Origin of the sequence: Niastella caeni (assembly GCF_004834005.1) — a bacterium.
GTDB lineage: Bacteria > Bacteroidota > Bacteroidia > Chitinophagales > Chitinophagaceae > Niastella > Niastella caeni.
Genome location: NZ_STFF01000001.1, coordinates 824,061 through 881,731 on the forward strand (window position 1 = coordinate 824,061; position 57,671 = coordinate 881,731).

51 protein-coding genes (2 of these 51 cut by a window edge) are annotated in these 57,671 nt (G+C 43.9%); 14 read left to right on the plus strand and 37 right to left on the minus strand.

Annotated features, from left to right (window positions below):
• The 9 genes from FAM09_RS03135 to FAM09_RS03175 all read right to left on the minus strand — a co-directional run.
• On the minus strand, positions 1-994 hold the 5' end (the start) of the coding sequence (locus FAM09_RS03135) for a BamA/TamA family outer membrane protein (RefSeq protein WP_136575612.1). 1,544 nt of this gene lie to the left of the window's left edge; the window shows 994 of its 2,538 coding nt (coding positions 1-994); the start codon lies at positions 992-994; its stop codon lies off the left edge, out of view.
• A 13-nt stretch (positions 995-1,007) separates the two neighbouring features.
• Positions 1,008-1,877, minus strand: coding sequence for an SdiA-regulated family protein (locus FAM09_RS03140; protein ID WP_136575613.1), 870 nt, complete (start codon positions 1,875-1,877; stop codon positions 1,008-1,010).
• Positions 1,878-1,923: 46 nt separating this feature from the next.
• Positions 1,924-4,002 (minus strand): polyphosphate kinase 1, encoded by a 2,079-nt coding sequence (gene ppk1, locus FAM09_RS03145; protein WP_136575614.1) that lies wholly within the window; start codon positions 4,000-4,002, stop codon positions 1,924-1,926.
• Between the two features lie 13 nt (positions 4,003-4,015).
• Complete coding sequence (locus tag FAM09_RS03150) at positions 4,016-5,263, minus strand: Pycsar system effector family protein (protein ID WP_136575615.1); 1,248 nt, start codon at positions 5,261-5,263, stop codon at positions 4,016-4,018.
• A gap of 419 nt (positions 5,264-5,682) precedes the next feature.
• Positions 5,683-6,093 (minus strand): DUF6069 family protein, encoded by a 411-nt coding sequence (locus FAM09_RS03155; RefSeq protein WP_136575616.1) that lies wholly within the window; start codon positions 6,091-6,093, stop codon positions 5,683-5,685.
• A gap of 13 nt (positions 6,094-6,106) precedes the next feature.
• Complete coding sequence (locus FAM09_RS03160) at positions 6,107-6,640, minus strand: YceI family protein (protein WP_136575617.1); 534 nt, start codon at positions 6,638-6,640, stop codon at positions 6,107-6,109.
• Between the two features lie 12 nt (positions 6,641-6,652).
• Complete coding sequence (locus FAM09_RS03165; protein ID WP_136575618.1) at positions 6,653-7,225, minus strand: YceI family protein; 573 nt, start codon at positions 7,223-7,225, stop codon at positions 6,653-6,655.
• A gap of 157 nt (positions 7,226-7,382) precedes the next feature.
• Positions 7,383-8,084, minus strand: coding sequence for a DsbA family oxidoreductase (locus FAM09_RS03170; protein WP_136575619.1), 702 nt, complete (start codon positions 8,082-8,084; stop codon positions 7,383-7,385).
• Between the two features lie 20 nt (positions 8,085-8,104).
• Entirely contained in the window at positions 8,105-8,965 is an 861-nt protein-coding gene (locus FAM09_RS03175) for an SDR family oxidoreductase (RefSeq protein ID WP_136575620.1), read from the minus strand.
• A 248-nt stretch (positions 8,966-9,213) separates the two neighbouring features.
• Between FAM09_RS03175 and FAM09_RS03180 the strand changes: the two genes are divergently transcribed.
• The gene (locus FAM09_RS03180) at positions 9,214-9,591 is read left to right on the plus strand and encodes a winged helix-turn-helix transcriptional regulator (RefSeq protein WP_136575621.1); all 378 of its coding nucleotides are present in this window, start codon (positions 9,214-9,216) and stop codon (positions 9,589-9,591) included.
• A gap of 184 nt (positions 9,592-9,775) precedes the next feature.
• Here FAM09_RS03180 and FAM09_RS03185 read toward each other — a convergent pair whose 3' ends face one another.
• The 5 genes from FAM09_RS03185 to FAM09_RS03205 form a co-directional block, all read right to left on the minus strand.
• A complete protein-coding gene (locus FAM09_RS03185) occupies positions 9,776-10,915 on the minus strand; it encodes a bile acid:sodium symporter family protein (protein WP_136575622.1) in 1,140 nt (379 codons plus the stop codon).
• A gap of 168 nt (positions 10,916-11,083) precedes the next feature.
• Entirely contained in the window at positions 11,084-12,010 is a 927-nt protein-coding gene (locus tag FAM09_RS03190; protein ID WP_136575623.1) for an RraA family protein, read from the minus strand.
• Positions 12,011-12,033: 23 nt separating this feature from the next.
• Complete coding sequence (locus FAM09_RS03195; protein WP_136575624.1) at positions 12,034-13,287, minus strand: amidohydrolase/deacetylase family metallohydrolase; 1,254 nt, start codon at positions 13,285-13,287, stop codon at positions 12,034-12,036.
• A gap of 213 nt (positions 13,288-13,500) precedes the next feature.
• On the minus strand, positions 13,501-14,724 hold the full coding sequence (locus tag FAM09_RS03200) for an aminotransferase class V-fold PLP-dependent enzyme (protein WP_136575625.1): 1,224 nt from the start codon (positions 14,722-14,724) through the stop codon (positions 13,501-13,503).
• 496 nt (positions 14,725-15,220) lie between these two features.
• Positions 15,221-15,697, minus strand: coding sequence for a RidA family protein (locus FAM09_RS03205; protein ID WP_136575626.1), 477 nt, complete (start codon positions 15,695-15,697; stop codon positions 15,221-15,223).
• 1,115 nt (positions 15,698-16,812) lie between these two features.
• On the opposite strand from FAM09_RS03205, the gene FAM09_RS03210 reads away from it, so the two are divergent.
• Entirely contained in the window at positions 16,813-21,762 is a 4,950-nt protein-coding gene (locus FAM09_RS03210) for a LamG-like jellyroll fold domain-containing protein (protein WP_136575627.1), read from the plus strand.
• 821 nt (positions 21,763-22,583) lie between these two features.
• Here the strand turns inward: FAM09_RS03210 and FAM09_RS03215 are convergent.
• Positions 22,584-24,218 carry a tetratricopeptide repeat protein gene (locus FAM09_RS03215; RefSeq protein ID WP_166437010.1) on the minus strand — a complete coding sequence of 545 codons (1,635 nt, stop codon included), beginning with the start codon at positions 24,216-24,218 and terminating at the stop codon, positions 22,584-22,586.
• 223 nt (positions 24,219-24,441) lie between these two features.
• On the opposite strand from FAM09_RS03215, the gene FAM09_RS03220 reads away from it, so the two are divergent.
• From FAM09_RS03220 to FAM09_RS03235, 4 genes are all read left to right on the plus strand, one after another.
• Entirely contained in the window at positions 24,442-25,137 is a 696-nt protein-coding gene (locus FAM09_RS03220) for a response regulator transcription factor (protein ID WP_136575629.1), read from the plus strand.
• On the plus strand, positions 25,137-26,516 hold the full coding sequence (locus tag FAM09_RS03225; RefSeq protein ID WP_136575630.1) for a HAMP domain-containing sensor histidine kinase: 1,380 nt from the start codon (positions 25,137-25,139) through the stop codon (positions 26,514-26,516). Before FAM09_RS03220 ends, FAM09_RS03225 begins: the two co-directional genes overlap by 1 nt.
• 71 nt (positions 26,517-26,587) lie before the next feature.
• Positions 26,588-26,809 carry a hypothetical protein gene (locus FAM09_RS03230; protein ID WP_136575631.1) on the plus strand — a complete coding sequence of 74 codons (222 nt, stop codon included), beginning with the start codon at positions 26,588-26,590 and terminating at the stop codon, positions 26,807-26,809.
• 17 nt (positions 26,810-26,826) lie between these two features.
• A complete protein-coding gene (locus FAM09_RS03235; RefSeq protein WP_166437011.1) occupies positions 26,827-27,645 on the plus strand; it encodes a universal stress protein in 819 nt (272 codons plus the stop codon).
• 6 nt (positions 27,646-27,651) lie between these two features.
• Here the strand turns inward: FAM09_RS03235 and FAM09_RS03240 are convergent, their stop codons facing one another.
• The 3 genes from FAM09_RS03240 to FAM09_RS03250 all read right to left on the minus strand — a co-directional run bounded on the left by FAM09_RS03240 (position 27,652) and on the right by FAM09_RS03250 (position 30,043).
• On the minus strand, positions 27,652-28,161 hold the full coding sequence (locus FAM09_RS03240; protein WP_136575633.1) for a hypothetical protein: 510 nt from the start codon (positions 28,159-28,161) through the stop codon (positions 27,652-27,654).
• Positions 28,162-28,290: 129 nt separating this feature from the next.
• Positions 28,291-28,998, minus strand: coding sequence for a LytR/AlgR family response regulator transcription factor (locus tag FAM09_RS03245; RefSeq protein WP_136575634.1), 708 nt, complete (start codon positions 28,996-28,998; stop codon positions 28,291-28,293).
• A complete protein-coding gene (locus tag FAM09_RS03250; RefSeq protein ID WP_136575635.1) occupies positions 28,985-30,043 on the minus strand; it encodes a sensor histidine kinase in 1,059 nt (352 codons plus the stop codon). The genes FAM09_RS03245 and FAM09_RS03250 overlap by 14 nt, the downstream gene beginning before the upstream one ends.
• Before the next feature lie 404 nt (positions 30,044-30,447).
• On the opposite strand from FAM09_RS03250, the gene FAM09_RS03255 reads away from it, so the two are divergent.
• The 3 genes from FAM09_RS03255 to FAM09_RS03265 all read left to right on the plus strand — a co-directional run bounded on the left by FAM09_RS03255 (position 30,448) and on the right by FAM09_RS03265 (position 33,815).
• Positions 30,448-31,560: a Gfo/Idh/MocA family protein gene (locus FAM09_RS03255; protein ID WP_136575636.1), complete on the plus strand. Its 1,113-nt coding sequence runs from the start codon at positions 30,448-30,450 to the stop codon at positions 31,558-31,560.
• Positions 31,561-31,666: 106 nt separating this feature from the next.
• The gene (locus FAM09_RS03260) at positions 31,667-33,136 is read left to right on the plus strand and encodes an aminotransferase-like domain-containing protein (RefSeq protein WP_136575637.1); all 1,470 of its coding nucleotides are present in this window, start codon (positions 31,667-31,669) and stop codon (positions 33,134-33,136) included.
• Between the two features lie 214 nt (positions 33,137-33,350).
• Complete coding sequence (locus tag FAM09_RS03265) at positions 33,351-33,815, plus strand: hypothetical protein (protein WP_136575638.1); 465 nt, start codon at positions 33,351-33,353, stop codon at positions 33,813-33,815.
• A 115-nt stretch (positions 33,816-33,930) separates the two neighbouring features.
• Here the strand turns inward: FAM09_RS03265 and FAM09_RS03270 are convergent, their stop codons facing one another.
• From FAM09_RS03270 to FAM09_RS03330, 13 genes are all read right to left on the minus strand, one after another.
• A complete protein-coding gene (locus FAM09_RS03270) occupies positions 33,931-35,802 on the minus strand; it encodes a serine hydrolase (RefSeq protein ID WP_136575639.1) in 1,872 nt (623 codons plus the stop codon).
• A gap of 320 nt (positions 35,803-36,122) precedes the next feature.
• Positions 36,123-36,506 carry a hypothetical protein gene (locus FAM09_RS03275; protein WP_136575640.1) on the minus strand — a complete coding sequence of 128 codons (384 nt, stop codon included), beginning with the start codon at positions 36,504-36,506 and terminating at the stop codon, positions 36,123-36,125.
• Between the two features lie 70 nt (positions 36,507-36,576).
• Positions 36,577-37,986, minus strand: a complete 1,410-nt coding sequence (locus FAM09_RS03280) for an NADH-quinone oxidoreductase subunit N (RefSeq protein ID WP_243751576.1) — start codon at positions 37,984-37,986, stop codon at positions 36,577-36,579.
• 92 nt (positions 37,987-38,078) lie between these two features.
• Positions 38,079-39,551 carry a complex I subunit 4 family protein gene (locus tag FAM09_RS03285; protein ID WP_136575641.1) on the minus strand — a complete coding sequence of 491 codons (1,473 nt, stop codon included), beginning with the start codon at positions 39,549-39,551 and terminating at the stop codon, positions 38,079-38,081.
• A 70-nt stretch (positions 39,552-39,621) separates the two neighbouring features.
• Positions 39,622-41,562, minus strand: a complete 1,941-nt coding sequence (nuoL, locus tag FAM09_RS03290; RefSeq protein WP_136575642.1) for an NADH-quinone oxidoreductase subunit L — start codon at positions 41,560-41,562, stop codon at positions 39,622-39,624.
• Between the two features lie 25 nt (positions 41,563-41,587).
• Positions 41,588-41,902 carry an NADH-quinone oxidoreductase subunit NuoK gene (gene nuoK, locus FAM09_RS03295; protein ID WP_136575643.1) on the minus strand — a complete coding sequence of 105 codons (315 nt, stop codon included), beginning with the start codon at positions 41,900-41,902 and terminating at the stop codon, positions 41,588-41,590.
• On the minus strand, positions 41,899-42,513 hold the full coding sequence (locus tag FAM09_RS03300) for an NADH-quinone oxidoreductase subunit J family protein (protein ID WP_136575644.1): 615 nt from the start codon (positions 42,511-42,513) through the stop codon (positions 41,899-41,901). The genes nuoK and FAM09_RS03300 overlap by 4 nt, the downstream gene beginning before the upstream one ends.
• 273 nt (positions 42,514-42,786) lie before the next feature.
• Positions 42,787-43,263 carry a 4Fe-4S binding protein gene (locus tag FAM09_RS03305; RefSeq protein WP_136575645.1) on the minus strand — a complete coding sequence of 159 codons (477 nt, stop codon included), beginning with the start codon at positions 43,261-43,263 and terminating at the stop codon, positions 42,787-42,789.
• 19 nt (positions 43,264-43,282) lie between these two features.
• Positions 43,283-44,359: an NADH-quinone oxidoreductase subunit NuoH gene (nuoH, locus tag FAM09_RS03310; protein ID WP_136575646.1), complete on the minus strand. Its 1,077-nt coding sequence runs from the start codon at positions 44,357-44,359 to the stop codon at positions 43,283-43,285.
• A gap of 80 nt (positions 44,360-44,439) precedes the next feature.
• Positions 44,440-45,606, minus strand: a complete 1,167-nt coding sequence (locus FAM09_RS03315) for an NADH-quinone oxidoreductase subunit D (protein WP_243751577.1) — start codon at positions 45,604-45,606, stop codon at positions 44,440-44,442.
• 10 nt (positions 45,607-45,616) lie between these two features.
• A complete protein-coding gene (locus FAM09_RS03320; RefSeq protein ID WP_136575647.1) occupies positions 45,617-46,126 on the minus strand; it encodes an NADH-quinone oxidoreductase subunit C in 510 nt (169 codons plus the stop codon).
• Positions 46,123-46,689, minus strand: coding sequence for an NADH-quinone oxidoreductase subunit B (locus FAM09_RS03325; protein WP_136575648.1), 567 nt, complete (start codon positions 46,687-46,689; stop codon positions 46,123-46,125). Before FAM09_RS03325 ends, FAM09_RS03320 begins: the two co-directional genes overlap by 4 nt.
• Positions 46,690-46,737: 48 nt before the next feature.
• A complete protein-coding gene (locus FAM09_RS03330; RefSeq protein ID WP_136575649.1) occupies positions 46,738-47,088 on the minus strand; it encodes an NADH-quinone oxidoreductase subunit A in 351 nt (116 codons plus the stop codon).
• 525 nt (positions 47,089-47,613) lie between these two features.
• Between FAM09_RS03330 and FAM09_RS03335 the strand changes: the two genes are divergently transcribed.
• A complete protein-coding gene (locus FAM09_RS03335) occupies positions 47,614-48,075 on the plus strand; it encodes a carboxymuconolactone decarboxylase family protein (RefSeq protein ID WP_136575650.1) in 462 nt (153 codons plus the stop codon).
• 149 nt (positions 48,076-48,224) lie between these two features.
• Complete coding sequence (locus FAM09_RS03340; RefSeq protein ID WP_136575651.1) at positions 48,225-48,584, plus strand: nuclear transport factor 2 family protein; 360 nt, start codon at positions 48,225-48,227, stop codon at positions 48,582-48,584.
• A gap of 67 nt (positions 48,585-48,651) precedes the next feature.
• Here FAM09_RS03340 and FAM09_RS03345 read toward each other — a convergent pair whose 3' ends face one another.
• Entirely contained in the window at positions 48,652-49,224 is a 573-nt protein-coding gene (locus FAM09_RS03345; RefSeq protein WP_136575652.1) for a dihydrofolate reductase family protein, read from the minus strand.
• 277 nt (positions 49,225-49,501) lie between these two features.
• On the opposite strand from FAM09_RS03345, the gene FAM09_RS03350 reads away from it, so the two are divergent.
• Positions 49,502-50,482, plus strand: coding sequence for a GlxA family transcriptional regulator (locus FAM09_RS03350; protein WP_136575653.1), 981 nt, complete (start codon positions 49,502-49,504; stop codon positions 50,480-50,482).
• 1 nt (position 50,483) lies between these two features.
• Here FAM09_RS03350 and FAM09_RS03355 read toward each other — a convergent pair whose 3' ends face one another.
• Genes FAM09_RS03355 through FAM09_RS03365 form a run of 3 tightly spaced genes read right to left on the minus strand, consistent with a single transcriptional unit; the run spans position 50,484 to position 53,452 of the window.
• A complete protein-coding gene (locus FAM09_RS03355; protein WP_136575654.1) occupies positions 50,484-51,911 on the minus strand; it encodes a GDSL-type esterase/lipase family protein in 1,428 nt (475 codons plus the stop codon).
• Between the two features lie 51 nt (positions 51,912-51,962).
• Entirely contained in the window at positions 51,963-52,586 is a 624-nt protein-coding gene (locus FAM09_RS03360; RefSeq protein WP_136575655.1) for an alpha-ketoglutarate-dependent dioxygenase AlkB family protein, read from the minus strand.
• An 11-nt stretch (positions 52,587-52,597) separates the two neighbouring features.
• Positions 52,598-53,452, minus strand: coding sequence for a methylated-DNA--[protein]-cysteine S-methyltransferase (locus FAM09_RS03365; RefSeq protein ID WP_136575656.1), 855 nt, complete (start codon positions 53,450-53,452; stop codon positions 52,598-52,600).
• Positions 53,453-53,676: 224 nt separating this feature from the next.
• Here FAM09_RS03365 and FAM09_RS03370 point away from each other — a divergent pair, with 224 nt between their 5' ends.
• Both FAM09_RS03370 and FAM09_RS03375 read left to right on the plus strand, forming a co-directional pair.
• Positions 53,677-54,291, plus strand: a complete 615-nt coding sequence (locus tag FAM09_RS03370) for a hypothetical protein (protein ID WP_136575657.1) — start codon at positions 53,677-53,679, stop codon at positions 54,289-54,291.
• Positions 54,292-54,507: 216 nt separating this feature from the next.
• Complete coding sequence (locus tag FAM09_RS03375; RefSeq protein ID WP_166437012.1) at positions 54,508-55,983, plus strand: serine hydrolase; 1,476 nt, start codon at positions 54,508-54,510, stop codon at positions 55,981-55,983.
• Positions 55,984-56,073: 90 nt separating this feature from the next.
• On the opposite strand, the gene FAM09_RS03380 is transcribed toward FAM09_RS03375, so the two are convergent.
• Positions 56,074-57,357 (minus strand): serine hydrolase domain-containing protein, encoded by a 1,284-nt coding sequence (locus tag FAM09_RS03380; RefSeq protein WP_136575659.1) that lies wholly within the window; start codon positions 57,355-57,357, stop codon positions 56,074-56,076.
• A gap of 90 nt (positions 57,358-57,447) precedes the next feature.
• On the minus strand, positions 57,448-57,671 hold the final stretch of the coding sequence (locus FAM09_RS03385) for an MBL fold metallo-hydrolase (RefSeq protein ID WP_243751578.1). 814 nt of this gene lie beyond the right edge of the window; the window shows 224 of its 1,038 coding nt (coding positions 815-1,038); its start codon lies off the right edge, out of view; it ends in the stop codon at positions 57,448-57,450.

Sequence of the window (57,671 nt, forward strand, 5' to 3'; positions counted from 1 at the left end):
TCATATATACTTCACGCGGTAAGCGGGCCAGTGCAGTTTCCAGTACATCATCGGTGAGCAACGCCACAAAATCATTGGTCAATTGCATCCAGCGATCATGATCGAGTTGAACTAAAAACCGCGCATTGAGTTTGCGGCCATTAAAGAAAAAGTAATTACCCCGTTTTATATCACTATCAAAACCTGTTAAAAAGGCTGCGATCCATTTGCGGGATGCAATGGTAGGAAAAAATCCTTCATTCCTGTACAAGGCCTGGTCACGGTCGCGGGGAACAGCTACATACTTTCTTCCGTTGCCTTTCTTTTCATCTACCCAGCGCCATTGGTCTTCATGCCGGTCCCAATCGCCTATGAACAGATCCAGTAAACGGGCCCTGAAAAAACCAACGGTATCAAGCGTATTGTCATTGTCTTCATTCAATCGCTCCAGCATTTTGAAGGTGTTGTCTGATTCACCATAGGGCTCCCGCTCTTCCAGCAAACACATGGTATTGGCAAATTCTTTTTCATATTCGCCCAGGTTTTTATCAGGCGCTACATACCCAATGACCGGGGTGGCATGCGGCACCTTTATAACATCTGAAAATACCGGTACTATCAACGGTGCATAAGGATGTTGGGAACTCATGGCATCGCGCACCCAATCGGCGGCAAATGTTTCGCGGAATGCTTCGGGCAATAATATTTCGGGATATTTTTCAATACCACGCAAAACCCATTCTTTGCCCTGGGCATCTTTCATGCGCAAAGAACGGGTTTGGTGCCCACCCCCACGTTGCAAGGGAATCAATCCTCTTTCCGACAGTTTGATCACCGGCAGTTTTACCGGCGCCCCCCACTCTTTTCGAAAATTCTCTCCAAACAACCTGCGGTGCATTTTACTTACACTATCATAAGCGGGATGCGCCTTTACAACAGCGCTATCTGTTTGCGCGGTTGCAACCTGTGCAGTTAATGCAATAAGAAAGACAATGTGTAAATATTTATTTGGCATAGGCTTCCAAGGTTTATTTTCCCGACCAGGTAGTTTTTAAAATATTTCCGGAATGCAGATCTCCGCCTTCGTTGGATATATACAGATTGCTGTTTTTATCAAAAGCTATTCCTTCCGGTTGAATGTACAGGGCAGGATTTAATTTATAAGCGGCTGTCACTTTCCAGTTGCTGTCGGCAATTACCAACAATTTGTTAATCGACGATACGAGGTACCATTCTTTGGTACGGGGATTTTGGGCAAGGGCAGAAGGACGAAAGTTTATTTTTTTATCGCCGGTCAGCGATTCAATTTCCTTTACATCAACGGAAAAAGTATTATTCTGGGTGATCTTTCCGTCGTCTGACAACTGCAAGATATACCCTTTTGCCATTTTACTGCTCTTTTCATCTTCACATTGTTTACATATGACATAGATCAGCTTGCTTGCTTCATCGGCATACATCCCTTCGTATTCTCCTTTGGGCAGCAGGTCTTTCCATTCTGCCACATTGCCGGTTTCTTCCTGCTGATGAATATCAGCAAACGGGAAGGTGAACAGGATGCCATTGCTACGCAGCATGATCACATAGTTATTACAGATCTGCACATCTTCATAATCGCCATGCTTACCGAATTTGAAATTGGAAGATCGTTTATCGCCGGGTTTTAAATAATACAGCTTGCCACTTTCATCCTCCTGGGCATAAACGGTATCGCTATTGCCATGGTTAAAAGCAATGCCGGAGATCTCCTCCAGGCTCGGCGGCATAACGATCTTCTGTGGTTCGTTTATATTATATCCCGGCGGACCTTCAAATTTCCGTTTCTGCGAGCAGGCAGTTGGTAACATAGCCATGCCCAATACAATCCATAAAGCCGCTCTTAATTTAATAATATCCATAAACGTTATTTAAACACGCCCTCTTCGCCTTGCGCCACCGCTAAAGCTATGGCGTCACGCGGTTGCGAAGCTCCGGTGAAGCAAGGTCGGCTAATAAGTGATAAATCGATTCCTGCGAGCACAACACCGTTCCATTTTTTTGTTTCGGTATATTGTTGAGCTGCTGATCTATTTCAACAGCCTGCCCGTTATCCTGCAATTGCAGATGCAATATTTCCAGTACCTGTTTTTTGATGGCTTCATCATATACGGGAAAACAAACTTCAATTCGCCGGTATATATTCCGGTTCATCCAGTCGGCCGAGCCCATGTACAATTCCTGCTGACCATTGTTATGAAAAACAAAGATCCTTCCATGCTCCAGGTACCGGTCAACAATACGGGTAATGGAAATATTTTCGCTCAGGCCTTCCACCCCCGGTTTCAAACAACAAATACTTCGTACGATCATGCGGATCTTCACCCCTGCCCCCGACGCTTCATATAATTTGTTGATCAAAACCTTTTCTTCGAGGTTGTTCATTTTAATAATAATACCCGCTTCCAATCCCCGGCGTGCATTGCTTATTTCCCGGTCAATCATTTGCAGGAACCGTTCGTGCAGGTTGAATTGCGCTACCAGAATTTGGTTGAAAGCAATAAGGCCGGGATTGCCTGCCTTTTTACGATGCCCAAGAAATATGAACAGCAATTCCATTTCACGCAGTATATCCGGATGGGCAGTGAAAAGGATATGATCGGTATAAAAGCGGGCCGTGCTTTCATTCATATTGCCGGTAGCCAGCAACCCTACATACGAGATGCGTTTATTTTTTTTCCGTTTTACCAGGGCAATTTTGGCATGTACTTTCAGCGAAAGGTCGCTGTAAATTATTTTTACGCCTGCTTCTTTCATCTTTTTCGCCCACCGGATATTATTGGCTTCATCGAACCGGGCTTTCAATTCAACCAGCACCGAAACCTTTTTTCCGTTCTTTGCCGCACTTACAAGGGCGTTACCAATTCTTGAATCACTTGCAATCCGATACAGCGTAACATATATTTCTGTTACATCAGGATTTACCGCCGCTTCATTAAAAAAACGAAGTACCATGTCATACGAATGGTACGGCGGATGCAGCATGATGTCTTTCTTTTCTACTTCTTCAAACAATGACAAAGAGCCATCGCCGGCTTTCACCTTAATGGCGGGCCATTTTTGATAACTCATTGCAGCATCTTTCACAGGGAAGGAACCCAGGTCTTTCAGGTTGTGATAACACCCACCTTGTATTACAATGGCATTTTGCAGTTTCAAGGCCATTATCAATAATTGCAGATGCGCTTCTTCAATGCCGGGTTCGTGCAGCAAACGCGTTGCCAAACCAAAATCGCGTTTGGTGAGTTGTTCTTCAATTTTCCGCGCCAGGTCGCCCTCATAATCGTCTTCTACTTCCAGTTCGGCATCACGGGTTATTTTAAAACTATAACATCCTTTGATGACGGTATGTTTGAAAATTGCCGGCAAATTGTGTTTTATAATATCATCCAGGAAAACCACGAACTGTTCATTACCCCGTTGAACGGTATAAAACCGCGGCAGGTTATCGGATGGAATATTGATAATGACCAGTTCTTCAAAACCGTGTTCCCGTTCAATGACGGTAAGCAGGTATAGGGTATTATTCTCAGGAAAGAATTTAGTGCCGGAGATCGACAGGTATACCGGTTGCAGGAACGCCATCACCTGGGTGTAAAAATATTCCGACACCTCTTCTTTTATCGCCGCCGGTATATGTTCATTATATAATAAATGAATATTCTTTTCTTTCAGTAACGGCAAAAGCTCTTTGGTGAAGATGGCGCCGAACCGCTCCTGCTGCTGATTGATAATTTCGGTGATCTGCGGTACTACATCTGTTTTTGTAAATTCCTTTTTTTGGTCAGCCTCTTTTGACTGACGTATTTTTTGCAAGGCCATTACGGCCGGCATACGAACGCGGTAAAACTCATCGAGGTTGGAAGAATAGATAGATAAAAACCTGATGCGCTCCAGCAAAGGTACACTGTTATTGCCCGCTTCTTCCAAAACCCGTCCATTAAACGAAAGCCAGCTTAGGTCTCTATCAAAAAATTCTGATTGCATGCTGCTACTAATTTCAAATAGTTACTATGGCTGCAATAGAGAATGCGATCACGGATACGATCAATCCATACATGAACACATTGTATGAAATGCGCAGACGTTGGTATTTTGATCCAAGCACCACGCCTTGTGAATACACGTCTTTGATAAGGCTGCGGTAGAGAAAGTCGCGATCGTCCATCATCTGCAACATACCCGACGTATAATCATCCATGCTCATTTTAAAGAAATTCCCAAAGAATAACAGGTTCACCTTTTTTTCGTTAATGTCGGTTTGGGTAAAAGTGCCCCGGGGAATATTAGGCCGGGTAGCCAGTATAGAAAACACAATGGTTACCAGGCTAATACTCAACAAACACATGGCCGGTATGGTGTACTGTGGAAATTGCTCCAGGTTCTTTAACAGCACACTTAACAATACAGAGATGATGATGGAGTTCACCGAGATCATAATATGCGCCTTGCTATCGGCCATGTCGCTCAACCGCTGGTGATTAGCGGAAGTTATCCGGAACATGGTTTCAATCCCCCTTTCGGGCCGGTTGTTCTTCCGTTTGCCCTTTTCATCCACCTCTTCCGGGATCAGCGGCTTTATTTTAGGCTTGGCCGGTTGCTGCGGCTCTAAGGCAGGCATAACCGGTAGCGGATTTTTTAATTCAGGGTATTTATCAGCCTGTTTTTCCTTTAGCTTCTCCAGGTGTTTCGCTTTTGTATCGCTTAGCAACAACCGACAATAATCGGTATGGTACTGATGCGATTCGAGCAGGCGGATGGTTTTATTACGCCATTCATCCTTGCTGAGGTCTATATTATGTAATGCAATAAATTCCTTACGCAATGATTTACTGAACTCACCGAACCGGGAAGTGCCCAAATGGAACAGATCGGCATCGGCTACTATTTTTTCCAGCATTGTTTCCGGATTTTGCGGTAACCGGGTAGCGCGAATACATTGGGCTACAGTTTGAATGGCAGGTTCATCAACGCCTTTTCTGCTCAAAAAAACCGAGGCTTCTTCCGCGCCTTTTTCTTCATGCCGGGCCGGATCGGTATAATAACCTATATCATGAAACCAGGCTGCGGTTACGACAATAAAATAATCCTGGTCGCTCAACCGGTAATGATTGGCAATTTCAATAGCCGCATTCACTACATGTTCGGTGTGTACCAGGTTATGATAAATTAATTTATCATTTGCATGGGTATGAAAGTATGAGGTTACGTATTGCTTTATTTCATCCAATAACGTATAATAATTCATATAAGGAATTCTTTTACTGTCTACAAGTATATAACAAATATAATCAGGTAAAATTATTTGTACGCCTATTGAAAATTATGTCTGTATAACCCAAAGTTATGTTCATTTATCAAAGTGTGGCTACAAAATAATCGGCTGGCAGGCCTAAACCGAAGAAAGGCGTACCGCAGTATTGAACCACAGCACGCCTGGTATCTATTTTATGTATATGTCGTCCGTGAAGGAGTGGCAAAAATTGGCCGGAAGCCTGCCTGCCGGCAGGCAGGCATACAACTATCATCCGTTTTTTACATCCATTCTGAGACTGTACTTCATCTTTCCGCGACTTCCGGCCTTCATCAACAGCCTATTTAAAGCTACAAGCTGCAAGCTGTAAGCTTAAGGAAAACCGCCTTACAACGAGCGGATTTGCTTACGGCTTATCGCTTTGGGCTTACGGCTAATTCTTTTACAAACAAGGGCTTCAGTGTGAACCAGGCCAATGCTGGAAAAAAGTGCATGGGCACGGTGAGGCCGGGAAATAATTCCGGTGTTTCAATTTCGAGTGGTAATTTGACGGCAAAAGGCCCCAGAATACTCGCAAACGTTAGAATAACGAACACGAAATTGAAAATGATCTCTCCGGGTTTGGGCAACCATTTTGTTAACAGACCAAAGCCGATAGATGCCAGCAAGCCGGCCAACGTAGTAGTGATCACGATGTTTACCGGCTTTGCAATGGTTGCAAAATCGGCTCCCAGCGAATTGGTATAGATCCGTTGATATATAAGTGCCGCCACCCCGGCTAACACACCCGATACCAAACCCAGTAGTAATAATTTTTTAAACATACTTATTGGTTTATTAGCCTTTTGTAACCGGAACAGCTATGTCAATTTTTATCTGCTCTGCTACTTCGCCACCAGGTTTGCCGATCTTGAAATCGGAACGGTTTACCGTAAAGCTGCCATTGAATGTAGCGCCGGCGCCCGCTTTTTTAAAGGTGAAGGGTATAGTATACTCTTTGGTTACACCTTTCATTTGCAGATCGCCAGTTACCTGGTAGGCGTTTCCGGCCTTTACGATCTTTTTGGATGTGTACTTTATTACCGGGAATTTGGCAGCATCGAACCAATCTGCGCCTTTGGCGTGTTTGTTCTGCAACCCGTTACCGGTGTTGATAGAGGCCACATCAATGGTTACATCAAATTTGGCGGCAGCCAGATTTTGTTCATCAAAAGCAATGGTGCCTTTAAAGGTTTTAAAAATTCCGGATGCTTCATTGCTCGAAAACTTGATACTGTATTTATCGGTTATCGCCCAGTTTTGAGCTACGGTGAAAGCAAACACTGCTGTAATGCCCAGCAGTGTTGCCATAGAAAAGATCAGCTTCTTCATAATCAAATCTTATTAGTCTTTTGCAAATTCAGTGCTTGCCTGTAAAGTAACGCCATCGCCCAACATAGCAGCGGGCATACCGGTAGCGATACCAAAATCAGAGCGTTTTACAATACCTGAGATGTTGAAACCAGCCATTGTTTTTTTGCTCATTGGGTTTTCAACAGTTCCGTTGAATACTACATCCAATACTACTGGTTTGGTAACACCGTGTAATGTAAGATTACCGGTTAATTTGTATTTTTTGTCCCCTACTTTTTTAAAAGAAGTGCTTTTGAATGTGAGTGTAGGAAATTTTTCTGCATCAAAGAAGTCAGGACTTTTCAGGTGACCATCTCTTTGTTCGTTGTCGGTATCGATGCTCTTTACATCGGCTGTTAATTCAATAACCGCATCTGAAAAATCAGGTTTTGATGCAGTGATCTTTGCGTCAGTGATCTTGAATGAACCGCTTGTTTCAGAGATGTTCATGTGGGTTACATTAAACCCTAATCTTGAGTGCGCTTTGTCAACGGACCAGGTTTGTGCGAATGTTGCTGCTGCTGATGACATCAATAATGCTGCGATGATAGTTGCTTTTTTCATGTTTTCTTTTTGATTGAGTATATAATTAACGGGAAAAACTGTACTGTTAACTTTTCCAAACAGATTTTGTTCGAAAAAATTCATAAATAAAAATAATATGTGCAATCGTTTACGGTAAACCGTTTAGGGGGGAGCAAATATATATCTTTATACGATCTTATTTGCAATCTCCGTCGGTAGAACAAACTTCTCCCTGAATGGTTGTGAATTTATTGTTCTCTTTCTTCCATTCAGAAAAGGAGGTATTCAACGCCTGCAAAAAAACTTCAGATGACTGGGCGCCGGACACCGCGTATTTCCGATCGATCACAAAAAACGGCACACCACGTACACCTATAGCTTCTGCCTCTGCTATGTCCTGCTTCACTTCCTGCGCATAGGCATTGCTTTCCAGCACCTGTTTTACTGTTGCGCCATCCAGACCAATATCTATGCCTAATTGAATGAGGGTATCACGGTCAGCTATGTTCTTACCTTCGGTAAAATAGGCTTTAAACAAACTTTCTTCGGCGGCATCGCCTTTACCCTGTTTGTTTGCCAGGTGCGAGAAACGGTGCGCATCAAATGAATTAGCCACAACTGCTTTATCAAAATTGTATTGCAACCCTTCTGCTGCGGCCATGCCGGTTACCTGAGCATTCAGTTCTTTGGCTTTCTCAACAGAAAAGCCTTTACGTTCTGCAAGGTATTGGTGTATACTTTTACCTGGTTCATATTGCATAGCAGGATCGAGCTGAAAGCTTTTCCATTCTACTTCAATTTCATCCCTGAACGACAATTGCTGCAAGGCATTTTCAAACCGCCGTTTGCCAATATAGCAAAACGGGCACATCACATCTGACCAGATTTCTACTTTCATAATAATTTTTTCTTTAATTCTTAAGCGCCCAACAATTTCGGCAGGTATTCTTTCAGGTCAACCGGTTTTCTATTTAATAAATTCTCCAGCGAACGATCATCCGTATCAAGCTCACCGGCGCTGATAGCTTCTGCAATACTGGCATACATAGGGATGTACGCTTCGGGCACCCCTGCCTGTTTCATTCCTTCTTTCAATGCATCCAAAGGCACGGGAATGTAGCTAACCGTTTTTCCTATGGTCTTGCTTATTACACCGGCGATTTCGGGAAATGTATACGACTGATTGCCTGCGATCTCATATATTTTGTTGATATGCGCTGCGGGAGATGTGGCTACATTGGCGATTGCTTCAGCCATATCGGTCCTGGCCGCAAAATTCACTTTTGCATTGCCCGCTGCATAAAACCATTGGCCCGATTCCAGGGCGCCACCAAATAACATCGGCAGCACTTCAGCATAAAACGTATTCCGGAAAAAGGTAAACGAAATGCCAGACTGCTTCAACAAAGTTTCGGTGTGGTAATGATCGATAGCCGGTAAGAATTTCAGCGAATCAGAAGCCTTTAACACGCTGGTGTAAAGGATATGCTGTACGCCACTTGCTTTGGCCGCGTTCACCACATTCTGGTGCTGGCCTACCCGGTCTTCTAATGAACCGGAAGAAATAAATACCAGGGTGCTAATGCCCTGGAAAGCTGTTTTCAGGGAAGCGGCATCATGATAATCGCCCTTTCGGAGTGCGATGCTTTTAGCGGCCAGGTTGGCTGCTTTTTGCTCATCCCGTACCAGGGCTGTTACCTGGTTAGCGGGTACTTTCTTCAAAAGGTAATCGATGGTGGCTGTTCCCAGGTGTCCGGTAGCTGCTGTAACCAATATCATATATTCACTTTTTTGCGCTCAGCTAATTCCCCTTCAACTGATTCATTATTTGTTCTTTATGAAGTTTTCCGGGCGAATTTTGCGATGAACTTGTGTTAGTTATTTTTTTGCTTTAACTTGCATCCTATTAGTTTCCTACTCTCTTTTGGAGAGTCAAAGCTAAGAAGTAAGTTAATACCAACAAAGAAGTTACTTTACTGTTAGCCAGTTACCTGAAGGTAAGTAATGTTGGTTATCAATGTTTAGACATGAAAAATAATAACGAAAATAATTCCGGGCACCCCAACTGTTCCATCCGCCACATACTCGATCGCTTCGGCGACAAGTGGAGTATATTAATCATTTCTATCCTGGGACATGTGGGTAAGCAACGGTTTAATGAATTGAACCAGCAGATCGGTGATATTTCACAGAAAATGCTCACGGTTACATTGCGTTCACTGGAAGCCGATGGATTGGTGTCACGTAAGTTGTATCCTGAAATTCCGCCTCGTGTAGAGTATGAGTTAACCGATTTGGGCAGAAGTTTGTTGCCGCATATTGAGCAGCTTGCTCAATGGGCTGCTCAAAATATGGATTGTATTTTGAAGAACAGGGCGAAGTATGCGCAGAAAAAAGTGAGTTAGAGTTTGTGGTTTATGGTTTGTGGTTGTGGCCGCGCATTGATACACCCTGCCAGTTTGTTACAGGTTGCACGTTTCAAGGCCTTTATTCGCGATTGCCGCTCACGTTTACAGTTTCAGTTGCCGGTTCTGTGTTCGTGCTGAAGGCAAACCAATGAATCCAGAAACTTATTGACTCGTCAACTTATCAACCCTTCTTTATTTCTCCGCCTTCCACATTCAACACTGGAGATTCGATATTCACTATTTCCTCTTTGTCAACCGGCGGTCTGCGGTGCCAGTAAGATGCCAGAATAGATCCGGTAATATTCATCAACGGGCCGAAGATCGCAGGTGCTAAACCCAAAGTAGCGGCTTTTCCCATTTCCCGCGCGAGACCCGATGCCAATCCACCATTTTGCATTCCCACTTCAATAGCGATCGTACGCGCATCCCGTTCTCCCAGTCTGAATAGTCTTCCTATCCAATAGCCAAATAAATAACCCGTGGTATTATGAATAAGCGCGCAGATAATTAATGCAGGTCCGATTATGATCAGGTTGTCACGTCCCGCGGCAACAATGATCACAATAATGAAAGCAATACCAAACATGGAGATCAGCGGCATAATTTTATCGAGCCAATTTACTTTTCCTTTAAAGAACCGGTTGAACAACAAACCCGCGCCAATTGGCACCACCACAATTTTTATAATATCCCACATCATGGCTCCTGCATCTACCGTAATGAATTGTCCACCCAGCACTTTCATCCATAAGGGTGTTAAAAACGGTGATAACAGGGTGGCAACGGCTGTTAGCGTAACCGACAACGCCAGGTTGGCATTGGCCAGGTACGACATAACGTTGGAGGCCATTCCACAAGGCATACTGCCGATCAATACCACGCCGGCAGCTATTTCGGGGGGAAAGTTAAAAATGCGGGCCAGTGTATAACCGGCTAATGGCATAAAGGTGAAATGTCCGAACAAACCGATCAATACCGCTTTGGGCATTTTGATAACGTTCGCAAAATCTTTAATGCCCATTTCGGTACCCATACCAAACATGATGATCTGCAGCAGCGGCGTAAAAAGCGTAGCGAGTTTAACGCCACCCCAGCTTACAAAATATTGAGGGTAATAAAGTGCGGTGGTTACGGCAGCAAAGATCAGCCCCGTAAAAGAAAACCCTTTCAGGGAAGCATATCCTCTGCAACCAATCGACAGACTTATAAAAAAAGCGATCAACCAGGGACCTGCAAACACTACATCAATAAGAATGGTAAAGACGATAAAAGCGATAAGGCAGGCAACAGCTATTGGCAGGGCAATCTTATATCGGTTCATTTTTTTTATAGTCTATAGTGATTGGGATACTTTGGTAAATTATGGATTTAAGCTCACGCTTTTCCTTCATCTTTCATGATTCTATTTGCCTTTACCTACTCACTACTAACTACTCGCTTGCCATTATCACATTATCAAATTAGCAAATTAGCACATTAGCACATTAGTTTACCATGTTCTATTCTTCATATACTCATCCAACTGGGCGCGGGTCATCGGGATCTCATTCGGGTTCTTCTGCAACCAATCCAGGAAGTCCTGTTTTATTTTATCGGTCCACTGGCTATCGATCTGCCCCGGCGTATACCGCCCGGCCTTCAACATGCTGATACCAAATTTATCTTTTAAAATAATAAACTCGGCCGTCACGATCACATTTTCCGCGAGGTGGGCGGGAATAAATATCACAGCGCCTTTTTTGGCGATCACCAGGTCGCCGGGCATTACTATTGCCCGCCCGATGCGAATAGGCGTATTCAACCCCATCAACACCTCGTTCTTCAAATAAGAGGGGTGCCAATCACGCACATATGCATTAAATCCTTTTATCTCTGTCAGGCCTTCCAGGTCGCGGGCGGCAGCGTCAAAAACGACACCATTGCCCGATTTGCTGTAAATGGCATTTCCAAGATTGCTCCCGATCAATGTTCCGTCTGCAATTTTCCCAAAGCCATCCGCCACATACACATCCCCCTTAGTTAGCATATCAATAGGCCAGGAATTGGTATTCCCTATACGGCCTTCTTTCTTGCCTCGTTCTTTAATATTCTTCTCAACATCCGGACGTGAGGGCATAAAACAGGCCGTCAACGCCCGGCCTACTACCGGCGTATCGTTGTGCACCATTTTCCAGTTGCCTTCATACTGGCTGGTATATCCTTCGTTGCTCAGGATCGTCCAGGCATCTTCAATAGCAATATTGCGCGCCCGTCGCACCAGGTCGTCCGGAATTTTCGGACGCCCATCTGCAAACCGCTCCCCTTTCCATTCGGAGGTGAGGAAGACCAGTTCATCCCGCGGAATTGTTTGTGCCTGCACTGGCGCCGCAACCTGGCACAGCAGGAGAATAATTGTTATTATAATAATGCGTTTCATGATCAGGTATTATAGTATTTTCATTAACCGCCCGTTTTGGCTGGCACTATGGGCGTGGCCAAACCATCGAGGTCATATACAATTTTTCCACCTTTAATGGTCATTTCGCATTCCAGCTTTTGGGAGGCTTCTACTTTATATCCCGTATAGTCGAAAAAACCGAATTTACCGTTGCGCAAGCCAAAAATAGCAATGTCGGCAATAGCGCCTTCAGATAAATGGCCTAATTCTTCATGCTTTATTTCCCGCGCGGGGTTCCAGGTGGCGGCTTGTATTACATTTTGCAGACTCATGCCTATGCTCATCATTTTTGACATTACATTGAGCATGTCTTTCATGGAAGCATTCATACTATTGGCATGTATATCGGTACTGATGGAGTTGGGATAGAAGCCGCTTTTCACTGCCGGTATGGCTTGCGAAAAAGAAAAGCTGATGGAACCATAGCCCAGGTCAAATGCAATCCCTTTTTTTTGCGCTTCCACTACAAAGGGTTTTACTTTTTTGGTATTTACATCAACCACAGGTTCCCGGTCGCGCAACTGGCCAAAACAATGCGTGAAAATATCGCCCGGCCGTAAATGTTTGGTGAAGAGTTCTTCAATAGATAACGGCGGAACACTGCTTCCAAAATCTATCATTACGGGAATATTTGCCAGATTACCCGCTTTCACCGCTTCATCAACCGGCGTCCACTCGTTGCCTATAAAATGCGCCACCTTAATGCCTGCAATATGATCGCGGTACCGTTTGGCGGTCATGCCGGCGAGCTTGCCATCCATATCTTTCGTTTCCTGCTCGTATGCGCCACCCCGCATGCCCTCGCCAACGATATTTAAAAATGCCAGTACCCTTGTTTGCGAAAGATCGATCACCTGTTTTTTAAATTGGGAGAAATTGCGCCAGCCTGCGCTGCCGGCATCTACAACGGTGGTAACGCCTGTGCGGAAAGTAAAAACATCGGGAATAACGGCCAGCGGGCCATTGCTGTAGGTGCGGTCGGGATCGCTTCCATAAAAAACATGTACATGGGCATCGATCAACCCTGGTGTTACATATAACCCTTTGGCGTTTATTACCTGGGTAGCTTTTGATTCATCAATATTTTTTGCGACCCGAACAATTTTTCCATTACTAACGGCAATGTCCATTACCTCATCAATGTTATTTTTGGCATCAATAACATGTCCGCCTTTTATTACAAGCGTATAGGACTGTGCTGTTGATGCCTGACATAAATTTATTAAGAGGAAGAATAGGATACATGTTCTACGCATAAATAATTCGTATTGGAGAATTCAGAAGTAGGAAGTAAGAAGTAGGAAAATGCAAAAGTTCTCTATCCTACGCAATTTTCTTTATGGCCTTCTCCTTTCTCTGTTTTTCATTTCTCTGTTTCTCAATTTTAAAAAGCCCAGAGCTCCTGCCTGCCTGGTACATCAGGCAGGAGGCATCCGGGTGCTTCACTCATCTGCCTTTCCTGAATAGTTTTATGCCCCCACGGCCTTCATTAATTCCTCTTTAATTCGACCAGCTACAATTGTTGACTGTCCAGGTTTAAGCATCCATACGGTAACGGTTATGCTGTTTTCCTTCACACCGCCAATTTCGATAGAAGGATTGCCACTGCGTAATTTTTCCTGCAGCGCTTTGCCAGTTAAATTTACCTTAGCTGCATCCCATGCAATATGTAAGGTAGGGGTTACATTACCAAGTGTTGGGACGGTGATACTTGTAGTTACACCGCTTACAGTTTTGGCTGCAGCATCAATTTGCGCAGTGGCAGATTCCCATGCTTTCCATTCTTTGTTGTGATCTTGTTGAATATATTTTTCAAGGGCTACATACATGCCCAGTATTTCTTCTTTATTTACTTTGAAACCCCGGCCAATATTAAAACCACGCGGCGGCATGTGCTGACGGGCGGCTGCAATGATCTCTTTCTTTCCCATTAACAAACCGGCGCTTTGCGGGCCACGCATTGCTTTACCGCCGGAGATCACCACGAAACTGAAGCCCATATCATTGAACTTCCACAAATTTGAAACCGGCGGTACATCGGCGGCAATATCAATAGCCGTTGGAATATTATGTTTGCGACCGAGGGCTACCCATTCTTCGTGTTGTATCTTGCCTTTGTCGGCCTCGATATTTAAAAAGTGCAGCAGCGCTGTTTTCTCATTGATCGCCTGTTCCACTTCTGCAGCGGTTTCAACATAAATTATTTTACAACCGGTATTTTTTAAAGCATGATTGTATACGATGTCATGCGCTTTTTGAATGATCACTTCCGACTTCATACCGGTGCCTTCCAAATGAGGCAACTGCTCTATTTTACGTTGGTCCATCCCGGTTAAGATGCCGGCCAATCCCAACGTCATACCAGAAAAAGCACCAGAGGTTACCACAGCCGCTTCGGAATGAACAAGCGCCGCAATTTTTTCACCAACTTTATCCTGCAGTTCATCTAACATACAAAACTCCGTAGCCCCATGCTGAATAGCATCTACAACATAGTCGTGCATAAGCGAACCCGTCATAGCGGTAAAAGTACCCGCTGCATTGATAAAGGTGCGAACGCCTAATTCTTTAAAAAGATTTCTTTTTTCAGCGGGAGGAACTGGTGCGGCATTGGCAGTGGCCCAGGGAACAAGGGCAGCGCTGCCGGCCATGGGAAATAGAGAAAAAAATTTGAGCAATTCTCTCCTTTGCATACAGTTAGTTTGTTGTTTGTGGTTTGTTGTTTGCGGTTTGTGGTTCTTTATTTGCGATATAGCTTATAATAGCAAACAGCTCTCTTCCCGAATTATATGGGTTTACCCGTTTGTTTTATTTTCAAAGCACGGAACAATAACAAACTATAAACCACAAACCATAAACCGTTCAAATGTGACTTGTTTGGTTGGATCACTACCTGCTCATGATTGGATCACTTCCTGCCATACAGGATACTAGGAAACGGATTGCCTGGTTGGGAAACCAAATGTTTTAATAACCGCAGAGACGCAGAGATAAGAGAATAAAAGCTGCGACCCCACGGCAATAATCGAACCTTAACCAAAAGATGTTTGTGGTTTGAGGTTTGTTGTTTGTGGTTCTTTAATTCAAGCCTGCCTTGAAGCTAAGCACACCCTGATTTTCGGAGTTTTCACGCCAGGTTTACTTTTCAAAGCGCGGAAAACAACAAACCATAAACAACAAACTACAAACTTATACGTAGGCGATGCAGTCCATTTCTACCAGAGAGTCGCCCGGTACACCGCCTTTGGCAACAGCCACGGTTGTACGAACCGGGGGCTTATTTCCAAATCGCCCTTTGTACACTTCATTCATAGCCTTATAATCTTTGATATCGTCGAGATATACATTCACCTTCAATACTTTTTCCATGGAAGAACCGGCTTTCAGCAATTCTTTTTCCAGTTCTTTCAGCACATGATCGGTATGGGCTTTTATATCGCCCTCAAAGTGGGCGCCTTTACCGGCGATGAATACCATTCCGTTGAATTTGGTAGCGCCGGAAAACAAGGGCACATCCTGGTCATCTACAACATTAAAGACTTCTTTTTCGGTTGATTTTGGTGAGGTGGGAGCAGCGGTTTCGGCTTTTGCAAATAATCCTAAACCTACTGTGCCGGCCACTGATGCAAATAATTTTTTCAAAGCATTCCTGCGTTGGTTAGTCATGTGCGAAATTTTCTTTTAAGTGTTAGTGATTTAACAAAAGCTCCCATTTAGAATCCCCGCACTAATTTAAACCCATTCTCGAAATTTGCAAAAATTAATTGCAAATTATTTGCATTAAATAGTAATAAATTGAACTATAAGCTGGATAAAGGAGATTAAGTAGAGTATTTTAGACACAAAACATGCAAATTTTGCAATTATCAGCAAACTTATTGAGTTGAAGCACATACCTATCTTGTCATGATCAGCCTGATAGTGGCGGCGACCATTTAAGCTTTAAATGGCCCAAATTAATTTTTGAATGATCGCCTGTTCATTAAAAGAAGCCATTTAATAAGCCTGGTTATCATTTAATCTCTTAAAATCGACCTTTTGATTTTTTGACTGTTTGGTTTAACGAGCTTTGTTATCTATCAGGGTTTACCTGTTTGCATAGCAACTTAGCTTACAGGTTGCTCATCTTTGCCTGTTTGTTTAACGTATTTTGCCATCCGTTATCAGGGTTTGCCTGTTTGCATAGCAACTTAGCCCACAGGTTGCTCATCTTTGCCTGTTTGTTTAACGGGCTGGGTTATCAGTTTTTCGTCTTTGATAACCAACTTTACGAATTTGCTACATGGTTTGCAGGTTTTACTTGTTTGTTTATCGGATTTAACCACACGTTGAACGGTTTTGATCGCCACACACTCAGCTAAAGGGGTTTTCCTGCAGGTTTGTGTGTTAAACCTGCAGGCGGACAGCTAAAGTTGCCTAGCAAACATCAAAATCCGCAAAGTTGAATGATAAACTCATTCAGTTGAGAGATAAACCCGTGCAGCCGACAGGTAAAACTGATATGCGGATATCTCAGGTTGCCATGCGATTTAACCAAACCGGCATATCAGATGGAAAAAGCAGCTAACTATATGCCATTACCTGCTCGTAAAAAGATCGTAATTGAATTGCAGATAAGATCTCGGCGAAAGTTTGTTCTACCCCGTAAGAAGATATACCCACTCAGGATGGAGCAGGACAATGCAACAAGGGCAATTAATTAACATTGATCGCGATTGCAGGTACTGAAAACAGTGTGCACTAAACGATTGCCAATTAACACCATTCCATAATTAATTGCCATGCGAAAATTTGCTTTACGTCAACGCAAAGTGATCCTCTTTGCGGTCCTTTCCTTTCTATTCCTCCATTCTTTTACAGTTACCCATGCGCAAACCCTGGCTTTTCCCGGCGCTACCGGGTTCGGGCGTTTTGCCAAAGGCGCGCGGGGTGTTGCAACACCAACCGTGTATGTAGTTACCAATTTGTACGACAGCGGTCCGGGTTCGTTTCGCGAAGCAGTAAGCACGCCTGGCCGGATTGTCGTTTTTGCCGTTGGAGGTATTATTAATCTGGCTTCTGATGTAGTGGTAGCTGCCAATGTTACCATTGCCGGACAAACCGCACCGGGCGACGGTATTGTACTGTTCAATAAAAGGGTGACGTTTACCGGCGCTAACAATACTATTTGTCGCTTTTTGCGTATCAGACTGGGAGCTGCCGGCAACTCGGGCAAAGATGCATCGGGCCTGGCCAATGGCGCTAACATGATCTTCGATCACATGTCGTTTAGCTGGGGCATGGATGAAGTGTTTTCCATTAACTGGGATAACAAAGGCACAGCGCCGGATAGCATTACCGTACAAAACTCCATCATCGCGCAGGGATTGCACCGCGAAAACCATTCGGCCGGTGGGTTGATCCAAACGCCTGATGGCGGAAAAGTAAGTTTGATCAGAAACCTGTACATCAGCAATAAAACGCGTAATCCCAAAGTAAAAGGGGTGAATGAATTTGTAAACAACGTGGTGTACGATTGGGGCAATGGCAACCGCCTTGGCGATAACCTGAATTACGGCTGGTCGGCCGATGCATATATTATGGGAGGCTCGGCCGGTGTTTCTGAAGTAAATATTATCAACAACTATTTCATGGGTGGGCCACTTACGCCGCCTAATAAAACAACCCCTTTCTCCCGCGGAACAGGCACTTTCTTTTTATATGGCGCGGGTAATTATTTCGATAACAACCAGAATGGCATACAGGATGGTGCGCTGGTGCCTTACGATACCCTCGGTTATCCCGGCATTGCCGCCGATGGATTTAAAACCCAACCTTTCCCCTATCCACAAGCGAACCCGGCCTTCACTGCCGAACAGGCATATAGCTGGGTCATTGATAGTGTGGGTGCAAGTTATCCCCGTCGCGACCAGGTCGATTCTTTATTAGCAGAAGAAGTTCGGTCGCGCGGCACCAAAGGCTATTATGTGTACCGCGAATCTGATCTGCCATTTACCAATGGCGGGGTTGGAACCGTTTTTAATGCCCCTGCTCCACTCGATTCCGACAGCGATGGTATGCCCGATAGTTGGGAAGATGCGCATGGATTGAATAAGAACAATACGCAGGATGCGGTAGCATACAATATCACTCATTCGCAATACCTGAATATTGAAGTATACATCAATACCTTGTTAGAAACACCGCCTGCTACTTTCATCAGGCCGCCTTCGAATGTTACATTAACAGCTTCCACCTTCGAATTACCGGCGCCTTACTGCAAGATCGTTGTGCAATGGACCGACAATGCTTCCAATGAAGATCATTTTGTTTTGGAACGGTCTGCCAATGGTGTAACATATACTGATATTACACATCCTGCAACGAACGCTACTTCCTACAGCGACAGCACAGGTTTGTTGCCCAATTCAACATATTATTATCGCCTCAAAGCGGTGAACAGCAGCGGCGCTTCCTCCTACAGCGCACCTGTTTCGGTAAAAACGCCACCATTGCCTTCGGCTCCGTCAGCAGCTACGGCTCCGGTGCCGGCCAACGGCAACCAGTATGTTGAATTAGCTGGTGGCGTCACCACTTTAAAATGGTCGGGCAGCAGCAATACAGTAACGTATGCGATCTGGTTCGGCACCGATACCAGCAACCTGGTTAAAAAAGCAGAAATAGCTTATACACCCAATGCATCGTACAGTGTCACCGGTTTAACTGATTTTGTAAATTACTACTGGCGTATCGATGCCATCAACGCCAAAGGAACTACCCAGGGTGAACTCTGGCAATTCAGGACCAGCAAAAATTTCCCCGCCGGGTTGGCAGGCCATTGGAGCTTTGATGAGACCGAAGGCCGGCAGGCTACCGATTCTTCCACTTACCAGGACCATGGGGTTTTAGGTCTTGATGACGACAATCAAAACATCCGGGTAACCGGTAAAATCAACAACGCGCTTGATTTTTCTACTGCCAGCCAGGATATGTATGTAGTGAATGTGCCGCACCAGGACCATTTGTATTTAGACAAAAGTTCGTTTTCTCTTTCGTTCTGGATGAAAGCCGATCTTTCATTACTGCCTGCTGACAATAACACCAGCGCCTACCTGCTATGCAAAGGTTCTATCACCCGCAACGGTACTACCGGCGCTACCGGCAAACGCTTCGACATCGAGTTTAAGAATAAACAATTACGCTTTGCCATTGATGATGACAACGATGCCAATGGTGGTGGTAAAGATGAATTGCAGGCAGATGGCACGCCTTTCTTTACGGGTAACTGGGTGCATGTTACAACTATCAGGGATACAGCTACCAAAAAGTTGCGTTTGTACATGAATGGCGCATTGGTTAAAGAAACCGCCATCGCAAAAGCCAATGCCGGCATCGGAGAAGCCAGCGACCTCATCATCGGTAACATCGGCGAACTGGAGTTTTTGTCTTCCGCCAACAAACCAGCGCCTTACAAAGGCATGCTCGATGAATTGAAAATATACAACTACGCTCTCAGCGCTGAGGAAGTGCTTGGGTTGTACCATACCAGTCCGTTGCCTTTACAACCATACAATCCATCCCTGGCGAATGGCGCAATGCTGGAAGGCTATGGCGACAGTGTGCGGATCAACTGGAAAGGCGGATTGAAAACCAACAGGTATAAATTATACTCCGGCACCGATTCCAGCAACCTGTCGTATGTTTCAGATATAGCATTAAATGCACCAACATATACCTTCACCAATCTTACTGCCAAAACAAATTATTACTGGCGGGTTGACGCGGAAGGCGATGCAGGCACTACTACAGGTGCTACCTGGTGGTTCAGGGCTGTTTCACCCAAAGGCATGAGCGGCCATTGGAAATTTGATGAAGCCAGTGGTACCGTTGTTGCCGATAACAGCAACTACCATCATAACGGAAACATCGTGAATATGCCGCAAGTGACATTTACGACAGGCAAATTTGGCAATGGGCTGCAATACCTTAACCCGGTGGCAGCAAGCGCCGTGCATGTGCCGCATGCCGAACACCTGCTGTTTGATGCCAATTCGTTCTCTATTTCATTATGGGTAAAACTCACCAATGGTTCAAGCAATTATAATTCCTCCGGTGGCAAAGATTGTTACCTGATCCATAAAGGACAGTTCACCGATCCGGGTGGCAAATGGTACGGCATTCAGTTGAAAGATAGTATCCTTACTTTCGCTATCGATGATGCTTCTACAAAAACTAACCTGGATATTAGTTTGAAGAAAGCATCGGCCTTCCATATCTTCAATAACAACTTCAGCAACATTATTGTCATAAAAGATACCGCTGCCAAACAGATCAGGGTCTATATTAATGGGGTGCAGGCAGGTTCAAAAACCTATACCACCATTGGCACCATCGGCAAAGCGGTTCCATTGCTCATTGGTAATTCCTTAGAGAATAAACCCTTCCATGATGTAATGGATGATGTACGCTTGTATAACTATGCATTATCGCCAGCAGAAATAGCTTCCCTGCTCAATGGCAATCCATTAATAGCAGCAGTAACCGATCCGCAACCTGCAAATGGCGATACCACTGTACCATACGGTACCATTAATTTGGGCTGGAAAGGCAAAGGACAAACTTATAATGTATATGCAGGCACTACACCCGATAGCCTGGAACAATTAATTACCCGCATCACCACTACGTCATTTGCGTTAACAGATGCAAACAGGCCCGGCAACTATTACTGGCGGGTTGATGCAGTGCGCGATGGCGAAGCAGCCACCGGACCTACCTGGTGGTTCAGGATTATAGATACCGTTCCACCGGTAGCCATCACCAAAAACATTTCTGTTACCTTATCAAATGGCACGGCAACCATCACTGCCAGTGACGTGAACAATGGTTCATGGGATACATTCGGCATTCAACAAATGCAGGTTTCACCATCCACTTTCAACTGTACGAACATTGGCGGCAATGAAGTACAATTAAGCGTCATTGATTCCAATAACAACAGCGCCACAGCAAAAGCAATCGTTACGGTAATAGGTGTTATACCGGCGCCAGCCATTACGGTAAGCCGTACCAATCCTGTTTATACCGGCGGCGATGCCAATACCATTTACTTAGGTTATGGCGCGCAGCAATTAAAGTTAACCGCCGCCAATGCAATGCCTGCTCAATACACCTGGAGCCCGGCCAATGCATTAAGCGATTCAACCATTGCCAACCCGCTATTTACGCCAACACAGGCTGGCGAATATACCTATACGGCAAAAGCAACAAATCAATATGGCTGTACTGCTACTGCTTCCGTTAACCTGCATGTGGAAGATGTACGATGCGGCGGCCGGGATCAAAAAGTAATGGCATGTTATCATGGATTTGGTCTTTGTGTAAGCAAACTGGCCGTACCCATTCTCTTATATCTTGGCGCAGAACTGGGTGCTTGTGAAACAAACAATGCACGCATAGTCGCCGATCAACCGCAGGCGATCATTGATGCGCAGCAAAAGTTCATGGTGTATCCAACACCGGCCAGCAATCAATGCAGCATTGCGTTTACCCTGAACAAACCAGGCAAATACCGGGTTGAATTGTATAATACCCAGGGCCGCTTAATAAAAGTGGTAGGCCAGGGCGAAACAAACACCAACCAATTGCTTACGTATCCCATGAACACCAGTCAACTCAGCACCGGTGTATATTTTATAAAACTGGTTACAGCTACTGATGTACAGGTTAAGCAACTGATCATTCAGCGATAGTACACACTGCAGGCTTTACATTTATTAATACACATAAAAAAGGTGACCGAAAAATCGGTCACCTTTGGCTTTTCATATAATAAGTTCAGCTTGTGGTTGATGAAGTAGCCATATTTAATAAACATGGCTACAGGTAAGGATTACGATCATGTAATAAAAGTTTCCAAATTACCAGATTAAAAAGCTGACCTTAACCAGTACAAATTGAAAATGCTACTATATATCGAGTGTCTCATAGGTTTATCTACACCAACGTATTAGTCTTACCAGGAGCATACGATGCCCTGACAAAATCGGTATCTCTCAATTAAAATATTAAAAAATGTATGAGCAGGTAAGGTACTTGCCGCAATAATACTTGCAGCTGCATACATGTAACAGGATATACGAATTAGGGCGTGGGGGTTACTTACTAACTGATCAAAAGAAAATGAACGTTTGGGAACCTTGGTAGTGTATTCTGAATGGTTGAAACGATACGGAAGGAAAAGCAGGTTTAATAAAAAACGATCAATGTAGACAGAGTGAATTGGGTGGCCAAAAGTAAAATAATTAATTGAATAAAAAATTTTTTAAAAGTATTACTTAAAAAAAATTAGTGTTTTTCTACAAGCTTTTTAGATAAAACATGCGTTTAGACAAGCATTTGGCAGAATAAATAACCCTGATCAATTTGTGTAGAAAAGCGACAATTGTGCAATATGACGACAATCAGGTATTGAAACAAATAAAAACGGTGAGTCGTCCGCCACCTACGGAGCAACCCACCTTTGACCTGTAGAAAAAGAGCATTGTTAATGAAGCAGCTAGATCACCTCGTTTTATTTATTATTACCTGTGTTGTTATTATCAGATGAGAGCTTTTTCTCAAGAATTGTAATATATTGTTGTGCGTCTTTGTTTTCCGGATCTATCGCCAGGATCTTCTTTAAATTTTCAGTTGCTGTTTTATAGTCTTTTACCTGGTTGGTTTCATAAGCTGCCAGATACCCATACGCTTCTATCAACCATTTCTTATTGGTTTTATTGGCTGGGTCTTTCTCAAGCATCGTGATCAATTGGTTATACCAGGGAATGGCCGCTCCTTTTTCCATCGTAGAATCCATCAATGAATTGGTGCGGGCGCGCCAGTAATAACCAAAAGCCTGGTCGGGATATTTCTGAATGTATGTTCCAAAAACGGTATCGGCCTGTACGTATGCTTCGGCCTTGAAATTAGCGATACCCCAATTGAACAGATCGATATTGGAGGCTTTAGGATTGTCCTGGTAATACATGCCCAACCATTGCGCCTGGTTCAAATAATCTTTCTTGTCTTTATACAATTCAGCCAGCTTCTTATAAAAATGGAATCTCTCCGGATGGTCTTTCGCCTTATTTACCGTTTTCAAATAATAAGTAATGGCAGAATCTTCTTTCCCTTGCGCCGTTGCATACAGATCGGCCATGGTCTCAAAATCTTTTACCACCATGTTGCTATCCACCTCTTTTGAAAAATACTGAACCATATTGGTCATGGCACTGGCGGTGTCTTTTGCTCCCAGGTAGCTATATGCCATTAATTTGTACAAGCGTGGCATTGAATCACCGCTATGCTGGGTCAGTAAATGTTTTGCTTTGGCGATGGCTGCATCGTATTGCTTATTCAGGTATAAGAGGTCGGTATACAACACATCATTGTCTTTATTCAAATCACTTTTTGCAACGAATTGTTGAAAATATTGCAACGCCTTTTGCGGATCGGTGAAATAATAGTGGTAATACAGTTCGTAAAAAACAGGCGCATAATTGCTATCCGCCTGTTGTGCCTGGGTAAAATACTTCAGGTACATTTCCGGGTTCTTCTGAGATACAAAGATCTTTCCCATGCGATACAGGGCAACTGCATACTGATTGTCTTTCTCCAGCGCACCAGTATATGCTTTATATGCTTCTGATCCATTACCCAATTTGCGATGGGCATCGCCCAGCAAGGCATACAAAGCAGGGTTCTTTTTGTCGCGGTCAATGGCCCTATCGAGCAGTTGCACCGCATAATTTGCATCACCTGCTTTTGCAGTTATATGCGCTTCGGCAACGGCTGATAATATGTCGGGATTTTTTTCCCTTGTTTTATCCAGGGCCTGGTTAAAATAAAAACGGGCGCTATCCTTGTTGCCTTTACTCAATAACAAATTGCCATAAGCAACCTGGTAAAAAGGTTCGCTTTTTACGTTTGCCGGGCTTTGCGCCATTAAATTCTGTAAAGGAGCAGGCTTATCAGACAAAAGGAATGACTTTGACAGCAGGTACCAACTTTCGGCATTGGCGGGATCGGTCTTTACAATATTTTGCAGCGCCGCTTGAGCGCTATTATACCGTTCGTAGTAAATGAATTTTTTTGCATCGGGAACCGTTTGAGCCAGGGCGGCCAGCGAAATCAATGGGCACAGTACCAGTATTAATCCTTTTTTCATCAGCATTACGTTTAAGCGCTTTTTTGAACTTGATGTCAAACTTATTCTACAGGCCTTAGGCTTAACTTAATGCTATATTAGAAGTAGATTAGAAGTAGGCTTTTATCCCGGAGAGAACCGTCCCTGCCGCCGTTTTTCACTGAAAAATTTCGAAATTGTAACTTCGTAGGCAATGCAGCGGATATTGCTGTTTGCACAACGCGTTTAAATGCACTTATAGGTTATGGAAGAAACGAGCATCCTGATCATTGAAGATGAACAAAAGATAGCCGATACATTAAAAGTAGGGCTCACTGAGAACGGTTATCATGTTGAAGTGGCCTATGATGGAACAATAGGCGAACGGTTATTTTTTGCACACGATTTTAACCTGGTTATCCTTGATATAAACCTGCCGGGCATTAATGGGTATGAACTTGCCAAAATCATCAGGGCCCATAACACGCATATTCCCATCATCATGCTTACTTCATTAAGCACCCTCAACGATAAGATAGAAGGGTACGATGCCGGTACCGATGATTACATGGTTAAACCATTTGAGTTCAGGGAATTGCTGGTTAAAATACGCGTACTGCTGAAACGCACCATGAACCTCCACATCCCGGTTGGCAATTTATTAAAAGCCGCAGACCTTTGCATGAACCTCGACAGCAAAGAAGTAAAGCGCGGTAGCGACACCATTAATTTAACTGCCAAAGAATTTCAATTGCTGGAATACCTGTTGAGGAATAAGAATAAGGTAGTATCAAGAGCAGCCATTGCTGTAAATGTGTGGGATATTGATTTTGATACCAACACCAATATCATCGATGTATATATAAGCTATCTCCGCAATAAAATTGATAAACCTTATGCTCAGAAATTGATCCAGACACATGTTGGCATGGGATATATCTTAAAGGAAAACGAACGCTGATGCCTGTTAAACTGCGCATAACATTATTATTCTGTATCATTGTTTTTGTGATTTTAGCCATGGTATGCGCAACCGTTTTTTATTTTTCGTATACCGAGCGTACACAAAACATTCGTACCCGGTTAACCAACCGGGCCATCACCCTGGCGCGTTTTTTGGGCCAGAAGCAGGTATTTGATCAGGATCTTATTCGAAAAATTGACTCCAATACAACTCTCTCCTTAAAAGATAAAACGTTTCAAGCCTACGATTATCTCAACAATAAAATTTATAGCTATAGCGATGCGCCGGCTGATACCCTGAAAGTTGACTCCGTTATCCTGGACGATGCGCGTGTTAAAGGAACTATTTTTTTCAGGATCGGCAAGAAAGAAGCGGTAGCTTATCATTATGTGAACCCCAATAACCGCATTGTAGTCATTACCGCAGCTTATGACGAAGATGGGAAAGATAAACTCAGGCAGTTATCTAATATCTTATGGTTCAGTTTTCTGTCGGGCATCCTGATCACCTTTGCCGGGGGGTACTTTTTTTCTGACCGGTTAATGCGGCCGATCAGAAAAATAGCCGATGACATCAATGAAATTTCTGCACACAAACTGGCGGGGCGCATCAGCACCGGCGAGGTAAAGGACGAATGGCATTACCTGTCGGAAACCCTTAACCGGTTATTGAACCGGCTGCAGGACAGTTTCGAAACCCAGCGCCGTTTTGTGTCCAATGCATCCCATGAATTGTCGACACCCTTAACAGCTATTTCAAGCCAGTTGGAAGTATCCCTGCAGAAAAGCAGGGAAGCACAACAATACCGCAGTGTTATGGAATCGGTTTACCAGGATGTACGCCATCTGAGCAAACTTACCCAAACGCTGCTGGAGTTTGCGCAGGCATCGGGAGACCCCGGCGGATTAAATATTTTGCCCGTACGCATTGATGAAATTTTGATGAGCCTGCCTGCTGAAATGAAAAAAACACACCCCGATTACCTCGTTGTTTTGTCGTTCGACGATATGCCTGCAGAAGAGCAAAAGTTAATTGTATTCGGTAATGCCGAATTGTTGTTTACCGCCATTAAAAATATTGTTTCCAATGCCTGCAAGTATTCTGACAACCACAAAGCCATTATTAAGCTGAAAGCAGAAGCAGAAAAAATAACAATTGCCATTATCGATAGCGGCATGGGCATCCCCGAACCGGAATTAAAATATATTTTTCAACCATTTTACCGGGTCAACAGCACGTCGCAACAAACCGGTTTTGGGCTTGGCTTATCCTTAGCCAACCGCATCATTAAACTGCACAAAGGGAATATCTCTGTTACCTCTACGCCTGGGCAGGGCACTGAATTTATTGTCACGTTGCCAACGGCAAAATTCTAATACGGTTCTAACCCGATGTTAATTACACAATCACAGGCAATAAATAAATTGCATAGGAAAGAATTGGCGCAATGAAAATAAAACGCTCAGTATACATATTTCTGCTCGCGTTTGTTATAATGCTTGTTGTTGTAAGTGGTTGCCTATTCAAACAAACCGTTGACTATAAATGGGAAAACAGGGAACTGATACTACAAAACGATTCATTGAGAGGAGTGGTTATTGAACTTACCCGAAAGCTCGATACTACTAAAACGGCCGCCACCGGAATTATCCTTAAGACCGCGAATTAAAAATGATCAACGGCCTCATGATTACAACTATTCTTGTTCCTACAGACTATAGCGAGGCGTCCTTTAATGCGTTGGAAACAGCCATTATTATTGCTAAAAGAAATAACGCGTCTATACATTTATTGCATATTAATGATACGGCTTTAGCCGGGGAAGATTCATATGCGATAAAGAACGCCACCCAAATTGCCCATGCCATTGCTGACAATATTAAACAACGGCATGGTGTTGAAACCCGGGTATTATTCACAGATGGGTTTGTTGGGCCTACCATTGTAAAAGGGGCGCTTGAAATAAAACCCGAATTGATCGTTATGGGCGCTTATGGCGCCTCCGGTCACCGGGACCTTTTTATAGGCTCCAACTCATATTATACAATTAAACATGCATCTTGTCCGGTGCTGATTGTACCGGAAGGAAAAAGATGGCAGCGCTTTAACCAGGTACTTTTTCCATTTCGGCCCACCCTCGGCGTTTTTAAAAAGTATCAATTCATTAATGACCTGGTATTGCAAATAGATCCTGATTGCAACTTCGAATTATTCGGTATTTCCATCGACAGAAAAGAACACGATGTTAAGCAGGCAACCGAAATTGTAAATGAATTAAAAAACATGTCGAACGGGGCTGTAACCTATACAATAAGCTATAGTTATGGCAGAAATATTTCAGAAGAAGTGCTGGAGAAAGCAGATAAAACAAAAACAGACCTTATTGTTATTTGTTCTACTGTTGATGTTGCCAACAAACCTTTCTTTATTGGCCCGTTTTCACAACGGATCATCAGCCATGCCAGAACGCCGGTTTTGAGCGTGTTCAGAACGGCTGAAAATTAAAGGGCGTCATTTAGCATTTCTATCTTGAAAAAATTTGCTGGCAATAAAGGAAAGCGGCAAACCGATGGCCACTATCAGAATCAATGTGGCAATGATCGCCTTTTCAAGGTTAAAAGTAATTGCCGGGATCTTCGTCAACGGCAGCACCAGCATATTCATGACAACATAAATAAAAATGCAATATACAACGGCGGTAATAACCCTGTTTTTTGACATGAGCTTTACGTTGGGATGCAACCAAAAGAATAGTGCGGTGAAACTATAAGCAATGAAATAATGGAAAAGCAGGCCGAGTAATGGCATCAGCCAAACACCTTCAAAAGCAGCCTTGCCAAAAGCCCCGCTAGCAATAAACCGCAGTACCCTCACAGGCGCGATCCCCCGCGCAAGATATGCATGCGTACAGGCAGCCGTTATATCAAGGGTACCTACCAATAATCCTACCCAGGCTATGGTTTTAAGAATCGGCTTTGAATAATATTGCTTCTGGGCTCTTGCAGTTTGAATGGTTGTCATGCCGGCAGCATTTGTTTGAGGGCTGAAATTATTGAATGGCTGCATTGAAGTTTAAATTATTCTCCCAAATACTGTTATCTACGCATGAATAGCCTATTGCTCATTGCCTATTGCCTATTGCATATTGCCTTACCCTTCCAACGCGGCCACCACTCCTTCTTTATAACTTCTACCAATAGGAATTTGTTTTCCGTTTATTTCAACATCGGTAGCGGAAAAGGCATCGATCTTATTTTTAGCCACCAGGAAGGAACGATGGATGCGCAGGAAGCCGTTCTTAGCCAGCATTTCTTCAATTTGCTGCAATTGATATTTGGTAAGAATAGATTTATCTTTTGTGGTGATACGGATATATTCTTTCAGGCTCTCAATAAAAAGGATCTCATCGATGTATATTTTCACCCGTTTCTTGCTCACATTAAAAAATAACGCTGCTCTTTCTGTAACCGCGGCCGGCCCTATAGGTAATGCCTCTACCGGATCCCGCTCCTTCAATTTACTTACTGCCATTACGAAGCGGTTGAACTCAATAGGCTTCAACAGGTAATCCACTACATTCAATTCATATCCTTCCAGCGCATATTCCTGGTAGGCAGAGGTAATAATCACCTGGGGTGGTTTTATGAGGGCTTTAATAAAATCCAGTCCTTTTAATTTAGGCAGGTGAATATCCAGGAACACCAGGTCTATCTTTTCCTTTTGCAACAGGTCCATGGCATACAAGGCGTCGGTGCAAATACCCTTTAATTGCAAAAAGGGGACCTGCAGAATATAATCTCTTATCACTTCAGCCGCCAGCGGCTCATCTTCAACAATTATACAATTATACCTGTGCATAGCTCGTAAGGTTTATATAAAGTCGTACTGAAAATAAATGTGGTTCGTTCTGCAGTTGCAGATCATATTCCTTATACATAAGTTCGAGTTGCCTGCGCACATTGCCCAACCCGATATTATCCCGTATTTCCTCCGCGGTATGGTTTTCTTTGGTGTTCTCTATATTAAAGGTAAGCCGCCCTTGCTGTAGTTGCACATGAATGCGGATAAAAGAATCGAACCGGCTTTCGCTGGCGCCATGTTTGAATGCATTTTCAACAAGCGGCAATAAAAGCAAAGGCGCTATTTTGCCGGAGCTTTCATCTATCTCCCGCTGAAAGTGAATGGTCAACCGGTCATACCGGATCTTTTCCAGCGCTATATAATCGTCAAGGATCCTGAGTTCATCTTCAATGGTGATCAGGTTACTTTTTGATTCATATAAAATAAACCGCAGCAGTTTCGACAATCGCATTACCACCTCTGCCGTATGCTCCGATTGCTTACGGGCAAGCGCATAGATATTATTCAGCGTATTAAATAAAAAATGCGGATTGGTTTGGTGGCGAAGGAATTTCAGCTCAGCCCCGAGCTTTTCTTTAATGAGGTTCTTTTCCCGCTCCCTGGCAACCAGTTGTATCCGCAGTAATTTCATGGTAATGGCTACTCCCGATACAAACCCGATATCCATAACAGCCAGCAACACACTCAGCACATGAAATAAGGGCCGTTCCTTAAGTACACCACCATAGATTACCGGATTTATATAATACACGAAAACAATCCGGTGCAGTATAATAATAATTATAAAGGCGGCCATCACCTGTAAAATGATCCAGGACAGCCTGACATTCCCCTTTATAATTTCTTTGATGACAACATATAAAATAAAATAGGTGAATAACAGCTTGGGTAATACGGCGGCAATAGCGGCTTTAAACGCCATCCAGAATTGCACATCTTCGGGAATATTTTTCAGGGCGGGACCAACCCAAACAAATTCCAGTACGGTGTCTTGCAGTAAATACACCAGCCAGAAGGCACTATGCAATAGCACTCTTTTCATAGTACCATAAAAATCGGAAAAACCGGTTGATTTTAATAAAAACCCTACGAATGGCAGGTTGCGACCTATGAATGACGGGAATTAGTTCAGAGTTCTTAAGTTTTTGAGTTATTTAGTTAACTCATGAACTTACGAACTGAATAACTTACGAACTGAATAACTCACAAACTTGTTAACATCCCTGTAGTAACCAATAAACAATTACAAATATTAAAATAGTCCCCAGGCAGCCACCGCCCCATCTCCAGGCGGCATATCCTGCTATCAATGATCTTAGCCAATCACGCATAAATAAAGATTATAACAACAGATATTTAAAAATCATGCCATGGGTGTGCCAATATTCTTGCATAATCAGCCATCATCATTGAATTAGCTAAACAACTATTGCCATACATTAGGATATGAAAAAATCAAATATCAGCCGCCGTTCCTTTATTGAACAACTATCATTGGGTACAGCTTCTATATTTATGGCTGGTCCGCTTGGGTTATATGGAAATGAACCCCGGCCCGATCGTATCCTTGGTGTTGCGCTCGTTGGACTTGGCCGATATAGCACCCGGCAATTGGGCCCGGCGTTGAAAGAAACAAAATGGTGCAAGCTAACCGGGGTAGTTACCGGTTCAAAAGAAAAAGGCGAACAATGGGCTAAGGATTATGGATTTCCTGCGCAGCATATTTATAGTTATGATACCATGGCCCGGATGGCCGATAACAAAGACATCGATATTGTATATGTGGTTACGCCAAATGGGTTGCATGCCGAACATGCCATAGCAGCAGCCAAAGCCGGCAAACATGTTATTTGCGAAAAGCCAATGGCCAATACGGTAGAAGAATGTGATCAGATCATTGCGGCCTGCAAAGCGGCCAAAGTAAAATTATCAATGGGGTACAGGTTGCATTTCGATCCCTATCATAAAGAACTCATGCGCCTGGCAAAAGAAAAAGATTTTGGCGCTTTTACCAGCATGACCGGCGACCGTGGTTTTGTTATGCAAAACAAAGTATGGCGGGCCGATAAAAAACTGGCGGGCGGCGGGCCGTTGATGGACCTGGGTATTTATGTAATTCACGGCGCTTGCATGGCGGCCAATTGCGTGGCGCCTGTTGTAGTTACCGCTCAATTTCTCCCTAAAACAAAACCCGACATGTTCACCGACGTAGAAGAAGGCATTAGCTGGACGATGGAATTTGCGAATGGCGGCGCCTGCACAGCAAAAACAAGTTACCAGCACAGCGCCGATAAATTCCGCGCAGAAGGGCCCAAAGGTTGGATCGATTTTAAAGAACATGCTTTTACTTACCGGGGAATGGTGGTAGAAACCAGTCGCGGACCGATAAACTATAAACCGCCCAACCAGCAGGCATTGCAAATGGATGATTTTGCCAATTGTATTCTAACTAACCGGCAATCAGTAGTATCGGGCGAACTGGGCCGTCGCGACCTGGTGATCATTGAAGCGATTTACAAAGCTGCCGCCACCGGAAAACGGGTTGAGGTGAAAGCATAAGAAAAGAGTGTTCTTTATAAGATCCTGGAAAATAAACAGCAGGCTACCTACTCTTCCCAAAATGGACTATCTTAGTATTGAATTTAAACCAACCAGGTAGTCCACTATGCTTCCATGGAAGACGATCATACAGATGCAAAAAGATTGTGATACGCCCGTCTATTTGCAAATAGCCAATTCCGTTATACACGAAATGCGCAAAGGCCGGGTTGGGCCCGGGTTAAAACTGCCCGGCACCCGCCAGATGGCCGAAATACTGGAAGTACATCGCAAAACGATCGTCAGAGCGTATGAAGAACTGGACGCACAGGGCTGGATAGAAATGCACCCTTCCAAAGGCACTTTTACCAGTAAGGAATTACCTGAGATCAATGGGCGGCATTTTACAAAAAATCACAATCAAAACGCTTTTCCAAAAACAACAGGTTACCATGTTAAGGTAAATACCGGCATTCGTACGCCCGTATTGCCTTTGCGGCATATTATGGGTTTTCACGATGGGCCCGATATGCGATTGATCCCCTCCGATGAATTGGGCAGGGCTTACAAAAGTGTTTTGTCGAGAAATACCTACCTGAAATTTATGTCGTACGTTGAAACGCCGGGCGTACAAAAGTTCAGGGCTACGTTATCAGAATACCTCAATGCCAGCAGGGGCCTGCAAACTACTTTTGAAAATATTATTGTTACACGAGGTAGTCAGATGGCGTTGTACTTATTGTCGATTGTTTTATTTGCAAAAGGCGATACCATTATAGTAGGAGATACAAATTATTATTATGCCGATCATGTTTTTCTGCTGGCGGGCATGAAACTGGCGCGGATTAAAGTAGATGAATACGGCATTGATGTAGATGCCATTGAAAAGCTTTGCCGCAAAAAGAAGATCAAAGCGTTGTATATAACATCGCATCACCATTACCCTACCACCGTAACTCTTTCGGCGGCACGCCGCATCAAACTACTATCACTGGCCGAAAAATATGGTTTTATCATTATTGAAGATGACTACGATTACGACTTTCATTATTTAAGTAGTCCCATGTTACCCCTGGTGAGTGCCGATACCAAAGGCATGGTTGTATATATTGGTACGCTCAGCAAAACCATTGCGCCGGCCATACGTACGGGGTATATTATTGCGCCGGAAAATCTTATCCTGGAATTGATGCGGGTCCGGCAACTGATCGACACACAAGGCGACCCTATTATGGAATTAGCGTTGATTGAAATGTTTGAAGAAGGTCATATTAAAAGACACATGAAAAAAGCGTTGCTGGCTTATCATAAACGCAGGGATTTTTTATGTGGTTTATTGAATGAAAAACTGGGCGACATTATCGATTTTAAAACACCGGATGGCGGCCTGGCCATTTGGGCGAAATTTCATAAATCCATTCCGTTACCCCCACTCACAGAAAAATTAAAAGCGAAAGGCCTCATTCTCTCGAATGGTTTGATCCATAACACTTCATCTGTTTCAATGAATGCCACCCGTATGGGATTCGGGTGGATGAATGAAGAAGAAGCAGCACAGGCCGTTGATTTACTGGCCCAAACCATCCGCTCAAAATAAAAAGAGCCGTTTCTCGTTAATAGTGCCGATTTATACAATTTCATGTTGATTGATCTTATCAACTTTGTCCTGACGTGATGGTTGGGATAACATACAGTTCATTTACTGTTGCTCCATTAAACCGGACTACCTGGAATATAAAAACCGGACACCTTAATAGTCCAAATACCTTTTACCTTTACGTCCGATTATTTAAAGTTTAAAAGTTTTAGCCATGAAAAAGTTGTTTATCATGTTCTCAGCCCTGTTGCTTAGTTTCAGTTTAATTGCCCGTGATCCTGGTCCGGGTGAAATTGACGAAAAACTGATCAAAACGTTCACCACCAGTTTTCCGAAAGCTGAGCGGGTTCATTGGTATGAATTACCTAAAGCCTGGGTGGTAAATTTTGTCGCAGAAGGCGTTCGTTCGCGTATTGTGTACCTGAAAGACGGTAGAATAACCGAATTTACCCGGTATTATACTGAGGCGAACCTTCCTTTCCTCATCCGTTCGAAAATCAAAAACACTTATCCAAAGAAAAATATCTTTGGCGTTGTTGAAGTTACTTTGATCTCAGAAACCGGCGCCTCCAGAGTGGAGTATTTTGTAAAGCTGGAAGATGAAAAAAGCTGGATGACCGTTAAATCGGATAACGAAGGCAATTTGAACATAGAAGAAAAATATAAAAAGGCGCAGTAAGAAAAGCTGAATTCAGTAACCAGGTCCTGAAAAGCTGAAGGGTTGAAAATTATTCTTTCAACCCTTCAGCATTATATTTTATAACAAACCTTTTTTTCCTACATACGCTCCGTTTCTAAAACAAATCATACGTCGGGTATCCTGACACTTTACTCAAACCTGCTTCTATAGCGCTTTTCATCGTCCAGCCGCAACCATCGTTGGAAGGGTTATTGTTAACGATCACTGAATAACTTAAACCATTTCCCAACTCTACAAGGAAAGACCTGGTTCCGTCAAAACAACCATTATGATTTTGCAGGCTGCCTGATACGATCCAGCCGCATCCGTAACCATTATTCAAAGCCGTACCGGTAACCATGGTAGTGTGCGTAGGCGTTGTAAGCACATCGCTGGGAATGGAAGCACCGTCTACCCGGTTCAGGAATTTTAAGAGATCGATCGGGCGGGCAACCCAACCGCCAAAACCGGCCCACAATTGCAGGTTCATTTTATCCATCGGCACATAGGTAGCTTCACCGGCCTTTGCATTTCCTGATGCAGCACCTACATACATAGTATTTCCAATACCGCATTTGGTTAACACGCTGCTACGGATATAATTTTCGTATGATTGTCCGCTTACCTGTTCAATGATCCGCGCCAGAATGAAGAAGTTGGTGTTGGAATAAATATACTTGTCAGAAGTATCGGTTGTAATGAGGTCTGATGCATTGAGCAGTACATTCATAGCATCATCAGCCGTTTTATTCTGGTCCCAGAAAACTGATTCACCATTACAGCTACGCAAACCCGAAGTATGCGTTAACAACTGGCGAACGGTTATCTTGTTTAACTTTTCTTTTCCGGCAGGGGTAGCATACTTTGAACCCAGGATGCTGTTGGGACCAAACACCGGTTTATCCAATGAGATTTTATGCTGGTCCATCAACGTCATTACACCTACTGAAGTCACCGGTTTTGATATGCTCATGATACGTAGCGGTTGATCGGGCGACATCTCTTCGCCGCTGGCCGCATCAGCATAACCATACCCTTTCGCAAATACCAGTCTTCCATTTTTACAAATAGCGATCGATAAGCCTTTTACACTTTGGCTGCTCATGTATTGATTAACAGCCTCATCAATGGCAGCAATGTCAGACCCTTTCATATTGGTGTTGGTCCAAATGGCATTGTACTCACAACTATTGCCCGATGAATATGCATTTACATATGTAGGTTTATATCCCTGGTAGTACATGTTGTCAAACACATACTGGTAATTGCCATTGCTGACGCCATGCCTTGCTGCCCATAACGGACTTGCTATTTTTTCCCAAATAGCAGCATACAGGTTAGTGCCATTTTTTGTATAGCCGCTTACCGTTTTCAACGCATACCCCTGCTTGGTATAATCGTTAAACGCCTGCTGGTATTGGCTTGCGGTAAGATTATGCCGCGCTACATACGCATTGCCGGCGCTCTTCTCCCATATGCCTGCAAAATATTCTATGTTGTTCACCACATACCCTGATACATGTAACAACCGGTATCCCTGCTTAGAGAAATCGTCAAATGCTTTCTGGTATTGGGCCGCTGTTAAATTGTGCCGGGCAGCCCATGCAGCTCCGGAAGTTTTTTGCCAGATGGCGGCAAACTTGGCCTGGCTGCCTACGCCATACCCCGATACATGTGTAAGCCGGAATCCTTTTTTTGTAAAATCATCAAAGGCTGCCTGATAATCCTGGCTCGATAAACCATGGCGCGCAGCCCATTCCGGACCAGCCTTCTTCTCCCATAAAGCAATATATCGCTCTTGTCCGCTGCAAGTGTAACCACTCACCGTAGAAAGCCTGTAACCATCCTTTACGTAATCATCGAACGCAGCCTGGTATTGTGCAGGACTTAAATTATGCCGCGATACCCATGCCTGCGAAAATGTAATTTGCAAAGACAAAAAGAAACTAAAAAGAACGAGTAAACCTGTTTGCAAAAATGATTTCATTGTAAGCCTTTTAAAGTGTTTTAATAATTTGATACAAAAAGATCCCTGTAGGCCATTGTACAATAGCCGGTAATCCTTTTATTAAAAATGTTTGATTGCTAATAATCGGCGAACCTTACTGATGCGGAAAGATCAGTTGCTCTGATCTGAATTCATAAAGCGGAGTAACTATCGATGCTGCAAAATCGAATGCAAATGTACTTGCTCATTACAGCGAAATCAATACCACAATAGTGGTAAGTTTAAATTCTTTGACGAAAATCAAGTTGAGGCTTGTTCAAACAGTAAGTGTTACACTAAGTGGGTATACCGTAAGGCTTTTACTTTTTTGAAAAATAGGGTACATGGTCCCGGCTAACTGTTTCCTTCTGCTGCCAGTAAGCAAGAGTAACCACATGACCATTAGATGTTTTTATTGATCTTCCAAAAATAGCATTGGTGGGATTGAATGTAACATCGGTAACACCTATGGTATAGGTAGCAGGCGGCGGTGTTGCAACTTCAACAGTTGCGTCGGTAGTGGTAGCCGAAGTTGCTGCAGGTGAAGCCTTCGGTGGTGGGGAAGCTACTACCACTACGGTATATTTATTGAACTCCAGTAATGGTTTTAAAAAATCAACCCGTTGTTGCGACGCATTCTTTTCTACTATGGCGCATTTAACACCATCCAGTTCTTCAAACTCATGATTTTTATTGATTGCCATAACGAATGAATAAATTCCAAAATACAAATTACCAGTTCCATATAAAGGCAGGTTGCGAATTCCAGCCCTATCAAAATCCAAAACTCAACGAATGAATGTAATCATATACATACCCTGCCAGTCCTGTAACTATAATACCCACAATACAAATGACCATGGCTAATTTGGCATAAGCAGGTATGATTAACCGTTCAATAGGCTGTTCATTGGCATCCATGAAGATCGCCTTCACAATTCGCAGGTAATAATAAAAAGAGATGATCATGTTCAATGCCGCAATGGTGATCAACACATAATTACCTTTTCCTGCGCCCGACATTAACAGGAAGAACTTCCCAAAGAACCCTGCAGTGGGCGGAACACCTGCCAGTGAAAACAATGCGATCGTAAGCACCCAGGATAATACCGGGTTGGTTTTATAAAAACCTTTATAATCGCTCACCTGTTCCCTGCCCGTTACAGCGCTTACCAATGCCACTACACCGAAAGCCGCCAGGTTGGAGAAAACATAAATAAGTACAAAATAAACAACCGATGCTGTTGCCAGCTGCGAGCTTCCGGTTATCCCAACTAAAATAAAACCGATCTGCGCAATGGAAGAAAAGGCCAAAAATCGTTTAATATTATTCTGCCTTATCGCAAACAGATTGCCGATCAAAATGGTTAGCACCGATAATACAAATAACATGTTGTACCAGGTTGCGGCCATTGGTTTAAACACCGTGTATAAAACAGAAACAAATGCAAACAACACCGAACCTTTTGAGATCACCGATAACCAGGAGGTAACCGCTACCGGTGCGCCTTCATATACATCGGCCGTCCATAAATGAAAAGGCACAACAGATATTTTAAAGGCAAAACCAGACAATAGTAACACAAAAGCAAATACCTGTAAAGATCCACCGGTAATATGACCAGCCATTTCACTGAACGTGAGCGTACCGGTTGCGCCATATACCAGCGAAATACCAAACAACAATAATCCCGATGCAAATGCCGATGACATTATAAACTTCATAGCTGCCTCTGAAGATCTCCTTTTACCCAGATCGAAGTTGGCCATCGCAGCCAGCGGAATACTTGATAATTCCAATCCTATATAAAACATCAGGAGGTTACCGGCTGAGATCATAAAGAACATGCCCAACAGCGTGCACAACAACAAAATGTAAAACTCCGGAACGTGATCATGCTTTTTTAGCCAGTCGGCTGATTGCAGAGACACGATCAGCGTACCCAGGCTCAAAATATTTTTTTCCAGTACGATCAAGGGATTGGTGAGAAACATTTCATTAAATAACATGCCTTGCTGATTGCCCACAAATCCTGCAGCCAGGTTCAGCAGCAGCAATCCGTTGGCGAGGTTCAGTATTTTTTCGTTAGAAATGTCTGTTCCAATTTTCAACAGTAACAGGATAAAGATGATCACCGTAATGATCAGTTCCTGTTTCATGAGTATAATAAAGTCGATCAACATAGTTTATTGCATATTGTCTACTGTCTCGTTGCCTTGCTGCCTCGTTGCCTTTATGCCCCGGCTTTCCTTTCACGTATCACGATTGCCATTCCCTATTGCTTAATAAGTTCCGTAAGCCAGAAAGGCGCAATACCAATAGCCAGTATTCCAATTATTAAAATAGCAGCCGCTGCCTTCTCATTCCAGCCGGCATCAGTCAGGGTATTACCCAATGATGACCCACTATCCGTTACTTGCAAAGGCCCCATGATCACTTTACCCATGGCTCTTAAGATGTATACGGCCGTTACTACAATAGACGCACAGGCTAGTATAGTTGCAATGCGGTACAAGGCTTCTGCATTTTGCCAAGCGCCCATGAAGACCGTTACTTCTGCCACAAAACCACTTAACCCTGGCAATCCCAACGAACACAGACCGGCTATTACAAATACTGTAGCAATGAACGGCATCACTTTCAATAAGCCACCCAATTGAGCTACCTGCCGCGTATGCGTTCTATCGTACAACATGCCAATGGCGGCAAAGAAAAGAGCCGTCATCAATCCATGCGATACCATTTGCATTACCGCTCCCATAATAGCCGTTTTGGTTAACATGCCTATGCCCAATAACACAAACCCGCAATGGCTAACAGAAGAATAAGCATTGATGTATTTCAAATCGGTTTGCATCATGGTAGCGAAAGCACCGTAAATGATGGCAATGGTGGCGAGCATGATGATGATCCATGAATAAGCTTGTGCTGCTTCAGGCATTAATAACGTTGCCACCCGCAAACATCCGTAACCACCCAGCTTCATGGATATGCCTGCCAAAAACATCGATGCAGCGGTAGGCGCCGATGAGTGTCCATCAGGCACCCAGGTGTGAAATGGAAATAAAGCGGTAAAAACACCAAAACCAACAAAGGCAAAGGGGAAGAAGATCTTTTGCACCTCTACCGGTATATGCAATTGCGCGATCTGTAACAGATCAAATGTATGTTCGCCTGCGACAGTTTGAGTATTGAAATAAATGCCGGCCAAAGCAACAAAAACCAATGCGCTGCCGCCCATCAACATCAGGGCCAGTTTCATAGCGCTGTATTCTTTTCGTCCGCTGCCCCAGATACCAATGAGCAGGAATTTGGGAATAACCGCCACTTCCAGGAAAAAGAAAAGTGTGAATAGATCGAGCGATATAAAAAAGCCATAGGCGCCCATGCTTAAGAGCGTCAGCAGAAAGAAAAATTCTTTATTCAGCTTTTCCATCGACCACGAAACCAATATTCCTGCAATGGTCACAAAGGCGGTCAACAGGATCATGGCAATGGAAATACCATCGGCGCCAATATGGTAATGAATGTTGAGCGGCGTAAACCAAACATAATCTTCTTCAAACAACATAAGCGCCTGATCGCCGGCGGCACGTTGTTGCCAATAAGCAACAAGCAGTATAAAAGCATAGATCAATTGCACAACCGCGCCACTTAACGCTACCACGCGTACCTGCCGCAAGCCATTACACAATAACAGTGCTATGGCTGTGATAAGTGGTAGTATTATGAGTATCGATAACGACATATTTATGTTTACTGGTTTATTTTTATGTTGCTTACTAATGCTTCCCTTTATACCTCTTGCCTCGTTGCCTTTATGCCTTTAATAAATAGATAAACACCCCCGCCAAGGCTACAATTCCCCCAAAAAAATATATGGCATAAGATTGCACACTGCCCGACTGTAATGCTTTTATCTGCTCTGAAATACGGGTAGTTGTTAACCCCAGCCAATTCATACATCCATCAACAATATACTTGTCTATCCAGGCGGCGGGTTTTGCTATGCCGTTAAATATGATCTTTTTAGTGACGAACAGGTACAGTTCATCAAAATAGAATTTCTGCCTGGCCGCCCGGTACAACCCACCCCATGCAGCCGCGAGTTTTTGCGGTCGCTGATTTTCTTTATAATAAAGTATGTACGCCAGCATAATACCGGCAATGGCCATGGCAACAGGTGCAATGGAGAAACTTATTGGAATGGCAATTTCTTCTCCCTGCCCGTTGAATGATACATAATGTGAGAAAGGAATAAACCCAACCATTATCGCCGCCACCGCTAAGAATATTAATGGCAGTTTCATACTAACAGTACCTTCGCCATGTTCATTACTACTATGACCATGTGCAGGCGGTTTGTTCCAGAAAATACAGAAATACAAGCGGAACATATAAAAGGCGGTAATGCCGGATGTGATTAATGCTATGTAATAAATGAAACGATTATTTTCCCAGGCCGTCATCAAAATTTCTTCCTTACTAAAAAAACCGGCCAAAGGTGGTATGCCGGCTATGGCCATACAAGCAATCAAAAATGTAATATGCGTCAATGGCATGAACTTTCGCACACCACCCATATTGCTCATTTCGTTGGTATGAATAAAATGGATAACCGCACCTGCGCCCAGGAACAACAATGATTTAAAGAAAGCATGGGTAAACAAATGAAAGAGCGATGCACTGTAACCGCTATTGGTAGCTGTTCCAAACGCAGGCACACCCAATACAAACAGCATGTAGCCTATCTGTGAAATAGTAGAATAAGCCAGCACCCGTTTGATGTCCGTTTGTGTGCAGGCAATAATGGCGGCGAGAAAAGCTGAGACAGCGCCTATCCATGTAATTATCTGCAATACAGACAAATCAATTAAATACACCGGATATAATCGGGCTACCAGGTACACACCGGCCACCACCATGGTAGCTGCATGGATCAATGCCGATACCGGTGTAGGCCCTTCCATGGCATCGGGCAACCAGATATGCAGCGGGAACATGGCCGACTTGCCCGCGCCGCCAATAAATACCAGAGTTAGCGCCCAACTCAGCACGGGGAAACCCAGGAAAGTAGTCCCGGCAATTTGCGACCATGGCGTCGAATTTGTATCTGTTAATCTTTGTATCAATGTACCAAAATCGAGCGTGCCGCTATAAAATGCGAGAATCAATATCCCGATCAAAAATCCCAGATCAGCAAAACGGGTAACAATAAATGCTTTTTTAGCTGCCGCCACAGCAGTCGGTCTATCGTAATAAAAACCGATGAGTAAGAAAGAAGATACACCTACCAGTTCCCAAAAAATATAGATCTGCAATATATTGGTAGAAAGTACCAAACCAAGCATCGAAAATGTAAACAATGCAAGAAAGGCATAATAGATGGCGAACCGGTTTTCACCTTTCATGTAACCAAGACTAAACACATGCACCATCAGGGAAACAAAAGTTACCACAACCAGCATCATTACCGAAGCGGGATCGAGCAGGATGCCCATATCGATAGACAAGCCGGGCGAGAATTGCAACCAGGTATATTGTAATGCTGTGACCGGCTGGTACACGCCGTTTATTTTTCCGCTTATAAAAAAATAATTATACGCGGTGTAGCATGCCAGCACAGTTACGACCACTAAGATCAGCGTACCCAATATGCCCGCCGACCTGGCAAAATGTTTCTGCCCAAACAGGCCTAAGATCACGAAGCCTGCCAGTGGCAGTAATGGTATGAGTGCTATATAAGTAGAGTAATCCATATGGTAAATGGTCAATATTCTACATTCAATATTTCATTTCCTGTGTTTCTTCCACATCAATCGATCTGTGGTTTCTGTACAGATTAATGATTATCGCAATAGCCACGGCTGCTTCAGCAGCGGCAACAGTTATAATAAACAGGGAAAAGAAAACGCCATTCAGCTTATCAGGGTACAGGTATTTGTTGAAAGCAACGAAGTTGATGTTCACGCTGTTTAGGATCAGCTCAATAGACATGAGCATGGTGATCAGGTTGCGCCGGGTGAACAGTCCGTACATGCCAATGAAAAACAGGGCAGTGCTAACAAACAGGATATGTGTTAATGGAATGCTGCTCATGTTGTTTTTTCCTCCACCTGCAGGTCTTTTGATTCAGTGATTAATTTACCTGATCCATTTGTGCCAATGGGTGGTATATGCTTTTGCACAGTTTTCCCTTTGGGAACTGTTTTCATGGCAATGACAATACAACCGATCATTGCTGCCAGCAACAACATACTTACTACTTCAAAAGGCAACACAAAACCATATTGCCTGGTGTCGAGCATTTGCTCGCCAATGGCCGACACAGGTACCGTAAATGGTTTTGCCGGAATCGCTGGTGTAAAACCATATTCATAGATAATGCGATACGAAAAAGCAAAGCCAAACAGCACGGCCAGTAAAGAAAAAAGAATGCGTTTCAATGGAGGCTTTGGCATTTCACTGCCCGATTGCTGCGTTAGAAAAATAGAGAAGATGATCAGTACTACTACACCGCCTACATATACTATAATTTGAACGGCCGCCACAAATTCTACCTGCATCCAGAAATACCAGGCTGCCACGCCAACCAGGCTAAACAACAACCAGATGGCGGAACGGAATATCTTTTGGGTAGTTACTGCCAAAACAGCCGTTCCCAGCACAAAGGCTGAAATAAGATAGAATATGATTTGAGATGCAGTCATAAATTTCAAAACTCAAATTTCAAGATCCAGGGAAAAAATCCAAATCACAAAACCCAGGCTCCAAATGAAAACCACAAACACCTGTTGGTTACCGGATCCCGGCTTTGGAGTTTGTCGCTCTGTGTTCTGCCTTTGCTTGCAGCTTGTAGCTGTATTTCACTTTCTCTGTTCTTTATTTATCATTCCTAATTCTTAATCTCTCTGCCTTTCCTTCAACTTCGCCATTGAATATTCAACATTCGATACCTGCCTGCCGGCAGGCAGGTTCAATATTCATTCTACCCCTGCCCTTAGCTTCGATCCCGGTTGATTTAATTTTTTCAACAACTTATTTCTATCGTACACACTATGTTCAAAAGTTTGCGCCATTTTTATGGCACTGGTCGGGCAAGCCTCTACACATAAATTACACATGGTACATAGCTCAAGGTGATACACAAATGTGTCCAGCGCCTTTTTCTTCTTGCCTTCGGGCGTAGTATCAAATTTTGTAATGATCTTGATGGTCGCATTCGGGCAAGCCAGTTCACAAGCCGTGCATCCTGTGCAGGCATGTTCGTTATTGTCATCGTGCGACATCACCACTTCACCCCGGAAGCGTTCGGGCAATTTCATTTGCGCCCGGTTATCGGGATACTGCTGTGTAATGATCTCTTTGGGCCGGATAAAATAATGGCCCGTTGTTTTCATTCCCTTCAGCAGGGATGATACTGCCCGATACACATCCGAGATATATTCTTTTATAAACATGTTATAGTTTTTACAGGCATCAGAAATGCCAGCCCATAATTGCGATCAACGTTATCAGCAACAGGTTGAACATGCTGATGGGCAACAAATATTTCCATTCAAGGCTCAGCAATTGATCAACCCGCAGCCGGGGGAAAGTCCACCGGAACCACATGATCAAAAAGATCAGGAAAAATGTTTTACCCAGGAACCATACCGAAGAGGGGATATAATCCATAATATGATTAAAGCCCTCCCAATGACCGATGTGCAATGGCATCCACCCACCTAAAAATAAAGTGGCGCCAATAGCGCATACAATAAATATGTTGATGTATTCAGCCAGGAAAAACAGCGCGAACTTCATTCCCGAATACTCTGTATGAAAACCCGCTGTTAATTCCGATTCTGCTTCAGCGAGGTCGAATGGAGCGCGATTGGTTTCTGCCGTTACAGCAATAATAAAAATCACAAAAGCGATGACAGCAGGAATATGGCCACGAAATAGCCACCAACCGGTTTGTTGCGAGGCAATGATATCCGAGATCTGTAAACTACCTGCAAGTACTACAATAGAAATGATCGATAATCCGGCCGACAGTTCATAACTGACTATCTGTGCGCCGCTGCGCATGGCGCCCAGCAAAGAGTATTTGTTATTACTGGCCCAGCCAGCCATCAAAATGCCGATCACAGAAACAGATGAAACCGCCGACACATACAGCACGCCAATATTAATATCCCAAATTTGAAAGCCTTTGGCAAATGCAATAGGTGCAAGTATCAACATTGCCGCGATCATCACTATAAAAGGGGCGAGATTAAAAAGGAATTTATCAGCGCCATTGGGAGTGAGCCCTTCTTTCATCATCAGCTTCAGGGTATCGGCAGCAGTTTGTAACATACCTCTGGGCCCTACCCTGTTTGGCCCTAACCTGATCTGCATGCGGGCCGCTACTTTACGTTCCATCAGCACCAATACCAAACCCAGTACAGCAAATAACCCGATCGCCAATAGCATGACAATGGTGCATTCCAGTATCAATGCCATGGTTGGGTTGAACGTGCTGTACAACCATTGTTGAATTGAGTTTGTTATGTGTTCCAGGCTGAACATCGTTAATAAGAGTTAAATTCGTTCTTCCCCATTTTCATTTCTCATTTTTCATTCTTCATTTCTTATTTCTCATTTCACACTCATCTATCTATATCCGGTATCACTAAATCCAACGTTCCCATTATCGCCATCAAATCACCTATTTTACTGCCTCTGCTGATATGGTCCAAGGCCGACAAATTCGAAAAACCCGGTGATCTGAATTTTATCCGGTACGGCGTAGTGCCGCCTTCACTAACTATGTACACACCCAGTTCGCCGCGGGCAGTTTCTACCCGGGAATAAAACTCGCCCTTGGGCAATTTCAAGACGGCTTTTGTTTTTGCCTGAAATTCGCCGTCGGGAATATTATCGATCAATTGCTCAACGATCCGAATTGATTGCCTCATTTCTTTTATCCTTACCAGGTAACGGGCATAACTATCGCCGCCTGTTTCAATGATCTCATCAAACGACACTTTATCATACACTTCATACGGATATAGTTTCCTGATATCGCATGGCACACCACTTCCCCTGCCAACCGGCCCGGTACAACCAAAGGAGATAGCATCTTCTTTTGTTAATACGCCAACCCCTTTGGTGCGGTTTTGAAAAATAATATTGCCGGTCACCAGGTCATCGTATTCATCAATCTTATTATTGAAAAGCTGAATGAAATCCTTCACTCGTTTTTGAAAATTCGGATGTATATCATACATCACCCCGCCCGGCACCATATAGTTCATGGTTAAACGGGCACCGCAGGTTTCTTCCATTATATCGTTAATGGTTTCCCGTTCGCGAAAGGCATAAAAAAACGGCGTAAAAGCGCCGAGGTCCATTGCCATTGCTCCCCACCACAATTCATGTGAGGCAATGCGGGTCAATTCATCCATCAGCACGCGGATCACCCGGGCACGCGGTGGTATTTCCAGTTGCAACCCTTTTTCAACACAAAGCGCGCAGGCATGGTTGTTAATATGGGCCGACAAATAATCCATGCGGCTGGTAACATAAATGAATTGCCGGTAGCTGAGGCTTTCGCACATTTTTTCAATGCTGCGATGTATATAACCTAAATGCGGTTCAATTTTTTGAATGGTTTCTCCCTGCAGTGTGATCACCAGGTGCAACACACCATGCGTTGCCGGGTGTTGCGGACCTACATTAATTACCAGCTCACCGCCATCGGCAGCGCCCCCTAAATCCCCCCCGGCGGAGAGAATTGTATGACCAGAATTAATTATTTGCGTTTCTCTATACAAATTCCAATGTTTACAACTTTATCATATTTACGGGGTCATCAAAATCTTTTCGCAACGGGTGCCCCTCAAAATCGTCGGCCAAAACCAATCGCCGCAGATCGGGGTGATGCAGGAACCGCACACCAAACAGATCAAACACTTCCCGCTCATGAAATTCAGCCGTTCTCCAAAGATCCGATACGGTTTCTATTTCAGGGTTGTTACGGTCGAGCTTTACTTTCACAACAATGGTGTGCCGGAAAACAGTAGACGAAAAATGATACACCATTGTTAATACCCCTCCTCCGCCAGCTGGCGGCGAGTTGGAGGGGGCCTGCGTTTTTCCCGCAGCCGTCTGCGCCCAATCGATACAAGTGAGGCAAAACAAATAATCCATGTTCAGCAAATCATTCCGTAACCATTGCGCAAAAGGTTTCCATTCAGTCGCTTCAACCTGTACGTTCAACCATTCGCCGGTTTCATCAAAAACAGCGTTCGGCTGAAAATTTGTTATATGTTCTTTTAATTCTTCTTTCGTCATGACAATTGCTTTTCTGCCCGTATTTGTTCACGGGTCAATCCGCTCTTTATTTTTTGTTGTAAAGTGATCAATGCATGCAATAAAGCTTCCGGCCGGGGCGGGCAACCGGGAATGTACACATCAACCGGTATCACATGATCAGCGCCTTTTACAACTGAATACGTATTATAGAAGAAGGGACCGCCGCTGATGGCACATGCGCCCATGGCGATCACATATTTTGGATCGGCCATTTGATCGTACAGGCGTTTAAGCACCGGGGCCATTTTATTTACAATGGTGCCGGCGATGATGATCACATCGGCCTGCCGGGGTGTAGCCCGGGCCACTTCAAAACCAAAGCGGGAGAAATCGTATTTCGAAGAAGCTACCGACATCATTTCAATACCGCAGCAACTGGTAGCAAAGGTGAGCGGCCATAAAGAGTTGGAGCGCGCCCAATTAATGATATCATTAAATGAGCTTACGATGACGCCACCCCCGGGCAGGTCATGCACCTGTCCGGGGAATTGCTCGTTCCCCTGGGATGCGGTTTCTATCTCATTATTTATGTTGTTCTCCATATTGATAACCAGTCTTATTCTCTCCGCCAGCGGAGAGTTAGAGGGGGCCTACATCCATTTTAATGCGCCTTTCTTGTGTGCGTATAAAAAACCGGTAAATAATATAAAAAAGAAAATGGCGATCTCAACAAGCGCCATTAGTCCAACCTTTTTAACAACAACAGCCCAGGGATACACGAAGATCAGTTCCACATCAAAGATCAGGAACAACAGGGCAAACAGGTAATAGCCAACATTAAACTGATTCCATGGAGAGCCTTCAGAAGGAATGCCACATTCATAGGGTTCACCTTTTTGCGCATTCACCGATCCCCTTACCAAAAATTTTGATACGAGTATGCCGCCGGCCGAGAATAGAATGGCAGCGATGGTTAATACAAGGAGCGAGACTGGTCCCATATGGCGAATTTGAAATTATTTGGAATCGGCTGCTGATTCTAAATTTAGCATTTTTATTTCAATTGCAACATTTTATGCCGGATTTATGGGGAGGCCTAACGGTTTCAAATTCTATGGGCGGTGAGAAATTGCATAATTCATTAACAAAAGTGGCAACTTACTGGAAATATAAAGCATGCACTGGTTTTGGAACGGCCAGAACTGGTAAGAAGAAAATTCTCTACATATAGAAAATGGACAAATTTGTTTTATTCTCTTTCGCCATTACATGATAAGGGTTTAAAACATCATAACTTCAAATCTCTCACAACAATAATACTAATATAATTAGTACATACCACCCGCCTCCCCGCTTCTTGACAATAATCAAGTTCACCTCACGCTCACGGCAATCCCATTATATAAGGTGTGGTAATTTTTTCGCAAAAAAACTTTTTTTTAAAAAATCCCACAACCTTGTCACGTTTCGAAGCTCCATTTTGTTTTATTAACACAAAACGATTTAAAACATAAAATAAATACAAAATGGAACAGAGAATTGCATTTACCGACGTAACAAAAGGTTTATTCGATGGATTGTTTAAAACAGAAATGTACCTTAAAAAATCAGGGATAGATCCTAAACTGCAGGAACTGATCAAATACCGCGTTTCGCAAATAAACGGCTGTGCTTATTGTTTAGACATGCATCATAAAGAGGCCATTGCCCTGGGCGAAACCGAACAGCGCCTGTATTCCCTGACAGCCTGGAAAGAATGTCCTTATTACAGTGACAAAGAAAGAGCCGTACTGGCCTATGCAGAGGCTGTAACCAATTTACATCAACACGGCATTACAGATGCATTATTTGAAACGCTTACCCAATACTTTTCAAAAGCAGAGATAGCCGATCTTACCATGGCCATTGCCAATATCAATAGCTGGAACCGGCTCAATATTTCATTCAGAACGGTACCCGGTAATTATAAAGTGGGACAATTTAACTAATCACTTAATAACACCTCATTTACAAAACCACCCAGAAAATAGTAAATGGCTATCCTCATCCTGGATAGCCATTTTACGCAAAAACCGAAATCGATCAGCCGTGGATTACAATGAGCTTTTTTAAGTAGCTTCATATAAAATAAATTGCCATGACAACGAATCAGATTGCCAACCGCCTGGTTGAACTTTGCCGCAAAGGCGAATTTGAAACAGCCCAGAAAGAGCTATTTGCCGAAGATGTTATTAGCATAGAACCGTATGCTACAGATGCATTCAAAAAAGAAACAAAAGGACTTCCTGCGATCATTGAAAAGGGAGAAAAGTTTCAGCGCATGGTAGACACGATGCACAAACTGGAAGTATCGGATCCTATGGTAGCCGATAATTCATTTGCCTGCACCATGCACATGGATGTTACCATGAAGGACAAGCAACACTGGGATATGACCGAACTTTGCGCCTACCAGGTAAAAGATGGGAAGATCGTGTCGGAACAGTTTTATGTTTAATTTGAAAGAAGACCTGTCAGGCCATTATTCGGATGGTAATCACCCGATATTCAGACCTGACAGGTTTTTATTTAATAGTATAATATAAGATCACCACGCCCGAACTGAATGCTTCTATCTTATACAATTCCAGGTCAAGCATACCGGGCAACTCTTTAAATACCGGTTTACCACAACCGATCACCACAGGATGCACCCACATCCGGAACTCATCAACCAAACCGAGCTTTGTTAACGCCGCTACTATTTTCCCGCTTCCATATATGATCATATCCTTTCCCCGCCGGTGCTTCAATTCAGCTACCTCTTCGCCAATATCCCTTTTGGCCAGCCTGGCATTATTCCAGGTAACGGTTGACATGGTTTTGGAAAAAACCACTTTAGGATAACTGTTCAACATAGAGGCAAAATCCAGGTCTTCCCGTGGCCGGATCGCATTAACCGGGTTCGAGTTCCAGTATTGCGCCATGCCTCTGTAGGTAATGCCACCGAGTAAAATAGTATCTGCCTTGCTGAGTTGTTCTGCCGTTGCCCGCGCCATCTCTTCATTCCAACTCTTAAAATGCCAGTCCAGTTCACAATGCTCACCGGCCATAAAACCATCCAGCGTCACATTCATGGATACAATTACTTTTCGCATTTTGCACTGTTTATCGTTGATACAAATTTACCGACGGTTATTAGGTTTGACAGAGTGTGAAAATGACTTCCTGGCGGGTTGTTCGCGACTTTATAGTTTCTTACCTTTATTTGAAAGAAGGCAACGAACCAGCAAGGCATAAAGGCAACAAGGGAAAAAGGCATAAACTAATTCTGCTCAATCCTCATGGCGAAGACATGAACAGTAAATTGTCTTTGTATTTGCTTGCAGCGTGCAGCTTGAAAGCTAATTTATAACGACAAATTGCTAAATAACCATGAAACATGTTAGCATTCTCATTCCTCATGATGCGGTAATGGCAAGCATTGTAGACCCGCGGATCATCTTCACCGGCGTAAATGACTTTCTTGAATCAGCCGGCAAACCTCCGGCATTTAAAGTGCAACTCGTAGGGCTCACCAAAGAAGTGCAATTGCACAACGGCACCTTTACGGTTCATGCCGATGTATTGATCGGGGATGTTAAGAAAACCGACCTGATCATGGTGCCTGCCATTGGCGGTAACCTGAAATCAGCGATCAAAAAGAACGAAGGCTTTTTTCCCTGGATCGTGGACCAATATAACCAGGGAGCAGAAGTCGCCAGCTTATGCATCGGCGCCTTTTTGCTGGCCTCTACCGGACTTCTAAATGGAAAAGAATGCTCAAGCCATTGGCTAACGGCCAATGAATTTCGCGAAATGTTCCCGGCAGTAACGCTGGTTGATGGCAGGATCGTGACTGAGCAACAGGGTTTATATTCAAGCGGCGGCGCTTCCTCCTACTGGAATCTGCTGTTACACCTGGTTGAAAAACATGCCGGCCGGGAAATGGCCATCATGGCCGCTAAAATATATGCCCTGGAAATTGACCGTAAAACGCAATCGCCATTCATCATGTTCAATGGGCAAAAAAAGCACGAAGACGAACCTATTAAACAGGCGCAGGAATTTATTGAGAAGAATGTTACGGAGCGCATTTCAGTAGAAGAGCTGGCCATAAAATATGCCATTGGCAAACGGCATTTTATCCGCCGCTTTAAAAAAGCCACCAATAATACACCCATCGAATATATACAACGGGTAAAAATTGAAGCTGCAAAAAAACAATTAGAGAACAGCCGTAAAAATGTGAACGAGGTAATGTATGACGTAGGTTACTCCGACGTAAAAGCATTCAGAACCGTGTTTAGGAAAATTACCGGTCTTTCCCCCATTGAATACCGCAATAAATACAATAAGGAAGCGGTAACCGTTTAATTTACCTGCCGGTGGCTTTTAATATAAAATCCACAATAGGTGCAGGATTGGCCAGGCTGTGCGGATGATGATTTACACCCGGTTTGTGAATGACCTGGATCTTTCCGCCCAGGGCCAGCACCTTTTGTTCGAAGATGGCCGTGTTTTCATTCACCGGAACCACATCGTCAGCATCGCCCACTACATGCAGCATGGGGTAACCACCTTTAACGATCTGTGCTACTTTATCAATGGGATTGCCTTTGAAGGTAATGGTTGCTGAATCAGTGGTATAGCCATAATCTTTCTTAAATGTCGACCAATCGGCAGCGCTGCCTTTACTACTTCCTTTACCACCGGGCCAGCTTTTTACATCCAATACCGGAGCATCAACATAAACACAAGCCACTTTGCCCGCGTTTTGTGCAGCCCAGCTATACACGTATACGCCACCTCTGCTAAAGCCTTCCATGCAGGCCTTTTTCGACAAGCCTGCTTTTTGCAGAAAGGAATAAAATTTATTCCACGCGGCAACCGCTTCTGCATTGCCAAACAATTCGGCCACATCGCAATACACCAAATGAAAACCGCGGTCTAACAATGCAATATCGGTTTGGGGTTCTACGCCCCAAAAACGGGCACGCCAGATCCAGGGTTTTCCTTCCGCTGCGCGGCGGGGTTTTACTATTTTGGCTTTTCTGCCATTAAAAGAAAAATCGGCGCAATCGTATCCATAAAAAGAAGAAACAGTAAAAGGCGCTTTTATCCTTTTAAAAATATCAAAAGTTTTGTCTGTTTTACTGGTCACTGCTTCGTATACCCGTTTTGCCAGAATAGCGGCGCCTGATGCGGAAGGGTGCAGACTATCGGGAAATGTTGTGGGCATATCAGCCGTGATGCTATGCAGGTCTATCAATTCGAGTTTTTCTTCAAACGCTACCTGCCTGATGCGTGGCAGTATCAGCTTTGCAATCGCCTGCTCTGTTTGGCGCATGGTATCTGTGAGGTAAGAAGTAACCGGCAGTAATAAAATTATGCGCGGATGCGAAGGCAGGTTTTGAAAAGAACGCACCAGGGTTTTATAATCCGCTATAAAACTATCTATCTGCAACCGGTAAGGCAGGCGGCTATCGTTGGTGCCCAACTTGATCGTCACAATATCGGGGTTGCTGTTTAATGCCTCCTTGTAAGCCGGCGTGGCCATGTAAGATCGATCACAATCTTTAATAACCGTTCTGCCCCCTACCCCAAAATTCTTTACTTCATAACCACTCCCCAACAATTGTTGCAGTTGAGCCGGATAGGCTTCTTTCTCCGGATGCGCCAGCCGCGAACCGGCGGTAATACTGTTGCCAACGCAGGAAATGCGAATGGTTTTTTGCGCAATAACAGAAATGTGTATAAGCAGGAAAACAAGAACACTGCAATGGTTGGGCGATATCTTTTTCATACGACAGAATGCCTGCTAAAGTACTGCATTTTTCCAAATCAATATGCCTGATCACTTGATTACCTGTTGCGGGATCATTGTTCTGAAGGTAAGGTTCACCCGCGGCGTGGTTATGCGTTTTGACTTGGGTAAACAATGCAGCCAATGGGTTTGGGTGGTTCCTTTCATAACGAGCAAACTGCCATGTTCAAGCATCATGGATACCAGTTCTTTTGTTTGCTTATGTTTGAATGAGAATTTTCTTTCTGCACCAAAACTGAATGATGCAATGGCAGCATGCTCGCCCAATGTTTTTTCATCATCGCTGTGCCAGGCCATGCCTTCATCGCCGTTATGGTACAGGTTTAATAAAACCGAATTATAGGTGTCACCCGTTTTTCCTTCCACCAGTTCCTTTAGTTCCAGTAATTCCTTTGTCCATTTTAAGGCATGCCTGGTAATATTGGAGTAGGTATAACTGTAATTATCGTTCCCATACCAGGCCACTTTTCTTTTGGTAATAATGTGCCTGCCAAAAATGACCGCTTCGTCGTTTTTCCACGCAATGGTCGTTAAAAGTTTTTCCAGGTAGTGGTCTGCCTGGGTACGGGTTAGCAGTTTGCCATAATAGTTCACTGTTCCATCTTTCGGTAAATAGTTTACCGTTTCATTTATTCCGGTGCTGAATAGGTCCATATCAGTAAATTTTAGGATGCAGAAGAAAGTTTGGAAGCCTCCCAGCCGATCATGGCATGCTTGCGGGTACTGCCCCAATGATAATTGCCAAATTCGCCATTTGCTTTTATCACCCGGTGGCAGGGAATAAGAAAGGCAACGGGGTTGCTGCCAACCGCGGAGCCTACTGCCCGGGATGCCAGGGGGCTATTCAGTTTTCCGGCAATACCGGCATAAGTTGATAATTCGCCCATGGGGATCCGCAGCAATGCTTCCCATACTTTGATCTGGAAAGGCGTTCCTTTCAAATGCAATTTGATCTCATGAAGTTTGTTCCAATCCTGGGTAAAGATGAACAGGGCATTCTGTTGAATAACGTCGGACAGTTGCCGGTACTTTGCGTTGGGAAAATGGCTCTTTAATTGCTGCAGTGCCGTTTCCTCCTCCTCATCTACAAATGCCATATAGCAAATACCCTTATGCGTTGACGCTATGATGATGGTGCCAAAGGGGCTTTCGGCAAAACTGTAATTAATGGCCAGTTGCTCGCCGCCGTTCTTATACTCACCCGGGGTCATGCCTTCTACTTTAATAAACAGATCGTGCAGCCGGCTGGTGCCCGAAAGGCCCGATTCAAAGGCTGCATCCAGCAAGGTTACCGCCTGTCCTTTCTTCAGCACCTGCTTGGCATGCTCCAGGGTCAGGTATTGCAGAAATTGCTTAGGCGTAACGCCGGCCCAATCTTTAAACATGCGCTGAAAATGGAAAGGGCTTATATGAACATGTTCGGCTACCACGTCAAGCGAAGGCTGCTCCCTGAAATTTTGTTTATAAAAATCAATAGCTTCCGCTATCCGGTTATAATTTATTTCCTGTTGCTTTTCCATAAACACTATTTTATACCGCAAATCTCCCCAAAGCAGCCCGGTTGTAAAACCCGATTCTTGCGCTGTTTACCACAAAAATGGCTGAGTTTTTGCAAATATTTTTGAATTTATTTCACAAAACTGCGTGACCCGATCTGTTAAAAAATAGTAACTTCCAAACCTCAGGTCACCCCTATTGCCCGGAAACTGAGATCGTTTAACACGCAACAGAAAATAATATAAATATGAAATTCAGCTTGTCTGTCTTATCAGTGCTTTTTTCAGCATCTGTTATTGCACAACCAACGTTGGTGGAAAGGTTCCAAAAGATCGGAAATGTTCAACAGGCCCAACAATTCGTAGATGCCAATCCGGACATAAAGCCGGCCATATTGCGACTGACGCATGGCAAGGATTCCACCCTTATCGACAAACGGTTATTGCGCCAAAAACAGGGCGATATCTTTTCGGTGGGGTATGTTACTTATAAAGTGGTTGAAGCAAAAGAATCGGTGGCCTACCGCGCCAGTTATATTTTCCTCGATGGCAGTTCTTTAACCAATTCGGAAATTGACAGCTTGAAAAAGCTGATCGTGCAGAAAGCATCAGCCCCCGGTGCTTCGTGGGAGCAATTGAGCGACCAGTACACCATGGATGGCAATAAAACAAAAGGCGATACCGACTGGTTCTTTGGTGAACTGATGTTCCCGAAAGAAGTACAGGACGCCGTTGCCGCGCATAAGAAAGGAGACATCTTTTTCGTAGACGTATCGGAGCGGAACTGGCATTACATCATCAAAAAAACGTATGACGACCAGGTGCAGAAAGACATCGTAGTATTACGGGCCAATGGGCGGTAAATTATTGCGAACTTCATTAATATTCCTGCCGGCTTATCTTGTAAGAAATTACACGATAAAAGCCGGCAGGATTTTTTTTAATATACATAATGTATTAATTTAGTGTCCTTCAGCCCGGGCACTCCACTTCAACCCAACAAAAATAATTACCTGAATAATTGCGTTTTATTATAACATGCGTCTATGCGACCATGCCTATTATTAATCTTATTGAACATGCCAATTTTACAAAACAAAAGCAAGGTCTTTTTAAGCAGTATCCTGACCGGCATTCTATTTACTACAACCTGTTTCATCAGTTCAGCACAATTGCCTGTAGACTCCATTAAAGCCATTATTGAAAAAGAAATATACCTTAAAAGAAGCGCCAGCATTATTGTAGGCACCATCGATTCAACGGGCAAACGGGAGATCATCAGCGCGGGCTCTTTCAGTGATAAAAAAGCAGCACCGCCAGATGGAAATACTATATATGAAATAGCCTCCATCACCAAAGTATTTACGTCGCTGCTGCTGGCCGATATGAGCTTAAAGCGCCAGGTGAATCTCGATGATCCTATTTCGAAATACCTGCCGGCCAACGTGCAGGTACCAGTGAAAAATGGAAAACCGATCACCTTGCTGCACCTGGCCTCGCACTCCGTAGGCTGGCCGCGCTTTCCGGATAACAATGATCCCAGGAACCTCGACAACCCATATGCTGATTATACTGTTGAGCAGTTGTATGATTACATCAGCAGGGCTGAATTCGATTATGCGCCGGGCACCTGGTTCAAATACTCCAATCCAGGTTATGGACTGTTAGGCCATATTCTGGCACAGGTGGCGGGTAAACCCTATGAAACCCTGGTAAAAGAAAGGATTGGCACGCCTTTGGGACTAACCCACACTACCATCACATTAACACCGGCTCAAAAAAATAACCTGGCTATAGGACATACGGAGTATGGCGCACCCGCTCCCAACTGGGACATGCCTGCCATTGCCGGTACCGGCGCTTTACGGTCGAACATAAACGATATGCTCACGTTTGCAGCAGCTAATTTAGGACATGTTAAAACAGACTTGTATCCCGCCATGCAACTAGCGCACGTTCCCCGTATTTCCAAAGGCAAAGGGGAAGGCGAGGTAACCCTGGGCTGGACACTGGAAAAATCCAAAGACGGTGAGGAATTCTTATGGAAAGATGGCACTACCGCTGGTTACCGGTCGATCGTATTATTGAACAGGACCAGGAAAACAGGCGTGGTGATCCTTTCCAATTCGCTGAACCCCATCAACGATATTGCCTATCATATTTTATATCCGGCCATACCTGTTAAACCCTACCGGTATATCTGGGCAATGCACGATCTTATTCTGGCAACGGCTAAAAACAAAGGCGTTGATGCGGCCATTGAAGAGTATAAAAATATGAAAGCAACCAGGAGCCCGGGGCTGATCTTTGATCCAAGCCAATTGAACTATGTTGCAAGAGATCTGCGGCAGGCAAAGAAAATGAGCGCAGCTATTAAAATTCTTGAATTGAACGCACAGGAGTACCCCACCAATGCCACGGTGTTTGAAGACCTGGGCGAAATATATAAACTGAACGGCAACAAAAAAGAAGCCTTAGAGAATTACGAGAAAGCATTACAGGTTGATCCCAAGAATGAGCATGCGAAATGGATGGTGGAGAAATTGAAAAATTAATGTGATAAAATACTAATGAAATAAAATGGGCTGTATCAAAATATGATGCAGCCCATTTTACTTAAGTAACTGATGGTGGCAGATGGTGGTCTATTTATCAGGTTGTGGCAGGTATTCGCCATAAACGGCATCACGAAAACTTTTATGCAGTTTTACCTGGTCGAATGGTACAAGTTGCGTAAATAAAACAGCAGTGAGCTCATTAACAGGATCAACCCAAAATAGAGTACTGGCAGCGCCATCCCAGAAGAACTCGCCTACTATTCCATTGTTCTCCTCTTTTGTAGCGGGCGGTTGCGTGCGCACGGCAAAATCAATTCCAAAACCAACACGTCCTTTGCTGGGCAGCCACATGCGTTTTGAAATGGTATCGCTCAATTGGTTGGTTGCCATTAGTTGCACTGTTTCAGGTTTCAACACTTTCACTTTACCTAATTTGCCTTTATTTACCAGCATTTGCGCAAACTTCATGTAGTCATCGAGGGTAGAAGTAAGACCAAAGCCGCCGGGTTTCAGCGCCCAGTCTTTTATATTGAAGTAATTAGCCTGGCTATCAGGAACACGGCTTAATACCCCATGATCGCTGCGATGATACAATGCCGCGAAACGTTGCCGGTGGCTCCCTGCTACCACATAACGGGTATTTGTCATTTTCAGCGGATCGAAAATATTCTCTTTGATGTATTGATCGAACGGTTTGCCCGACAGGCGTTCAACCAGGTACGCTTGTACATCAACGGAAGGACCGTAGGCCCATTGATCGCCAGGATGGAATTGCAAAGGCAGGCCGGCCAGTCTTTTGGCCATTTCACTGAGCGTAATGTTCGGGTTCATGTATTCCGCTTTTCTGACCAGGGCAGCCAGCGCAGGAATATCCGTACCCGCAAACCCGGCGGTATGACGCGTGATATCACGAATGGTAATGGGACGTTTAGCCGGTTCCAACTTCATATTACCGCTGGAGTCAACACCGGCATACACTTTCATGTCGGCAAATTCGGGTGCGTATTTGGAAAGCGGATCATCGAGTTGAAAGGCACCTTTTTCATACAAGTTCATTAACGCAACGCCGGTAACCGGTTTGGTCATGGAGAAGATGCGTACAATGGTATTGCGGTCCATGGCCACTTTTGCTTCCCGGTCGGCATAACCAAATGCATTAAAATATACTTCTTTGCCTTTTTCAAATATCAATGCAGATACCCCGACTGTTTTACCGGAATCGGTGAATCTTTTTAAAGTAGCATCAATACGGTGCCTGACTTCCGCACTTACAATGGCAGCGCGTGGTTGCTGATCTGTATGGGGTGCTGAAAATTGAAAGGCGATAAAAGCAAACAGGATAGGTAATATGGCAAAGATCGTTCTATTCATAGCAATTAATTTTAATCTTTCAATTGCAAAATACGTCTGAATTTAACGATCTTTCAGGAGATCAATTGATCCTTTTATACCGGAGGTTGATTATGTTTTTGCCGATTCCCACCACTGTGAAGTATACGCTTTTCCAGTAGCCACCGTTGGCTCACCGGGTTTTGGCAGGAACAAAGGAATGTTCATTTGGGCAGCCAGTTCCATTAATCTTTCCACCGGCTCTTTCCAGGGATGCAGGGCCAGGTTGAACGTTCCCCAATGGATCGGTAGCAGCAACTTGCCTTTTAATGCTACATGCGCTTTTATGGCATTGT

Bases quoted from the DNA above. Each gene is read 5' to 3' on its own strand.
- FAM09_RS03350 (WP_136575653.1), top strand. From the start codon at position 49,502: ATGAAACATGTTAGCATTCTCATTCCTCATGATGCGGTAATGGCAAGC.
- FAM09_RS03300 (WP_136575644.1), bottom strand. From the start codon at position 42,513: ATGACTGCATCTCAAATCATATTCTATCTTATTTCAGCCTTTGTGCTG.
- FAM09_RS03335 (WP_136575650.1), top strand. From the start codon at position 47,614: ATGGAACAGAGAATTGCATTTACCGACGTAACAAAAGGTTTATTCGAT.
- FAM09_RS03345 (WP_136575652.1), bottom strand. From the start codon at position 49,224: ATGCGAAAAGTAATTGTATCCATGAATGTGACGCTGGATGGTTTTATG.
- FAM09_RS03275 (WP_136575640.1), bottom strand. From the start codon at position 36,506: ATGGCAATCAATAAAAATCATGAGTTTGAAGAACTGGATGGTGTTAAA.
- FAM09_RS03195 (WP_136575624.1), bottom strand. From the start codon at position 13,287: ATGCGTAGAACATGTATCCTATTCTTCCTCTTAATAAATTTATGTCAG.
- FAM09_RS03240 (WP_136575633.1), bottom strand. From the start codon at position 28,161: ATGACAACCATTCAAACTGCAAGAGCCCAGAAGCAATATTATTCAAAG.
- FAM09_RS03285 (WP_136575641.1), bottom strand. From the start codon at position 39,551: ATGTCGTTATCGATACTCATAATACTACCACTTATCACAGCCATAGCA.
- FAM09_RS03185 (WP_136575622.1), bottom strand. From the start codon at position 10,915: ATGAACCGATATAAGATTGCCCTGCCAATAGCTGTTGCCTGCCTTATC.
- FAM09_RS03375 (WP_166437012.1), top strand. From the start codon at position 54,508: ATGCCAATTTTACAAAACAAAAGCAAGGTCTTTTTAAGCAGTATCCTG.
- FAM09_RS03215 (WP_166437010.1), bottom strand. From the start codon at position 24,218: ATGAAAAAAGGATTAATACTGGTACTGTGCCCATTGATTTCGCTGGCC.
- FAM09_RS03225 (WP_136575630.1), top strand. From the start codon at position 25,137: ATGCCTGTTAAACTGCGCATAACATTATTATTCTGTATCATTGTTTTT.
- FAM09_RS03320 (WP_136575647.1), bottom strand. From the start codon at position 46,126: ATGACGAAAGAAGAATTAAAAGAACATATAACAAATTTTCAGCCGAAC.
- FAM09_RS03325 (WP_136575648.1), bottom strand. From the start codon at position 46,689: ATGGAGAACAACATAAATAATGAGATAGAAACCGCATCCCAGGGGAAC.
- FAM09_RS03250 (WP_136575635.1), bottom strand. From the start codon at position 30,043: ATGAAAAGAGTGCTATTGCATAGTGCCTTCTGGCTGGTGTATTTACTG.
- FAM09_RS03200 (WP_136575625.1), bottom strand. From the start codon at position 14,724: ATGCAAAGGAGAGAATTGCTCAAATTTTTTTCTCTATTTCCCATGGCC.
- FAM09_RS03175 (WP_136575620.1), bottom strand. From the start codon at position 8,965: ATGATATTGGTTACAGCAGCTACCGGACACCTGGGAACAGCCACCATC.
- FAM09_RS03305 (WP_136575645.1), bottom strand. From the start codon at position 43,263: ATGTTTATAAAAGAATATATCTCGGATGTGTATCGGGCAGTATCATCC.
- FAM09_RS03245 (WP_136575634.1), bottom strand. From the start codon at position 28,998: ATGCACAGGTATAATTGTATAATTGTTGAAGATGAGCCGCTGGCGGCT.
- nuoH (WP_136575646.1), bottom strand. From the start codon at position 44,359: ATGTTCAGCCTGGAACACATAACAAACTCAATTCAACAATGGTTGTAC.
- FAM09_RS03235 (WP_166437011.1), top strand. From the start codon at position 26,827: ATGATTACAACTATTCTTGTTCCTACAGACTATAGCGAGGCGTCCTTT.
- FAM09_RS03220 (WP_136575629.1), top strand. From the start codon at position 24,442: ATGGAAGAAACGAGCATCCTGATCATTGAAGATGAACAAAAGATAGCC.
- FAM09_RS03170 (WP_136575619.1), bottom strand. From the start codon at position 8,084: ATGAAAGTAGAAATCTGGTCAGATGTGATGTGCCCGTTTTGCTATATT.
- FAM09_RS03210 (WP_136575627.1), top strand. From the start codon at position 16,813: ATGCGAAAATTTGCTTTACGTCAACGCAAAGTGATCCTCTTTGCGGTC.
- FAM09_RS03370 (WP_136575657.1), top strand. From the start codon at position 53,677: ATGAAATTCAGCTTGTCTGTCTTATCAGTGCTTTTTTCAGCATCTGTT.
- FAM09_RS03260 (WP_136575637.1), top strand. From the start codon at position 31,667: ATGCTTCCATGGAAGACGATCATACAGATGCAAAAAGATTGTGATACG.
- FAM09_RS03360 (WP_136575655.1), bottom strand. From the start codon at position 52,586: ATGGACCTATTCAGCACCGGAATAAATGAAACGGTAAACTATTTACCG.
- ppk1 (WP_136575614.1), bottom strand. From the start codon at position 4,002: ATGCAATCAGAATTTTTTGATAGAGACCTAAGCTGGCTTTCGTTTAAT.
- FAM09_RS03380 (WP_136575659.1), bottom strand. From the start codon at position 57,357: ATGAATAGAACGATCTTTGCCATATTACCTATCCTGTTTGCTTTTATC.
- FAM09_RS03355 (WP_136575654.1), bottom strand. From the start codon at position 51,911: ATGAAAAAGATATCGCCCAACCATTGCAGTGTTCTTGTTTTCCTGCTT.
- nuoK (WP_136575643.1), bottom strand. From the start codon at position 41,902: ATGAGCAGCATTCCATTAACACATATCCTGTTTGTTAGCACTGCCCTG.
- FAM09_RS03280 (WP_243751576.1), bottom strand. From the start codon at position 37,986: ATGTTGATCGACTTTATTATACTCATGAAACAGGAACTGATCATTACG.
- FAM09_RS03265 (WP_136575638.1), top strand. From the start codon at position 33,351: ATGAAAAAGTTGTTTATCATGTTCTCAGCCCTGTTGCTTAGTTTCAGT.
- FAM09_RS03365 (WP_136575656.1), bottom strand. From the start codon at position 53,452: ATGGAAAAGCAACAGGAAATAAATTATAACCGGATAGCGGAAGCTATT.
- FAM09_RS03180 (WP_136575621.1), top strand. From the start codon at position 9,214: ATGAAAAATAATAACGAAAATAATTCCGGGCACCCCAACTGTTCCATC.
- FAM09_RS03205 (WP_136575626.1), bottom strand. From the start codon at position 15,697: ATGACTAACCAACGCAGGAATGCTTTGAAAAAATTATTTGCATCAGTG.
- FAM09_RS03340 (WP_136575651.1), top strand. From the start codon at position 48,225: ATGACAACGAATCAGATTGCCAACCGCCTGGTTGAACTTTGCCGCAAA.
- FAM09_RS03270 (WP_136575639.1), bottom strand. From the start codon at position 35,802: ATGAAATCATTTTTGCAAACAGGTTTACTCGTTCTTTTTAGTTTCTTT.
- FAM09_RS03150 (WP_136575615.1), bottom strand. From the start codon at position 5,263: ATGAATTATTATACGTTATTGGATGAAATAAAGCAATACGTAACCTCA.
- FAM09_RS03160 (WP_136575617.1), bottom strand. From the start codon at position 6,640: ATGAAGAAGCTGATCTTTTCTATGGCAACACTGCTGGGCATTACAGCA.
- FAM09_RS03165 (WP_136575618.1), bottom strand. From the start codon at position 7,225: ATGAAAAAAGCAACTATCATCGCAGCATTATTGATGTCATCAGCAGCA.
- FAM09_RS03140 (WP_136575613.1), bottom strand. From the start codon at position 1,877: ATGGATATTATTAAATTAAGAGCGGCTTTATGGATTGTATTGGGCATG.
- FAM09_RS03190 (WP_136575623.1), bottom strand. From the start codon at position 12,010: ATGAAACGCATTATTATAATAACAATTATTCTCCTGCTGTGCCAGGTT.
- FAM09_RS03255 (WP_136575636.1), top strand. From the start codon at position 30,448: ATGAAAAAATCAAATATCAGCCGCCGTTCCTTTATTGAACAACTATCA.
- FAM09_RS03230 (WP_136575631.1), top strand. From the start codon at position 26,588: ATGAAAATAAAACGCTCAGTATACATATTTCTGCTCGCGTTTGTTATA.
- FAM09_RS03330 (WP_136575649.1), bottom strand. From the start codon at position 47,088: ATGGGACCAGTCTCGCTCCTTGTATTAACCATCGCTGCCATTCTATTC.
- nuoL (WP_136575642.1), bottom strand. From the start codon at position 41,562: ATGGATTACTCTACTTATATAGCACTCATACCATTACTGCCACTGGCA.
- FAM09_RS03155 (WP_136575616.1), bottom strand. From the start codon at position 6,093: ATGTTTAAAAAATTATTACTACTGGGTTTGGTATCGGGTGTGTTAGCC.